Consider the following 57,671-nt stretch of genomic DNA (forward strand, 5'->3'; position numbering starts at 1 on the left):
GCCGCCCGGCGGGATAATGGTTGCGACGAAGCCGATCGTCCCGTCCGACCGCGCCGTGCCGCCGCGATGTCACGCAAAGGAGAACGGGAATGAAAAGGATGCTGTTCACCGCCGCCCTGCTGGCGGCGATCGTGCGGCCGGCGGCCGCGGAACTGCCACGGGTCGCCGACGGGAAACTGGTCGACGAAGATCACATGACGCTGTATGTGTTCGATCGCGACGCGCCCGGCAAGAGCGCATGCGACAGCGCGTGCGCGGCCAACTGGCCGCCCGCGCTCGCCGATGCGTACGACAAGGCTGCGGGCGCATTGAGCCTCGTCGCGCGCGACGACGGCAAGAAGCAATGGGCGTACCGCGGGCGCCCGCTGTATCGCTGGAAGATGGATCGCAAGGCCGGCGACGCCGGCGGCGACGGGATCGGCGGCATGTGGCACGTCGCGCGTCCGTGACGGCGCGGTGACGCGAGGCATCCTGATGAGCTACGAATCGGATCTGCTGGTGTGGTTGCCGCATCTCACGCGCTATGCGCGCGCGCTGACGGGCGACCGGGCCTGGGCGGACGATCTCGTGCAGGACACCCTCGAGCGTGCGCTGAACCGCCCGCCGCGCGATGGCGGCAACCTGCGCGCGTGGCTGCTGACGCTGCTGCGGCACCGCTTCGTCGACCAGTTGCGCGCGCGGCGCGAGATCGCGGTCGACGACGCGACGGCGCCGTGGCAGACGATGGCCGCGCCGGCCGGCGAAATCGGCGGGCTGGTGCTGCGCGACGTGCAGCGTGCGCTGTACCGGCTGCCGGTCGAGCAGCGCGAGGTGCTGCTGCTGGTCGCGCTGGAGGAATTGAGCTATCGCGACGCCGCGCAGGTGCTCGGCGTGCCGGTGGGAACGGTGATGTCGCGGCTCGCGCGGGCGCGCGGGCAGATGCGCGCACTGCTGTCGGACGAGCCGTCGACGCACGGCACGGCCGCGTTACGGGTGATCGGGAAGCCATGATGGACGAATCGCGCAAGCCATCCAACGAGCGGGACGACGATGCGTCGGCGCAACTGCTGTCCGCACTGCTGGACGGCGAGTTGTCCGGACACGAGCGGCGCGAGATGCTCGAGCGCCTGGAGTCCGATCCGGAAGAAGCCGAACGGTTCGCACATTACCGCGCACAGCGCGACGCGCTGCAGGCGCTGTTTCCGTTGCCGGGCGCCGCGCCCGCGTTGTTCGTGCAGCGCCGCGCGCCGCGCCGGCGCAGTGTCGCGTATGCGTTCGCGGGGCTCGCAGCCGGGCTGCTGATCGGCATTGCATTGCATGTGGGCTGGACGGCATTCGACCGCGAACCGGGGTTCGCCGCGCGCGCGGATGTCGCGTATGCGGTGTACGCGGCCGAGCGCGAGCATCCGGTCGAGGTCGGCGCGGGCGATCCTGAACGCCTCGTCGCGTGGCTGTCCACGCGTCTCGGGCGGCCCGTGCGTGCGCCGTCGCTCGACGAATACGGCTACACGCTGCTGGGCGGCCGGTTGCTGCCCGGCGACGCGAGGCCGGCCGCGCAGCTCATGTACCAGCGTGCGGACGGCGAGCGCGTGACGCTGTACATGACAGCGTACGATGCGCGCCGTCTTGCGCCGCAGGCGATGTCGAGCGACGGCCGCTACACGTATTTCTGGTCGGATCGCGGCGTCGGCTATGCGCTGTCCGGTCGCGGCGACGAACGGCGCTTGCGCGAGATCGCGATCGACGTGTGCGGCGCGCTCGGCGGCCCGACCGACGCGTGGAAGGGATGATGTGCGCGCCGCCGGCACGGAGCAGGCGATGAAGACGACGATGTCGAAGGGACTCGTGCTGATATCGGTGCTGGCGGCGCTCGCCACGGGCGCCGCGCTGGTACGGGCGGACGGCGGCGCGCCGGTGCGTGTGCCCGTCGACGCCGACGGCGTGCAGCGGGTGGCGATCGTCGGCGGCAGCTATTTCTTCCGGCCGAACCACGTAATCGTGCGGGCGCACGTGCCGGTCGAGCTGACCGTGTCGGCCGAACCCGGCGTGGTGCCCCACAGCTTCGAAATCGACGCGCCGCAGGCCGGCATCGCGGTGCACACCGAACTCGGCACGACGCCGAAGACGTTCCGCTTCACGCCGGCGCAGCCGGGCCGGTTCGCCTACTATTGCACGCATCGACTGCTGTTTTTCAGGAGCCATCGCGAGCACGGGATGGAAGGCGTGCTCGATGTCGAGGCGGCGCCGTGATCGCCGCATTGCTGGCCGCGAGCCTGATAGGAGCGAGCATGACCGCCGATCCCGTGACCGTCGCGCAGGCGCATTTCGACCACGTCCGCTCGTATCGCGCGACGATCCGCTCGTCGGCGCGCAGCGGCGAACGAACGGAAATCCGTTACGCGTACCTGAAACCGGGCTTCGTCCGGATGGATTTCGTGTCGCCGCATCACGGCGCGGTGCTCGCGTACGATCCTGGCGACGGCAAGGTGCGGTTGCGTCCGTTCGGCGCGCATGCGCCGCCCGCGCTGACGCTGTCGCCGTCCAATCCGCTCGTGCGCGACCGCAGCGGCCACCGGGTCGACCGGTCGGACGTCGGCGAGCTGCTGCGCAACGTCCATGCGCTGCAGGAAGGCGGTGCGACGGTGACCGAAGGCGAGGAGGCCGTCGGCGGCCGGACCGCGCTGCGCGTGTCGGTCACGGGCGCGCCCGCGCACGCGGTCGACGGCGTGCATCGCTACCGGCTGTGGCTGGATGCGGAGGACGGCTTTCCGCTGAAGGTCGTCAGCTTCGCGGACGATGACGACGTGCCGCTCGAAACCGTGACGCTCGACGATGTCGAGATCGACGTCGCGTTTCCCGAACGCTTCTTCGCGCCCTGAGCGGTGCGCTGACTCGTGCCCCTGACGGGCATGCCGGAGGCTGCATGGCGGAATACCGGTTCTCGACGACCTGGCGCGTGGACGCGCCGCTCGCGGTGGTGTGGGACGCGATCTACCAGGTCGACCGCTGGCCCGACTGGTGGAAGGGCGCCGTGAGCACCGTCGAGATCGAGCCGGGCGACGCGCGCGGCGTCGGCGCGCTGCACCGGTACACGTGGAAAGGGGCGCTGCCGTACCGGCTGACTTTCGACATGCGCGTGCGACGCGTCGAGCCGCCGCATGCGCTCGAAGGCCGCGCGAGCGGCGCGATCGAAGGCGACGGATGTTGGTCGTTCATCGCCGACGGCGCACGCACGATCGTGCGCTACGACTGGCACATCCGCACGCACGTGCGCTGGATGAACCGGCTGGAGCCGCTCGGCCGCCCGCTGTTCCGATGGAACCACGACGTGGTGATGCGCGAAGGCGCGAAGGGGCTCGCACGGCTGCTGGGCGCGGCGGTCGAGATGGACGGCCGGACTTTCCGGCCGTTGTCGGATGCGGGCTGCGCCGATGCCTGAAGGCATGTGAGCGCGAGTCAACGCGCCATCCACCACCAGTGCGATGCGTTCGCCGACGGCCGGGCACCGGTGTCCCGGCATGCGTACGCGCACGTCGAGGCCCGCGAGCGGATAGGCAGGGCCGCCATTGGGCCGGTCGTACGACGGCAGCGCCGGCCGGCCGAACATTCGCATCCAAATTACCGAAGGTAATCCGATGCCTTGCGGATGGGGCCCGACGCGTGTTTGGAGACGAGGTAAACCGCAAACATTGGCGTAATGAAAATGTATGCTTCGATGCGGGCCGATGAATCTGCGGTCAGGGGGGCGCGAAGGGCGTCCGGCGGAGGCGGGCGGGCGCGTTGCGGCGGACGGAATCGACGCCCGCACCGGTTTTTCATGCGATGCCGCCGATCGCAGGAACTCCGTGCTTACCCGATGTCCAAACGGGGCTGGATGAGACTCGCGGGCCCAGCGGGCCCGCCGGCGAGGCTGGTCGGTGTTCGTGGTGGCATTGTTTTTAAAGGATTTTTTCGTTTCTCCCCCATGCGTTTCCCGCTGCGTCCCCGCCCTGAAAATTCGTCTGGTTCCCCTTCTTGAATTTGTCAAAACCCGTCCATATAATTAGCACTCGCTGCACGAGAGTGCTAACAATTCTCTGCCGGGCGATAAGCCGGGCAGATTCCCTAAGCGTTCTTCAATCTCAGTCAAGAGAGGAGTGAATATGAACCTTCGTCCTTTGCACGATCGCGTGATCGTCAAGCGCCTGGATCAGGAAACCAAGACCGCCTCGGGCATCGTGATCCCCGACGCCGCTGCTGAAAAGCCGGACCAGGGCGAAGTCCTGGCCGTCGGCCCGGGCAAGCGCGACGACAAGGGCGCCCCGATCGCACTCGACGTGAAGGTCGGCGATCGCGTCCTGTTCGGCAAGTACGCAGGCCAGACCGTGAAGGTCGACGGCAACGAACTGCTGGTCATGCGCGAAGAAGACATCATGGCCGTGGTCAACGCCAAGTAAGCGTCCACCGACGGTACATATTCCCAAGAATTCAAGGAGTTAGAAGATGGCAGCTAAAGACGTCGTATTCGGCGATTCCGCCCGTTCGAAGATGGTCGAAGGCGTGAACATTCTCGCCAACGCAGTCAAGGTCACGCTGGGCCCGAAGGGCCGCAACGTTGTGCTCGAGCGCAGCTTCGGCGGCCCGACGGTCACCAAGGACGGTGTATCGGTCGCGAAGGAAATCGAGCTGAAGGACAAGCTCCAGAACATGGGCGCGCAAATGGTCAAGGAAGTCGCTTCCAAGACCAGCGACAACGCAGGCGACGGCACGACGACGGCAACCGTCCTCGCGCAATCGATCGTTCGCGAAGGCATGAAGTACGTCGCATCGGGCATGAACCCGATGGACCTGAAGCGCGGCATCGACAAGGCAGTCGCAGCGGCTGTCGAAGAGCTGAAGAAGATCAGCAAGCCGTGCACGACGAACAAGGAAATCGCACAGGTCGGCTCGATCTCGGCGAACAGCGACACGTCGATCGGCGATCGCATCGCTGAAGCGATGGACAAGGTCGGCAAGGAAGGCGTGATCACCGTCGAAGACGGCAAGTCGCTCGCCGACGAACTCGACGTCGTCGAAGGCATGCAGTTCGACCGCGGCTACCTGTCGCCGTACTTCATCAACAACCCGGAAAAGCAAGTCGCCGTCCTCGACAACCCGTTCGTGCTGCTGCACGACAAGAAGGTGTCGAACATCCGTGATCTGCTGCCGGTGCTCGAGCAAGTCGCGAAGGCTGGCCGTCCGCTGCTGATCATCGCTGAAGACATCGAAGGCGAAGCGCTCGCAACGCTGGTCGTCAACAACATCCGCGGCATCCTGAAGACCGTTGCGGTCAAGGCACCGGGCTTCGGCGATCGTCGCAAGGCGATGCTGGAAGACATCGCGATCCTGACCGGCGGCCAGGTGATCGCAGAAGAAACCGGCCTGACGCTCGAGAAGGCAACGCTGGCAGAACTGGGCCAGGCGAAGCGCATCGAAGTGGGCAAGGAAAACACGACGATCATCGACGGCGCAGGCGAAGCCGCGAACATCGAAGCACGCGTGAAGCAAGTGCGCGCGCAAATCGAAGAAGCGACGTCGGACTACGACCGTGAAAAGCTGCAAGAGCGCGTGGCCAAGCTGGCCGGCGGCGTGGCAGTGATCAAGGTCGGCGCTGCGACCGAAGTCGAAATGAAGGAAAAGAAGGCACGTGTCGAAGACGCACTGCACGCAACGCGCGCAGCTGTGGAAGAAGGCATCGTGGCAGGCGGCGGCGTTGCGCTGATCCGCGCTCGCACGGCAATCGCAAGCCTGACCGGCGCGAACGCCGACCAGAACGCCGGCATCAAGATCGTGCTGCGCGCGATGGAAGAGCCGCTGCGCCAGATCGTCACGAACGGCGGCGAAGAAGCCAGCGTCGTGGTGGCGGCAGTTGCTGCAGGCACGGGCAACTACGGCTACAACGCAGCGACGGGCGAGTACGTCGACATGGTCGAAGCCGGCGTCGTCGACCCGACCAAGGTCACGCGTACCGCACTGCAGAACGCAGCTTCGGTTGCAGGCCTGCTGCTGACGACGGACGCAGCCGTTGCTGAACTGCCGAAGGAAGACGCACCGATGCCGGGCGGCATGCCGGGCGGCATGGGCGGCATGGGCATGGACATGTAATCGACTTCGGTCGATGGTGTCCGGAGCGCGCAGCGATGCGCGTTCCAGCCAAAAGAAAAGACCCGCAGCGATGCGGGTCTTTTTTTATGTGTACGCGTCGGCGCGATGGGAATCAGAAGCCCGGCAGGTAGCACGAAGCGTCGTCGTCTTCATCGTGAAGGCCGTAGCTGCATGCGAACGGGTCGTGCCAGCCGTTATGGCGACCGTTGTAGAGATAGACAGTGTTGCCGTTCGACGCCCATGTCAGTGACGCGGTGCCGCTGGAGTAAACGCGCCACCTTCCCGAACTGCCGTCCGGGAACGATACGGTGCCGCTCGAATGGCAGGGCGAGTAGTAATCGTGGGCCACGAACCTGCCGTCAATCGGCGCTGCTCTGGAAAAGAACCGTTCAAGCTGGGCGGCGGTGGGCGTGAAGTTCGCGCATGCGTCCCTTGTCATCGGATCGTCCGGGCTCGACGTCTGGCCGGATTGCTCGATTGTCACGGCGCTCACCCCTCTGGCCTGGCAGATGGTGATCGGGATGCACAACGCAACCGCGGCGGCACATCTGGCTAGATCCTTCATGTCACTCCCACTGTGCAGTGCTGGCTTCGGTGGCGTTCTTGCGTCCGACCTCTGGGTGCCGATACACCTCTGTCATCTCGACGTTCAGTGTCTCGGACAATTCGCGGACAAGCCATTTGAGAGAGGCATTTTGTTCGGCCGTGACGCTTTCATAGACCGGTTCCGCAGTTTTCTCGTCGGGGTAGTACGTGCCGACAAGCTCGATTCCGATTGAATCCGAGTTGGACGGGTAGCGATCGGGAAACGTTTTCCGGGATTCGTGGCGATGGAATGCCGCAGGGCCGGCCCGGTACGTTTGCCTTGCCGCCCGGAGCGCCGTGGTGGAGCACGGGAGTGTGCTGATGCAACGTGACTGCAATTTCCCGACGTAATTGGTGATTCTGTGCAAGGAGGCCGTCTGATAGATCGTGCCGTCCTTGTCGATCAGGAAGTGTGCGCCGTTCGGTACGTGTGCGGTGTTGCCGTAGCTGTTGAATGTGCTCGAGGCGGTGGCGGCTCCGGTTTGATGGACGACGATTCCGTTCACGTGTTCCAGTGGCCCTCGTTCGATGGACGAATATATTTTTACGATCACGCGTTCGGCATCGACATGAGCCTGCTTTGAAATGAAAAGCATGACGGCCTCCGATTCTCAGGTCGCTTTGCCGGTTTTGAGGTCGTATTCGGCAGCGATCGTCCCGCCACTTCTGCTTTGGGCGTTCTGAACGACATACTTCTGCCGGATACGGGCGAATGAGAGTCGGACTTCCTCGCGTGGCCGTGCCATGTTCACATTGGCGACCGAATTGATTCGTGTGATCAGTGCATCGTCCAGGGTGATCTTCAGGTATTCGAGTGGCATGCTGCCGGCTTTGCGGGCTACCAGAACGGCCTTCTCGATGTGATTCCCTTTCAGGCAATGCAGCATGAGCATCGGCGATGCTCGATCGACATAGTGCTCGATGGTCAGATCGTTGGCCGCGCACTTGCCTGTCGTGCTGTCCGCCCCTGAGCGCGCGGCAGATGGCGGGTCGGCGGACCATTCCCACGCCAATACCTCGATCTCGTCTGGATGTGAGGCATCTCGAGATTCGCCTCAAATACCGGTCAGTTTCAGGAAAATGTCTTGCGCCATCGCATGCTCCTTTGCATCGTCACATTGAGTGAAATGGACCCTAGCATTGCGCTTGGCGACCGATCTATTGGACTGGTTCGATTTTCGGCGAGCCCGGGCGGTGAAAAGTACGACGTCGATTCAGCGGTGAGCCGGAATCGATGCGAGCAGGGGACGGCGCGAGCGCGGATTCGGCTGCGATGATGGTATGGACGGGATTGCGCGGGCCGATGAATCGGATCTCGGGCTACGCAGGGCAGGAACCGGAAAGGTGGGAGGGGGGCGCCGGGCAGCGGCCGTTGTTGGTGTATTACGTGATTCGCCGATGCCGGGCGCAGCCTGGATGACGAGGGCGGGCCGGCGTTCGATCGCTCAAACGCCGGCCCGCCGCAGGCGACTCAATGCCGGTGCGACGTCCTCGGCACCGGGTCGGCCTTCACGGCCGGCGGCGTGTCCGAGTCTTCGTTGCTGCGCGCCCAGAAGAACCGGTCGGGCAGGTACGCACCCATGCCGGGCCGGAACGCGTCACGCACGGCCTGGTACAGATATTCCTGCGCCTCACGAACCGCTTCGGGCGGCTCCTGGCCGTTCGCGAGCAGCGCCGCGATGGCCGCGCCCAGTGTGTCGGTGATGCCCATCAGCCGGTGCGGCGAGCGATCCCACATGTCCTCGCGGAGCTGGCCTTCCTCGCCGTACAGCGTGTTGACGAGCCGGTGCGAGCCCGTCTCGGACGACAGGATGTACTCGCAGCCCTGCGACAGCAGGTGCGAGACGGCCGCGTCGAGATTCGGCGCCTCGGCGTCGCCGTCCGGCTGCGCGAGCGCGATCAGCGTCGCGTAGTCGGCGACCAGCAGCGTGGTTTGCGGCGCCAGCAGGTCGGCAATCGATTCGCGCAGGTCGTCGGCTGCGAGCACGTGCTCGTCGTCGAGCGTGAAGTCGGGCGCGAGCACGAGCGGCACGCCGTCGTAGTCGGCGACGACCTCGGCGATCGCGCTCACGACTTCCGCGCGCGTTGCCGCGCCGATCTTGAACGCCGCGACCGGCATGTCTTCGAGCAGCATGCGCGCCTGGGCGGCGACCACGTCGGGATCGAGGCCGGTCACTTCATCGCAGGCGGCCGAGTCGCGCACGGTGTAGCCCGTCAGGACCGACACGCCGTGACAGCCCATGCTCGCCAGGGTCATCAGATCGGCTTGGAGGCCGGAGCCGCCGGTGGGATCGGACAGGCCAAAGGTGAGGACGATCGGAGGGGCGTTGCTGGACATGTAAAAATGGGGCAAGAGAAAAACGGACAAGCGACGGATAGGCGGACGGCGAGGCGAAATGGGCGTTTTCGGCCCTGTGTTGCCCGGCAGGCCGCACTTTTCAGCCATTATGCGGCGGAATCCGGCCTGCACGACGGATTTTTTAGCGCAGCGCAACGTAGTCGCCTTACTCCAGCGCGATTGCTAGGCAGTCCGGCCCCGACACGGTACCATCATGGCTCCCGAATTTACCGACTTTCCCGACGCGGCTTAAGATGGAATACAAGAGCTGGATGTGCCTGATTTGTGGCTGGATTTACGACGAAGAAGCCGGGCTGCCGGAAGAGGGCATTGCCCCGGGCACGCGCTGGGAAGACGTCCCGATCAATTGGACGTGTCCTGAATGCGGTGCCCGCAAGGAAGACTTCGAGATGGTCCAGATCTGACCGGACCCTTGGCCCACGGACACACCGCTCAGGCCTCGCATCGGCCCGGCGCTCGCGCGTCGAGGCTCGCGCGAGCGACTTGACGACGACAGGCGCGCGTGTCCATGAGGCCAGAACCGGCGAACGTTCCCCCCCCTGACGCACTGCCCAACCCGCGCGGCGGGGCCGTGCGTGCGGCCGACGCATGGCTTGCGGCGGCCGCCGACGCCTTCGAGCGTCGCGACGACGCGGCTGCGCCGGTGTCCGCTGCGGCGGCCGTGCTGGCGGAAGCCGGCTGGCTGCCGGCCGCGCGTTTCGCGGGGCAGTTGTCGGCCGCCGTGCCGCTCGTCGCCGTCGAGCCGACTTCGGCCGGCTGGCATGCCGCGCTGCGAGATTTCCGCGCGGCCGTCGGACGCCACAACCTGCGCGAGCTCGCGTGCTCGCCCGTTCTCTTCGAGCATTTCCGTGCGTTGCGCGCGCAAAGTGCCGCCGACCTGCGCGCGAATGTGCCGTTCGACGCGCTCGCGCTCGTCGGCCGCGCGGTGCCGCCGGCCACGCTGCGCGCGCTGCCCGATGCGTTCGCGACCCGGATTCGTGCCCGCTACGAACAGGCGCTGTTGGGCGTGCTGCGGGCGGAACAGGGCGTGCCCGATGCGGCGCTCGGCGAACTCGATGCGATGCTGGCCGCGCTTGCCGGCAACGATCCATACGATTTCTGGCGGCTTGCCGCCGCGTGCGTGCGTGCGCTGCGTGCAAGCGGCGCGCCCGAGCTGAAACGCTTTCTCGCGCGGACGAATCTGCTGCTCGGCGAGCATGCGCAGGGCCGGCGCAGTGCGCCACCCGAATTCGTGCGCGAGACGGTGGCGCTGCTGTGGCGCGATTTCGCGCTGTTCGGCGCCGCGGCCGAGGATGTCGCGCTCGTCGACGTGCTGCACGACTACGGGCTGACGGTCGACTGGCACGTCGCCGGCACGCCCGCGTCCGAAGCGCTGTGGGAGGCCGATGCCGCCCGGGCCGAGCACGATGCGGTCGCGGCCGCGCCGACTCGCGCGCTCGGCGTCGTGACGGTCAATGCGCATGCCTATGAGGATTTCCTGCAGACGGCGGATGCGTCGATGGCCGATCTTGCTGCCGATCCGGCGGCGGCCGACGCGAGTGCCGCATGGCATGCGTCCGGCGCCGCCTTCCGGGTCGGTACGGCCGCGTGCGCGCTCGGGCTCGGCCACGCGGCGCTCCTGGCCGACACGCTCGGCCTGGCGTGGCGGCGCGCGGCGCACGGCGTGCCGCTCGCCGACGGCGGCCTCGACGCGCACGGCCACGCGTCCGACATGCTGCGTGCGGCGCTGCTGAAGATCGCGGCCGGCGTCGCGCCGCCGGACCTCACCGCGGCGTCCGGCGCGCTCGGCGCGGCGCTCGGCCGGGCCTGACGAACAAGGGGACGAACACGCGGCGGCGGCCCTTGCTGCGCGGGCCCGCAACACGCTGCCGACAGCGCCCGCGCGCGTGTTAGAGTGCCATGTGATCCGTGCGCGCCGTTGCCAGCGCGGCGCGGCGTTGCTTGTTGATCGCGGCCCGGTCAGGCCGCGGCGTCTTTGCTAAAATTCAAACCATGTCAAAGCCTTCCGATCGCATCAATCTCACCAACCAGTTCCTGATCGCCATGCCGAACATGGCCGATCCGACGTTTTCGGGAACGGTGGTCTATCTTTGCGATCACAGCGAGCGCGGTGCGCTCGGCCTCGTCATCAATCGTCCTACCGATATCGACCTCGAATCGCTGTTCAACCGCATCGACCTGAAGCTCGACATCGAGCCGCTGCTGCACATTCCGGTGTACTTCGGCGGCCCGGTCCAGACCGAGCGCGGTTTCGTGCTGCACGAGCCGGTGGAGGGCGCGAGCTACAACTCGTCGATGTCCGTCGAGGGTGGGCTGGAGATGACCACGTCGAAGGACGTGCTCGAGGCGGTCGCGACGGGCACTGGCCCGAAACGCTTCCTGCTGACGCTCGGCCACGCGGGCTGGGGGGCAGGGCAGCTCGAGGAAGAAATTTCCCGCAACGGCTGGCTGACCGTGGCCGCCGATCCGCGCATCGTGTTCGACACGCCGGCCGAAGAGCGCTTCGAAGCCGCACTCGGCCTGCTCGGCGTCAGCTCGTCGATGCTGTCCGGCGAAGCAGGGCACGCATGAGTGGCGCGAGCGCGCGCGATGCGACGCTCCTCGCGTTCGACTATGGCGAAAAGCGTATCGGCGTCGCGGTCGGCAATGCGCTCACGCGCTCGGCCCGCGCGCTCGTCGTGATCCAGAACCTGAACCGCGAACACCGCTTCAAGGCGGTGGGCGACCTGCTGGCCGAATGGCGGCCGGACGCGCTCGTCGTCGGCCTGCCGATGCATCCGGACGGCACGCCGCACGACATGACGCAGCAGGCGAAGCGCTTCGGCAACCAGCTGAACGGCCGCTTCGGGCTGCCGGTCACGTGGGTCGACGAGCGCTATTCGTCGGTCGAGGCCGAGGCCGGGCTGCGCGAGCGCAACGTGCGCGGCCGCGCACGCGCCGAGATGCTCGATGCCGAGGCCGCGCGCGTCATCCTTCAACAGTATCTCGATCAATTGTCCGACCATGAGCACCATTGACGCCGAGGCGCTTTACCGCGTCCTGCTCGACCAGATCCGTGCCGCGTACGGCACGGCTTTCGCCGAACCGGGCGGCCCGCGGCTCGCCGGCATTCACAGCGGCGGCGCATGGCTTGCCGAGCGCCTCGCGCGCGATCTCGGCGCGCCGGCGTTCGGCGTCGTGAACGTCGCGCTGCACCGCGACGATTACGCGAAGAAGGGGCTGCACAGCCAGGCCAGCCCGACGTCGCTGCCGTTCGAAGTCGACGGCGCGCGCATCGTGCTCGTCGACGATGTGCTGTACACCGGGCGCACCGTGCGTGCGGCGCTCAACGAGCTGTTCGACTACGGCCGCCCGGCCGCGGTCGAGCTCGCCGTGCTCGCCGATCGCGGCGGCCGCGAGCTGCCGGTCGCCGCGCGCTTCGCGGGCGGCGCGCTCGACGTGCCGGCCGGCGCGACGCTCGTGCTCGCGCGCGACGATGCGCAGTTCACGCTGCGCGTCGAGGCGCACGGCGCCTGAACGACACGCGAACCGTATCCCGGGCCGCTGGTTTGCACCGCGGCCCGTTTGCATAGTTGGAATCACGCACACCATGACCACCGACACCACTGGCCGCACCGGCAATCCTGCTGCGGCCGCGAGCCCCGACCGGTTCCGCTACGGCTTCCTGAAGGGCAACCCGCAGCTCACGAAAAACGGCGAGTTGAAGCACCTGCTGTCGATCGAGGGCCTGCCGCGCTCCATCGTCAACCACATCCTCGATACGGCCGAGCAGTTCGTCAGCGTGACGGACCGTGAAGTGAAGAAGGTGCCGTTGCTGCGCGGCAAGTCCGTGTTCAACCTGTTCTTCGAGAACTCGACGCGCACGCGCACGACCTTCGAGATCGCCGCGACGCGCCTGTCGGCCGACGTGCTGAACCTGAACATCAATGCGTCGTCGACGAGCAAGGGCGAATCGCTGCTCGACACGATCAACAACCTGTCGGCGATGCATGCCGACCTGTTCGTCGTGCGTCACGCATCGAGCGGCGCGCCGTACCTGATCGCCGAGCACTGCGCACCGCACGTGCACGTGATCAACGCCGGCGATGGCCGCCATGCGCACCCGACGCAGGGCCTGCTTGACATGTACACGATCCGTCACTACAAGCGCGACTTCACGAAGCTGCGCGTGGCGATCGTCGGCGACATCCTGCATTCGCGCGTCGCGCGCTCCGACATCCACGCGCTCACCACGCTCGGCGTGCCGGAAGTGCGCGCGATCGGCCCGCGCACGCTGCTGCCCGGCGGCCTCGAGCAGATGGGCGTGAAGGTGTTCCACAACCTCGACGAAGGGCTGAAGGGCGTCGATGTGATCATCATGCTGCGCCTGCAGAACGAGCGGATGAGCGGCGCGCTGCTGCCTTCCGCACAGGAATACTTCAAGACCTGGGGCCTGACTCCCGAGCGCCTCGCGCTCGCCGCGCCCGACGCGATCGTGATGCACCCGGGCCCGATGAACCGCGGCGTCGAGATCGATTCGCAGGTCGCCGATGGCCCGCAGTCGGTGATCCTCAACCAGGTCACGTTCGGCATCGCCGTGCGGATGGCGGTGATGGGCATCGTCGCCGGCAACAGCGACTGAGCACGCTTTCGCGCATCCTCATTCCGGCATTCAACGCATTCAACGCATTCATACACAGCGCATGAAGATTCATATCAAAGGCGGCACGCTGATCGACCCGGTCGCCGGCACCGAGCGGCAGGCCGACGTTTTCGTCGCGGATGGCAAGATCGCCGCACTCGGCACGGCGCCGGCCGGTTTCAACGCGGACAGGACGATCGACGCATCGGGCCTGATCGTCGCGCCCGGCCTCGTCGACCTGTGCGCGCGGCTGCGCGAGCCCGGCTACGAGCACAAGGCGACGCTCGCGTCCGAGATGGCCGCAGCCGTCGCGGGCGGCGTCACGACCCTCGTGTGCCCGCCGGATACCGACCCCGTGCTCGACGAGCCGGGCCTCGTCGAGATGCTCAAGTTCCGCGCGCGCAACCTGCGCCAGGCGAACGTCCATCCGCTCGGCGCGCTGACGGTCGGCCTCAAGGGTGAAGTGATCACCGAGATGGTCGCGCTGACCGAATCCGGCTGCGTCGGCTTCACGCATGCCAACGTGCCGGTGCGCGACACGCAGGTGCTGCTGCGTGCGCTGCAGTACGCGAGCACCTACGACTACACCACGTGGCTGCGCCCTCAAGACGCATTCATCGGCCGCGGCGGCGTTGCCGCGAGCGGCGCGCTGGCGTCGCGGCTCGGGCTGTCCGGCGTGCCGGTTGCAGCCGAGACGATCGCGCTGCATACGATCTTCGAACTGATGCGCGTGACGGGCGCACGCGTGCACCTCGCGCGGCTGTCGTCGGCGGCCGGCCTTGCGCTCGTGCGTGAGGCGAAGGCCGAGGGGCTGCCCGTGACCTGCGACGTCGGCGTGAATCACATTCACCTGATCGACGTCGACATCGGCTACTTCGACTCGCAGTTCCGGCTCGATCCGCCGCTGCGCAGCGAGCGCGATCGCGAAGCGATTCGCGTGGCGCTCGCCGACGGCACGATCGACGCGATCTGCTCCGACCACACGCCGGTCGACGACGACGAGAAGCTGCTGCCGTTTGGCGAAGCGACGCCGGGCGCGACGGGGCTCGAACTGCTGCTGTCGCTGACGCTGAAGTGGGCCGACGAGACGCGCACGCCGCTTGCGCAGGCGCTGCGCCGCATCACGTCCGCACCGGCCGACGTGCTGAAGCTGCCGGCCGGCCGCCTGGCCGAAGGCGGCACGGCCGACCTGTGCGTGTTCGACCCGCGCGCGCACTGGCGCGTCGAGCCGCGTGCGCTGAAGAGCCAGGGCCACAACTCGCCGTTCCTCGGCTACGAACTGCCCGCCTGCGTGCGCACGACGCTCGTCGCCGGGCAGGTCGCGTTCGAGCGCCACTGAACCACGCCGGACCCTCGCCATGACCGCCATTCGCAAGCTGCGTCTCGTCTTTCACCTGTTGCGCGGCATGGTGATCGTCGCGCTGCGTTTTTCGCATGTCACGCCCGCGCGGCGCGCCGAGATGACGCGCCGCTGGTCGCTCAAGATGCTGCGGATCTGCGGGATGCGCCTCGTCGTCCACAACGACGGCGCGCGGCTCGATGCGAGCGCGCTCGTGGTCGGCAATCACGTATCGTGGCTCGACATCTATACGGTCAACGCGTGGCGGCCGACGCCGTTCGTGTCGAAGGCCGAGGTGCGGCAGTGGCCGGTCGTCGGCTGGCTCGCCGAGAAGCTCGACACGGTGTTCCTGCAGCGCGAGAAGCGCACCGAGGCGATGCGGGTCATGCACGAGATGGCCGAGCGCCTGCGCAGCGGCGGGTTGATGTGCGTGTTTCCGGAAGGGACGACGACCGACGGGCAGGAACTGCTGCCGTTCCACGCGAATCTGTTCCAGGCCGCGGTATCGGCCGGCTGCGCGGTGCAGCCGATCTGCCTGATGTACGAGGACGCGCAGCAGCGGCAGTCGGTCGCGCCGGCCTACACGGGCGAGCTGGCGCTTGGCAAGTCGCTCGACATGGTGTTGCGCGGCGGCCCGATCGTCGCGCATCTTTACGTGTGCGAACCGATCGCGCCGGGCGGCGACCGGCGGGCGACGTCCGCGGCGGCGCGTGACGCGATCGGGGCGGCGCTCGCGAAGCTGCAGGCAAACGTCGGCAAGCCGACGGCCGAGTCGCTCGCGGAATTGCAGAAGCATGCGTATCCGGCGACCGAGGTTGGTGGCGGTGCGGCGGGTGAGGCGGCGGCCGATGAACCGGTGCCGGGGCGCGAGGGCTGATGCGTGCGGGAGGCGGGGCGGTCAGTCCGGATGGTCGGCGATGCGCCGCGTAGCAATCTCGAGGGTCCCGGATGCGAGCTGCCTGACGACGACATAGTCGTCGTATTCCGATTGTTCGGATGAATACGCGCTCAGGTACGCGAGATTGTCCCAGTGGGAAATCTCCGGTGACGATGCGCGCTGGTAGACGTCCGACGCGGGACGGCCGTTGTTCTGCTGCTCGTGCGGATACCAGTCGAGATGGCGGCCGTCGAACGGCGTATACACGCGCATGCCCGACTTCAGGCGCCGGAACGGCTGTGCCGAGCGATGCACGGCGAAGGTCGTATCGATCGGCGCGCGCAGGTAAGCAATCTCCCGGCTGCCGATCATGCCGATTTCGGGACAATGGTGCCAGAACTGGCTGATATGGCGGTTCATCACACGCCCGAACAGCGGGTAGCTCCTGCGGATGTCGTCGATTTTCAGCATCGGCCCGGCACACTCGATGTCCGGAAACGCGTTCAGCAACTCGAGATAGACCGTGATCGCGTCGGTGCTCGATGCGGCGAGGTCGATGTCGCAGTCCGTCACGATATACGGGCCCGGTTCCCGGGACGAAAACACCGCCGACACGGTTTCATCGACGAGATTCAGGTCGTTGGCATCCGAAATGGCTTCCCGCCTGAACACGCGGATTCCGTCACACCTGAGTTCGTCGAGTATGCGCAGCGTGTCCGGATCACGGCTGCCGTTGTCGTGGACGGCAATCTCCACGGGTACGCTCTGCCGCTGGTATGACGCGACGACGCGCCGGAGCATTGCACCCCGGTTGTACGAAATGACGATCAGCGGCAGCGGCCGGAAGCCGGGCTCGCCGGGCAGCGCTTCCCGGCGGACGCATGTTGCCGGCAAGTACCGGCGGCCTTCGCGTTTGCCGTGCTCGAGATAGTGCTGCGCCGGATCCACGCCCGCAGCGCGTACGTCAGGATGCAACTGCAGATAGGCTTCGGCGGAAAAGTCGGGCGGCAGGCTGCTCATCGATGTCCTCGGTGTCCGGATAGCGCGTACTTATCGGAATTTACCGTGCGAAGTCGAGGCTCGGTTCCGGAACGTTCATGCCGTGTCGTGCGATGGGTCGGCACTCATTCGCCCTGCGTGCCGCATGCTTCGCACTGCACCTGCGTGACCGTGCGCTGCGCCGGGTCGGCGGTCAGCCGCACGGCCGACAACCGGTTGCCCCATACGCAGCCTGAATCGAGCGCGACGACATTGTCGCGCAACATCAGGCCGAGTGCGGCCCAATGCCCGAATACGATCGTCACGTCCTCCGTACGGCGCCCCGGTACGTCGAACCACGGCAGGTAGCCGGGCGGCGCGCTGTCGGGGCCGCCGTTCGCCTTGAATTCCATCGCACCGTCGGGCGTGCAGAAACGCACGCGTGTGAAGGCGTTGAACGCGACGCGCATCCGGTCGCGTTTCTTCAGATCCGGACTCCATTGGTTCGGCTCGTTGCCGTACAGCTTCTGCAGGGTGTCGCGCCAGTCGGGCGCGCGCAGCGCGCGCTGGAGTTCGTCGGCGAGTTCGAGCACGAGCGTCGCATCCCATTGCGGCAGCACGCCTGCGTGCACGAGCAGCATTCCGTTCTCCGCATGCACGAACGGGCGGTGGCGGACCCAGTCGAGCAGCGCGTCGGCGTCGGGTGCGTCGAGGATCTCGCCGATGGTGTCGCCCGGGCGTTCGGTGCGCAGGCCGGCGGAGACCGCAAGCAGGTGGAGGTCGTGATTGCCGAGCACGACGGTCGCGCGCGGGCCGAGGTCGACGAGCGCACGCAGCGAGGCGAGGGAGTCCGGGCCGCGGTTGACGACGTCGCCGGCGATCCACAGCGGGGTGTCGGCGGAGGCTGAAAGCTTTTCAAGCAAAGACTGGAAAGCGGAATGACAGCCTTGGATGTCGCCGATGGCGATGGGGGTGCGGGTCATGGAGCGGCGGATTTTGCGAGCGTCGATAACGTGGGGAAAATCATTCATTCAATACGGAATTGCGCAATTTTTGTTCCGCAAAAGTCAGCTGATTTGGCAAGAAATTTCATGTTCGGAAAGGGTTCGAAGCGCTGTATCAAGTTGTTAGCGGCATGGCTTTTGCAGGGGGCGGCTCCCTATAATTGTCGCTTTCCCCAACAAAATTAGCATTTCATGACTTTGGAGGCCATGTCGACCGGTTAAAATTCCCGGTCTGACGTAGCGATCACAAGTTACTAGCATTTGCGAATCTGATGTGGCCGGCGCCCGATGGCGTCTGCCGCACACTATTTGAGGGAGCCTCATGATCCTGGTTACGGGCGGCGCGGGTTTTATCGGTGCCAATTTTGTACTCGACTGGCTGCGCGCATCCGACGAAGCCGTGCTCAACGTTGACAAGCTGACGTATGCAGGGAACCTGCGCACGCTGCAGTCGCTGGACGGGAATCCGAAGCACGTGTTTGCACGCGTGGACATCTGCGATCGTGACGCGCTGGACGCGCTCCTTGCCGAGCACAAGCCCCGCGCCGTGCTGCACTTCGCCGCGGAAAGCCACGTCGATCGCTCGATCCATGGTCCCGCGGACTTCGTGCAGACCAACGTCGTCGGCACGTTCACGCTGCTCGAGGCTACCCGCCAGTACTGGAATGGCCTGAACGACGCCGACAAGGCGGGGTTCCGCTTCCTGCACGTGTCGACCGACGAAGTGTTCGGTTCGCTGTCGGCCACTGACCCGCAATTCTCCGAGACGACGCCGTATGCGCCGAACAGCCCGTATTCGGCGACGAAGGCGGGTTCCGACCATCTGGTGCGCGCGTACCACCATACGTACGGTCTGCCGGTACTGACGACGAACTGTTCGAACAACTACGGCCCGTACCAGTTCCCCGAAAAGCTGATTCCGCTGATGATCGCGAATGCGCTCGCGGGCAAGCCGCTGCCGGTGTATGGCGACGGCCAGAACGTGCGCGACTGGCTGTATGTCGGCGACCACTGCAGCGCGATCCGCGAAGTGCTCGCGCGCGGTGTGCCCGGGGAGACGTACAACGTCGGCGGCTGGAACGAGAAGAAGAACCTCGAAGTCGTGCATACGCTGTGCGACCTGCTCGACAAGGCTCGCCCGAAGGCAGCAGGTTCGTACCGTGACCAGATCACCTATGTGACGGACCGGCCCGGCCACGATCGTCGCTATGCGATCGATGCGCGCAAGCTCGAGCGCGAGCTCGGCTGGAAGCCTGCGGAAACGTTCGAGACCGGACTGGCAAAGACGGTCGACTGGTATCTCGACAACCAGGTCTGGGCCGATGAAGTCGCATCGGGCGAGTACCGCAAATGGGTCGAGACGAACTACGCGAAACGCGCCTGAGGAGGGAAGCGATGGCACGCAAAGGCATCATTCTCGCCGGTGGTTCCGGTACGCGGCTGTATCCGATCACGCACGTCGTATCGAAGCAGCTCCTGCCGGTGTACGACAAGCCGATGATCTATTACCCGCTGTCGACGCTGATGATCGCGGGTATTCGCGACGTGTTGATCATCTCGACGCCGCAGGACACGCCTCGCTTCGAGTCGATGCTCGGCGACGGCAGCCAGTGGGGGATGAACATCCAGTACGCGGTACAACCGTCGCCCGACGGTCTCGCGCAGGCGTTCATCATCGGCAAGGAGTTCGTCGGCAACGATCCGTCGGCGCTGATTCTCGGCGACAACATCTTCTACGGGCATGACCTCGCGAAGCAGCTCGAACGCGCGCATGCGCAGGAAACCGGTGCGACCGTGTTCGCGTATCACGTGCACGATCCGGAGCGTTACGGCGTCGTTGAATTCGACAAGGCGTTCCGCGCGCTGTCGATCGAGGAGAAGCCGACGAAGCCGCGTTCGAACTATGCGGTGACCGGCCTGTACTTCTATGACAACCGCGTCTGCGATATCGCGGCCGACATCAAGCCGTCGCCGCGCGGCGAGCTGGAAATCACCGACGTCAACTCGCGCTATCTCGACAGCGGCGCGCTGAACGTCGAGATCATGGGGCGCGGCTATGCGTGGCTCGATACCGGCACGCACGATTCGCTGATCGAGGCAGCCAGTTTCATCGCGACGCTGCAGAAGCGGCAGGGTCTCGTGGTCGCGTGTCCGGAAGAAATCGCATATCGCCGCAACTGGATCGACGCGGAGCAAGTGCTGAAGCTTGCACAGCCGCTCGCGAAGAATGCATACGGTCAGTACCTCAAGAACATTCTTACGGATCAAGTCGCATGGCCATCCAAGTAACGGCAACGGCGCTGCCCGAAGTCAAGATCATTGAGCCGAAGGTATTCGGCGACGCGCGCGGGTTCTTCTACGAGAGCTTCAACGGCAAGGAATTCGCCGAGCAGGTCGCCCCCGGTGTCGAATTCGTTCAGGACAACCACTCGCGCTCGTCGAAGGGTGTGCTGCGCGGGCTGCACTATCAGATCCAGCACGCGCAGGGCAAGCTCGTTCGTGTGGTCGAGGGCGAAGTGTTCGACGTCGCTGTCGACATTCGCAAGGATTCGCCGAACTTCGGCAAGTGGGTGGGGGTCATCCTGTCGAACGACAACCATCGGCAGCTTTGGGTACCACCCGGTTTCGCACATGGTTTCGTCGTGTTGTCGGAGGCCGCGCAATTCCTCTACAAGACGACCGACTACTGGTTTCCGGAACACGAGCGCAGCATCGTGTGGAACGACCCGGAGATCGGGATCGAGTGGCCGATCGATTTCGAGCCGCTGCTTGCGGCGAAGGATGCGGCAGGGAAGCGGTTGAGCGAAGCAGAAGTCTATGCGTGAGGTGGGTGTGACTCCTGAACCGACGATCCTCGTGACGGGCGTGAACGGGCAGGTCGGATTCGAGCTGCTGCGTTCGCTGCAAGGCCTCGGCCGCGTGGTGGCGTGCGATCGTTCGATGCTCGATCTGTCCGACCTCGATCGGGTGCGCAGCGTCGTGCGCGAACTGAAACCGTCGATCATCGTGAATCCGGCCGCCTACACGGCGGTCGACAAGGCCGAGGCGGATGTCGATGGTGCGCGCCGCCTGAATGCCGACGTGCCGCGTGCCTTTGCGGAGGAGGCGGCGCGCCTCGGCGCAGCGCTGATTCATTACTCGACCGACTACGTGTACGACGGTACCAAAGAGGGTGCCTATGTCGAGACGGACGCCACCAATCCGCAGAATGTGTACGGGCTGACCAAGCTCGAAGGCGAGCAGGCCATCGCGGCGACGGGGTGTGCGCACCTGATTCTGCGGACGAGCTGGGTGTACGGCCGGCGTGGCAAGAACTTCCTGCTGACGATGCTGAAGCTTGGCAGCGAGCGTCCGGAGCTGCGCGTCGTCGCGGATCAGGTCGGCGCGCCGACGTGGTCGAAGACGATCGCCACCGCGACCGCGCATATCGTTGCGCAGGGACTGGCGGCCGATAGCGCGGACTGGTGGGCGCAGCGTTCCGGCGTTTATCACCTGACGTCGGCCGGCGCGACATCGTGGCACGGTTTTGCCGAAGCCATTTTTGCGAATGCGATGGGTGAACGTGCGCCGAAGGTCGTGCCGATTCCGGCAAGCGATTACCCGGTACCCGCCAAGCGTCCGTCCAATTCGCGACTGTCGCACGACAAACTGACCGAAGTATTCGGGTTGCGGTTGCCGGACTGGGCCGATGCGCTGAAGCTGTGCCTGAGTGAGTAACTTGAATCAGACATCCGCGAATCAGGAGCGGGCTGGTGTCGTGATCGTGTTCTACCGGCCGGATAGCGGTTGTGTGGCTCGTGCGAACCGGCTCGCCACGGTGTGTCCGTGCGTGGTGATCGACAACACGGAGAGCGTGTCCACGCCGGAGGCGCTCGGGCTGGATACACGGGTTGACTATGTCGCCAACGGCGCGAACCTCGGTATCGCGACGGCGCTCAACCAGGGGGTCGAGCGCCTGATCGAGGCAGGCTGTACGTCGGCATTGCTGTTCGATCAGGATAGCGAACCGTCCGGCGAATTGCTGGTTGAACTACCCCGGACGCTGGCGGCCGAGCGCACGCGCAATCATCGCGTGGCGCTGGTCGGGCCCGCATACGAGGATGCGCGGCTGGGCGGGGTCGCGCCGTTCGTTCGCTTCGGCTACTTGAAATTGCACCGCGTTCAGCCCGACGGCGTAAAACCGATCGCCGTCGATTTCCTGATTACATCGGGATCGTGCGTGAATCTCGAGACCTGGCGCGACATCGGTCCGATGGACGACTCGCTGTTCATCGACTTCGTCGATCTCGAATGGTGCGTCCGTGCACGTTCGAAAGGCTATTCGGTACTCGGGGCGCCTGCGTTGCGATTGACGCACGAACTCGGCGGCGAGCCGGTGAAGGTGTTCGGCCGAAGCTACCCGGGGCACAGCGCGGTTCGGCATTATTATCTGTTCCGCAACGCGATCGCACTGATCCGGCGTTCCTACGTGCCGTGGAGCTGGAAGTCGACCGAACTGGTCAAGATGCCGTTTCGGCTGGCGATCTACGTATTGTTCATGCAGCCACGAATGGCGCACCTGCGACTTTCGCTTCTTGGAATCTGGCACGGGTTGTCCGGGCGCTCGGGGGAGCTGTAATCCATCGATTACGGCGGATTCCAGGATCTGTCGTCTAACTATTTAATATTGAAGAATCGCATGCTCACTGTCGCAATCTCAGACCTTAAACAAAGCATCGTGTCCTGGCGGTTATGGACACTGCTCGGCTGGCTGGAAATCCGGCAGCGCTATGCGCGCTCGCGGGTCGGTCCGTTCTGGCTGACGATCAGCATGGGCGTCATGATCGGGTCGTTGGGCGTCGTCTACGGTACGCTCTTCGGTCAGGACATGCATGCGTACCTGCCGTTTCTGGCAGCGAGTCTTGTGATGTGGGGGCTGCTTTCGCAGACGATTCAGGACGGTAGTGTTGCCTATATCAACAGCGCGTCATACATCAGGCAAATGGCGACGCCAAAGCTGATCTACATGCTGCAGGTGGTGTGGCGAAACCTGATCGTGATGACTCACAACGCCGTGATCATCGTCGTGCTCCTGGTAGTGTTCGGGGTGAAAAGCTGGGAAACCCTGCCGTTATTTATTCCCGGCCTGCTGCTATACATCCTGAACATTCTTTGGATTGCGATGACGGTCGGCTTGCTGTCCGCACGCTTTCGCGATCTTCCCCAGATCATCTCGGCATTGCTGCAGGTTGCGTTCTACGTGACGCCGATCATCTTTCGTCCCAACGCATTGAATCGCTATACCTTCATCGTCGAGTGGAATCCGCTCGCCTATCTGATCGATGTCGTACGCGGTCCGCTGATCGGGCAGGCGCCGAGTGCGCTGACGTGGGGGGTGACGGCCGGCATGGCCGCAGTAGGCTGGATTGTCGCGTTGTGGCTGACCGGTCGTTATGTGAAACGTATCCCGTACTGGGTTTGAGGAGCACATCGTGGCCTATATCGATTTGAAGAACGTAACGCTCGATTTGCCGATCTATGACGTGCAGGGACGCTCGCTGAAGAAGCAGGTCATGCGCATGGGGCGGCGCAATCGCATTGCCGAGGGCAGCGACGGCGTGATCGTCGTGCGCGCGCTTGACGACGTCAACGTCCGTTTCGAGCGTGGCGATCGCATTGGACTGATCGGACACAACGGCGCGGGAAAGTCGACGTTGTTGCGTGTGATGGCGGGCATCTACCCGCCGACAGCCGGTACCGTGTCGCGCAGCGGCAAGGCCGTACCGTTGCTGGATATCAGTCTCGGCATGGATGAAAACTCCACCGGTATGCAAAATATTCGTCTAAGGGGGCTGCTACTCGGGATGTCCGACGCCGAGATCCGGAAGAAGCAGCAGGATATCGCGGAGTTCTGCGAGCTCGGCGACTATCTCGATTTGCCGATTCGTACCTATTCGAGTGGTATGCGGGTTCGACTTGCATTCGCCGTGTCTACCGCGGTTGATGCTGAGATCCTGTTGCTCGACGAAGTGATGGGTGTCGGCGACGCGTCGTTTATGCACAAGGCGGAAGCGCGTTTGGCGGATCTGCATAGTCGCGCCGAGATCGTCGTCCTGGCGATGCATTCGAACAGCGAAATCCGCAAGGTCTGCAACAAGGCGCTGTGGATGGAGCGGGGCCGGGTTCGTGCATTCGGTCCGGCAGATGAGGTCGTGTCGCAGTACGAGGCGGCAGTAGCCTGAGTCTCTCCGTTATCCAGATGACATTGTCAAAAGTCAGTTCGCTCGTAGGCCGGATCACCGGGGGAAGGAACCTTGGCGCCATGTTGCGCCAGGGCTATGCCGTCTATCGCCGTGAAGGGTTCGGCGGGGTCAAGCGCAAGCTCACGTGGATGATGGCCGGGGCGCCTGGCGCGATCGATCCCGAGGATTATGCTAACTGGATAAGTCGTCATGACCGGATCGACGACGCCATGCGCGCGGCGATTGGGCGTCGTATTGGCGAGTTTGCAAAGGCACCGCTGATTTCGGTCGTGATGCCGGTCTACAACCCCCGTCCAGAATGGCTGGCGGAAGCGATTGAATCGGTGCGCGGGCAGATCTATCCGCATTGGGAACTGTGCATCGCCGACGATCGCTCACCGGATCCGGCAATTCGTCCGCTGCTCGAGCGCTATGCCGCACTGGACTCGCGGATCAAGGTGGTGTTCCGTGAAACGAACGGCCATATTTCCGCGGCGTCGAACAGCGCGCTCGGTCTGGTAACTGGGGAGTGGGTTGCATTGCTGGATCACGACGACCTTCTGCCGGAGCACGCGCTCTACTGCGTGGCGGATACGATCGAGCAAAACCCGTCCATCCGTCTGATTTATTCGGACGAGGACAAGATCGACGAAGGTGGCAAACGTCGGGATCCGTACTTCAAATGTCAGTGGAACCCGGATCTGTTCCATTCGCAGAACATGTTCAGCCATCTCGGCGTCTACCAGAAGGCATTGCTGGACGAGGTCGACGGGTTTCGCATCGGCTACGAAGGGTCGCAGGACTACGATCTCGCGCTGCGTTGCATCGAGCGTGTCGACGCGAATGCCATTCATCATATTCCGCGCGTGCTGTATCACTGGCGTATTCATTCGACCAGCACGTCGAGCGGTGTGGAAGCCAAGCCCTATGCGGCGGTGGTCGGCGAAAAGTCCATCAACGAGCATTTCGGCAGGCTGAATGTTGCAGCGCATGCCGAATACATCGGATATGGCTATCGTGTCCGGTACGCGCTGCCGGTGCAGTTGCCGCTCATTACGCTGATCATTCCGACACGTAATGCAGTGCATCTGATGCGCCAATGCATCGGCAGCATCCTCGAGCGCACGACTTACGAAAATTACGAAATCCTGATTGTTGACAACGGCTCCGATGACCCGGAAGCGTTGCATTATTTCGAATCCCTCGTCGAGAACCCTAAAATTCGGGTCTTGAGGGACGATCGACCGTTCAATTATTCGGCGCTGAACAACGCCGCGGTTGCGTCTGCCGGCGGCGAGTTCGTCTGTTTGCTCAACAACGACGTCGAAGTCATTTCTCCGGACTGGCTGTCCAGCATGGCTGGCCTGGCGCTGCAGCCCGGAGTGGGGGCGGTCAGCGCAAAATTGTTGTATCCAAACGATACCGTGCAACATGCGGGTCTCGTGTTGGGAATCCTCGGCGTCGCCGGCAACGCGCACAAGCACGTTCCACGGACGACGCGCGGGTACTTCGGGCGTGCCGGTCTCGTCAGTGGATTCTCGGCGGTGACGGCTGCCTGCCTGCTGGTACGCACGTCGATTTACCAGGCGGTAGGGGGGCTGGACGAGAATAATCTGGCCGTGGCCTACAACGATGTCGATTTCTGCTTGCGCGTTCGCGAGGCAGGCTACCGGAACGTATGGACGCCGTTTGCCGAGTTGTATCACCACGAATCCGCGACACGCGGTCCGGAAACCGATCCCGCCAACCAGCAGCGCTTTCAGCGCGAAACCACACATATGACGCAGCGTTGGGGCAAGATGTTGCGGGATGATCCTTGCTATAGCCCCAACCTGACCCTCGATCGTGAGGATTTCAGTCTTGCCTGGCCTCCTCGGGTGGCTCCGCTCGCTTAGGCTTGCGGAAACCGGTGGCAATGGTGCACGAAGTGAACTGTCGATCAGGTCATTGACGAGGCACCGGAGAGAATGGAGTTGACGTGAACATCTATCCTGTCATTTTGTGCGGGGGTAGCGGCACCCGCTTGTGGCCTATGTCGCGCGGCGGATATCCCAAGCAGTACTTGAGGCTGACGGGGGAGTACACACTCGTCCAGCAAACGGTCCGGCGGCTGGCCGGTATTGCGGGCGTGGTCGAGCCGATTGTCATCGCAAACCAGGATCAACGCTTTCTGGTCGCAGACCAGTTGCAGGGCATCGGTGTCGAACCGGAGGCCATCGTCCTCGAGCCGGCAAAGCGCAATACGGCGCCGGCGGTTGCCGCGGCCGCGTTGATTGCTGTCGAGCGTTCGCCGGATGCGGTGCTGATGGTTTTGCCGTCGGACCACGTCATCCTCGACACCGACATGTTTTCGAATCTGGCGTCGACTGCAGCGGATATCACGCGAGAAGGTTATCTCGTGACTTTCGGTATCGAGCCGACGAGCCCTCATACCGGCTACGGTTATATCCGCAGCGGCACGGCGCTGGACGGATTCGACGGAGCGTGCCGCGTCGACGGATTCACAGAGAAGCCCGATGCAGAAACGGCGGGACGCTTCCTGGACCAGGGTGGGTACTACTGGAACAGCGGCATGTTCATGCTCAAGGCATCAGCCTATCTGGACGATCTGGCCCGTTATGCGCCGGCGGTGCGGGCAAACATCGAGCAAGCGGTTGCACAAGCTCGGCGCGATGAGGACTTCATACGACTGGACGCGCAAGCGTTTGCCTTGTGTCCCGACATCTCCATTGATTATGCCGTGATGGAAAAAACCGACCGCGCGGCAATGGTTATTGCGTCGGGTATGGGCTGGAGCGATATTGGCTCGTGGTCCGCGCTCGCCGACATTACCAAGAAAGACGCGGACGGCAATGCGTTGTCGGGCGATGTGATCGCGGAAGATGTGACGGACAGCTATATCCGTGCTGACCACCGGATGGTAGCCGCCATCGGGTTGAAGGACACGATCGTCGTTGAAACGGCGGATGCGGTACTCGTTGCTCATCGGAGCGAGACCGAGCGCGTGAAGACGATTGTCGAGCGACTGAACGCGTCGGGGCGACATGAATCGGTAACGCATCGCAAGGTTGTGCGCCCATGGGGTACCTATGAAAGCATCGATCAAGGCGAGCGTTTCCAGGTGAAGCGGATCATCGTGAACCCGGGCTCGTCGCTCAGCCTGCAGATGCATCATCATCGCGCCGAACACTGGATTGTCGTGCGCGGCACGGCGCGAGTGACGAACGGCGGGCGCGAATTGCTGCTGACGGAGAATCAGTCGACCTATATCCCGCTCGGTGCGAAGCATCGGCTGGAGAACCCGGGAAAGATCCCGCTCGAACTGATCGAGGTTCAGTCGGGAGCTTATTTGAGCGAGGATGACATCGTGCGCTTTGAAGACAATTACGGGCGAGACATCAAGCCTGTATAAGCGCGCATGCTGCGTCGCGGCGGCCGCTCCGCGGCACGACGGAGCATGGCAAGACTTGAGCTATAGCAGTGTGCATTGCGTTCATCTGAACACAGGAACGATTGCTGGCGGGGGCGGCACGGTCGTCTGACTACGAAGGAATCAAGTGAAAAATACAACTAGTCAATATTCGCTCCCGGAGATCGTCGAAGCCCTTGGCATCGACGGTGAGCTGTTCTGGGAGCCGCGCCGGCTCGTCTCTCCCGGCGCGTGGGCAGGGCACATCGCGACTGCATTCTGGCTTGTGAAAGCGATACAGCCGCGCGTGTTGGTGGAATTGGGTACCCACAGCGGTAACTCATACTCGGCTTTCTGCCAGGCAGTTTCGCAGTACGGATTATCGACTCGCTGTTTTGCCGTCGATACGTGGCAAGGCGACGAGCATGCTGGCCATTACGACGAGGATGTCTTCGAGAGCATTTCGACGTTCAACGATCTGAACTATGCGGGTTTTTCGAAGCTGCTCAGAATGACGTTCGACGAAGCGAGGGGCTACTTCCCGAGCCATCCCCAGGGAGAGATCGATCTGCTTCATATCGACGGGTTGCACACCTACGAGGCAGTCAAGCATGATTTCGATACATGGTCCGACGCACTCTCGGATCGAGCGGTTGTCCTGTTCCACGATATCAACGTCCGCGAGCGCGGATTCGGCGTGTGGCAGCTCTGGCAGGAACTGTCTGCGAAATACCCTTCGTTCGAATTCGATAATTCCGAGGGACTCGGCTTGCTGTGCACAGGCGCCGAGAGTGCGCCGCTGATTGCCAAACTGATCGAGTTGGGTGACGATCCGGCGGCCGCGTCGACGATTCGTGCGATGTTCGCGGCGCGCGGCGAAGCATTTCGTCGCCAGGTTCAGGTAATCGATCTCGACAGGCATGCCCGTAACCTGAGCAGTGAGATCGCGCGCCTGTCGCATGACGGACAGGCAGCCAAGGCGTGGTTCGACGAACGTGTCGTTGCGCTTGAGGCAGATCTGGCACAAGCACGCGAAGAGCAATCGTCTCGGGCGGCAAGCAAAGCAGAATGCGAGCGCCTTTCATCCGAGGTCGAGCGGCTGGAAGCAAAGCTTGCGCAGCAGCGCAGCGCGCACGAAGGGCAACTGCACAGCCTGATGGAGAGTGAACTGCGCGAGCGCGATCAAATCATTCAATCATTCCAGAGTTCCACGTCCTGGCGCGTGACGGCACCGATGCGAGCCGTGATTTCACGACTTCGCGGTGCAGGAGCGGTGAGCCCGCTCGTGCGTTCGTCCACCGGTGTTTCCGGCTCCGGCGGATCGTCGATGAAGGCATCGCGCGCTTCCGATGCCGGCCAGGGGGGCGATGCAAAGACGGCGATGCGTGCGGGATTCAAGGTCCGATTCGACGCATTTCTGACCTCGAGTGGCATGCTGCGTTTCAAGCAGCATGCCGAACCCGACGTCAGTATCCTGCTGATCTTGTATAACAGCGTCGAGTTGAGCTATGCATGCCTGGCATCGATAGCTGAGGTCCTGGGGAGCAGCGAGATCAGGGCGGAAGTGATCATCCTGGATAATGCATCGACCGATGCGACTTCACGGCTTCTTGATCGGATCGAGGGCGCGGCGATCATCCGCAGCAACGAGAATTTGCATTTCCTGAGAGGCACCAACCGGGCTGCGAAGGAGGCGCGCGGAAAGTATCTGCTGTTCCTTAACAACGATGCACTCCTGATGCCTGGCTCCTTGGAGGCAGCGGTGGCACTTTGCGAGGCGGAAGGCGATGTCGGGGCAGTTGGAGGTCGAATCATTCTGCCGGACGGATCATTGCAGGAGGCCGGATCCGTAGTCTGGCAAAACGGTGCATGCACGGGCTACGGCCGAGGTGCCGCACCTGATGGGGCGGAATACATGTTCCGCCGCGATGTCGACTATTGCTCGGGAGCGTTCCTGTTGACTCCGCGGCAATTGTTCGAATGCCTCAATGCGTTCGACGAACGCTATGCGCCAGCCTATTACGAGGAAACGGACTATTGTCTGCGGCTATGGGAGTCGGGGCGCCGCGTGGTGTTCGATCCGGACGTCGTCATCCTGCATTATGAATTTGGTAGTGCGTCGACCAGTGACCAAGCATTGCAATTGCAGCAAAGAAACCATGCACTTTTCCGCGAGCGGCACGCGGACTGGCTTCGGGAGCAGCGCGAGGTGGCGCTGGACAAGATCCTGTGGGCGCGAGCAGTGCGCAGTAGCCGGAAAAGACTCCTCTTTATTGAAGATCGTGTCCCGCATGAAAACCTGGGCGCCGGTTACCCGCGCGCACTCGAGCTTCTGTGCGCACTGGAAACGGCAGGATCGGACATCACGCTCTTCCCGATGTTTCGCCACGAAGAGAGCTGGTCGGCAATCCGGCGCACGGTGCCAGCTTCCGTTGAAGTGATGCGCGACTATTCTGCGCGAGAGCTTCCTCAGTTCCTGAAGGAGCGTGCAGGCTACTACGACGCGATCGTGGTTTGTCGTCCGCACAACATGAAAGCGTTCCTCGGGGCGACCAACGAAGGCAAGTCACCCTGGGTGAGCAACGCGACCATCATTTACGACGCGGAATCGCTGTTTTCGTCGCGCGTACTGTTGGAGCGCAAACTGTCTGGCGAGACAGTGTCGTCAGACGAAGCACGCAAGCTAATTGCAGACGAAATTGCGCTGACCCGTCCGGCCAAGGCGATTATTTCCGTTTCCGAAGCCGAGAAGCGTCAATTCGAATCGCATGGCGTGGGCCCCGTCTACGTGCTCGGCCATGCGATCGAGCCGACGCCGACACCGCGTGCGTTCGCGCAACGTGCCGACTTCCTGTTCGTCGGCGGAATTCACGACGATAAATCACCCAATGCCGATTCCCTGCGCTGGTTCGTCACGCAAATCTGGCCGAGGGTTCTCGAGAAACTGGGTGCCGATCTTAAGCTCCACATCGTCGGCTACAACCGGGCAGCCAGTGTTTTCGCATTGAAGGATCGATCGGTGCATCTTGTCGGCCGAGTCGATGAACTCGAACCATGGTATGACGCTGCGCGGGTCGTCATTGCCCCGACTCGAATCGCCGCAGGCATCCCGCTAAAGGCGCATAGTGCGGCATCGTATGGTGTTCCAATGGTGACCACCCGATTGATTGCCGAACAACTCGGATGGGAGTCCGGTGTACATCTGCTGGCAGAGGATGATGCCGATGCGTATGCCGACGCGTGCGTACGGTTGTACAGCGACGAGGCGTTGTGGAATGCGGTGCGGGCGAACGCGCTTAAGCGTGTCGCCGTCGATTGTTCGATGCAGCGTTTCGATCTGACGGTCAGCGACCTGTTTGCCCAGATTCCCGGTAGCGATAGTCCGTCCCGCAACTCGTCAACTCAAAAATGACTCACATGATCGAGCCGACACTCAAACCGGCGCATGATTTGACGCCTGACGGGCCGTGGTGGGTTGCCACCGAGTCGGATCCGTATTTTCTGCTTGATTTCGGCAGCGCTCGAATCTCGGCGGGGTGGAACCTCGTCACGCTCGAGGTCGAAGTCGAGAGCGGCGTTATTGCGCCGACGTTCTATTTCGATGCCGGCACCGGCTTTTCACCGGAGCTTGCGCAGGCGTTACCTGCATCGTCGTTGTCGGCGCCGGGTGCGATGATCGTATTTCCGGCGAATGTACGGGCGATTCGCCTCGATCCGATGAGTTGCCCCGGACGTTTCAGGATCAAGCGGTTCTCGATTCAACCCATGTCAAGGCTTTCGCTGGCGTGGCGGCGCATGAAGCCGGTGATCCGCGTGCTGCGCGACAAGCCCGCGTTGGTTTTCCCGTATGCCATGCAAGCTATGCGGCTAATCAAGGCGCGTGGCGTCGTTGGCGCGCTGCGGCATGCCCTCAGGGATCGCACGATCGATACCTTGGCGGGCCAGTCGGGAAACGAGTACGGTGATTGGGTGGCACGTTACGATACGTTGTCGCAGGATGACGAATCCGGTATCGCCGCTCATATCCAGCGCCTAGCGTATCGTCCGCTCATTTCTGTACTGGTTCCCCTCTACGACACACCCGAGCCGTTCCTGATCCGATGTATCGAGTCGGTCCGTGAGCAACTCTACGATCACTGGGAGCTGTGCCTCGTCGACGATGCGTCGCCGCAACCGCACGTGCAGCGGATTTGCGAACGATATGCAGCTCAGGATTCGAGAATCCGATATTTGCGTCGCGAGACGAACGGACATATTGCCGAAGCCACCAATTCGGCGTTGTCGCTTGCGACAGGCGAGTTCAGCGCGCTGCTCGATCATGATGACGAGCTAGCCGCGCACGCCTTGTATATGGTAGCGGTGGAACTGAACAAGCAGCCCGATCTCGACATGCTCTACTCGGATGAAGACAAGATCGACGAGCAGGGCAAGCGCTACGAGCCGTGGTTCAAGTCGGACTGGAACTACGATCTGATGCTGTCGCAGAACGCGGTGGTGCATCTGGCGGTATATCGCACGTCGATACTGCGGGAGATTGGCGGTTTCCGGAGTGCGTTCAACGGTAGCCAGGATTACGACGTGACACTTCGCTTCAGCGAGCAAACGACGCCGGAGCGCATCAGGCATATTCCGTTCATTCTTTACCACTGGCGGGCAATCAGTGGTTCTGTCGCGCTCGCCACGACCGAGAAGCTGTATCCGTATGAGGCGGCGGAGCGTGCGATTCGCGAGCATCTCGAGCGAACCGGCCGGAGCGCGACGGTGAAACGTCAGCCGCATCTTGGCTACTACCAGGTTACATGGCCGGTTCCTGCGCCTGAGCCGAAGGTTGCGATCATCATTCCGACGAAGGACAAGGTAGAACTGCTGCGTGTTGCCGTCGACTCGATTCTCGAAAAAACGACCTACGAGAACTATGAAATCGTCATCGTGAACAATCGCAGTGTGGAAGCGAGCACGATGGAGTATTTCGCGCAGGCGCGGCAATCGCCGAAGGTGCGTTTGCTCGACTACGATAAGCCGTACAGCTTTGCCGCGCTGAATAATTGGGCAGTGACCCGGACGGATGCGCCGTTGCTGGCTTTCGTGAACAACGATATTGAAGTGATCGAGCCGAACTGGTTGCGGGAAATGGTCGGGCACGCGTTGCGCCCCGAAGTTGGATCCGTTGGTGCCAAGTTGCTTTATCCGAACGGGACGATCCAACACAGTGGCGTTGTCGTGGGTATCGGCGGCCTTGCGGGGCATCCGCATGTCGGAGAGCCAGGCGAAACGTTCGGCTATTTCGGTCGTGCCGCGTGTACTCAGCGGTACTCGGCCGTAACGGCTGCGTGCGTGGTGATGCGTCGCGAAGTCTTTCTCGAAGTCTCGGGTTTTGACGAGGTCAATTTCGCGGTGGCCTTCAATGACGTGGATCTTGGCATGCGTCTGGGACAGGCGGGTTACGCGAATGTATGGACGCCGCGTGCACTGCTTTTCCATCACGAATCGGCGAGCCTCGGACTGCCGACAAACGAAGATCGCCGCCGGCAGTTCCTTGAGGAGTGCGACAACTTTCGCAGAATCTGGGCGGATGTCATCAGGAACGATCCGTTCTATAACCCGAATCTGACCATAAGCGGTGGTGATTTCCGTCCTAATTTCCCGCCGCGCGTGCGCAAGCCGTGGGTCGATGAGAATGACCGGCACGAGAGTGTGGCGGCGTAGTCCCCGGCATGACAAGCGCATGTGGTTGGCGCATGGTCATGTCGGGGGAAGTCCGGACCGCGATGGATTCAGCGAGCGTGCCGCGGGCCCCTTGGCAAAGGGGAGGCGTGGTGCATGGAGTCGAGATGCAATGGCGGATCGGGTTCGGTATCCGAATTCTTTGTGTGCGGTAAATTTATTGCGGTGGGAAATTTAATGAGCGAGTATGTTGAGGGTGGGTTTTTGGACGATCGAGAGAACCGCTCTGGAAAAATCAGTGCGCTCGTGATTTCATATAATCGCGCGAACTTAATTGAGACGTGCCTTCGAGCGCTATCGTTTGCTGACGAATTGCTGGTCGTCGACAAATCATCGACGGATGGAACGCTTGAGATTGCTCAGGCGCTTGCGCATCGCACGATTTCTGTTCCGTGGTCCCCTGTCGTCGAAGACACGCGCCAGTTCGCTATTTCGCAATGTGCTTATGAATGGGTGCTGTGCCTCGACGATGACGAATGCGTGAGCGTCGAGACGGGAAAGTATCTTCGTAATGAATTGCTGAATCCGCGGGCTGATGTATATCAGCTTCCGCAGCGACATTATATTCTTGGTATTCATGACGAGCAAGCCTATTACTGGCCTGAGCATCAACCAAGATTTTTCCGGAAAGATTCCGTAGAGATTCTCTCGACTGTGCATGGAGGGATTAAGCCGAAAACAGACCGTGTTTATGCTATTCCATCTGAATCGGGCGTCTGCATGCACCATCTCTCGCACGCAAGCGTAGAACAATGGATCGAGAAGTCGAATCGTTATACGTCACGCATAGATCGTGCAAGAGACGATGATGGAGGAAGTGATCTGATTGCATACGCGCACGCTCGAATCGATGGTTGGGCGGGTAAGTCGAAGTCGCAAGGGCGCGGCGACTATCCGGCCGCTGTCGGCCTGCTGCGAGCCGTCTATGACATCATCGATCGATTGAAGACGTGGGAGTTGGAGGAGGGTATCGATGGCGAAAAGAGGTTTGAGGAAATTTGTGAATCGCTGAAGAAGCAGTACATTGCAGCGTTTCCTCAAACCGCCGCCGGTAACTGCAGGGCGAACGCGTCGGCGGCCGGAGAAGCATTCCCGATGAAGGACGGAGATCAGCGCGTCTTCCGTGTAGACGCGGAGAACAACACGCTCCGCGAAAATTTGCGGAGAACCCGGATGCTGGTCGACGAACTGCGTCGACACGCCGGCCTAACGGATACGTCGATCGATGTGTCGTTGGGCGAACAAAGAAGCGGGCTTGTGCAACGCTTGCGAGAAGCTGAAGCCCATTTGAGCGACGCTCGAGAACGGCTGGAAGCTGTCCAGAAGGAGCGAGATGACGCGCTGCGAGCCGTTGTTGCCGGTCAGGAAGCGGAAACCCAGATGCGCGAAGCGCTGTCCGGGCTGCTCTCGAGTCGCGCACGATCAATTAGCGAGAAGGATACGCAAATTGCGCATTTGACGCAGCGTGTATCCGCTGCAGAGCAATTGGCCGCAGCAGAGAGTGCTCAAAGAGCGGAGATTGAACACCGGCTTGGGGCGGTGCTTTCGTCAGAGGCGTGGAAACTGACGGCGCCGGTCAGAGCAATTGTGGAGGTGACTCGACGCTCGGCCAGCCTGCAGAACGCGCGCATGCAGTTGGTACGGAAGGCTGTGCTGTCTGGGGATCCCGCGGCCAAACAAGTGCTCTCGAATTCGTTCCGTCGGCGTATGGGCGGGAGTGGTGCATTGCCGCCGCCTCAACCGGTGACGGTGCCAGCGAATACTGCGCTGCTCGCACCGCACGAATCGGTTACGGTTTCTTATTCATCGTGGTTGTTGCGAATGGATACGCCGGATGCAGAGGTGTTGGCTGCGATGGAGGCTACGTGCAATTCGATACCTGAGATTGTCGTTATCGTTCGATTGACGGCGAAAGCGGCAACGGTCTGGAATGAAACGCTGGAGGCGCTTCGAAAGATCATCGGTTTGAAATGGACCGCTTTTGTGATGGTGGAGCCTGACGCAGACGCTGTGCTTGCACAGAAGTGCGCACAATCGCTTGAAGATGATCCGCGCTTTTCGTTCTCGCGACCGGAATTGAATAACGGTCAGATTGTGCTATTAATCGACGCGGGAGCGATTCCTCGTACTCATGGTCCCAGAGTGCTAGTTGATGCACTGCTGCGAAGTGAAACGTATCGGCTGGCATATTCCGACGAAGACCATCTACCCGAAAGTGGTTTGCCACAGGATCCATGGTTCAAGCCTGACTTCTCACGCTTGCTGACGGAGCAGGGGCTACTTCTCGGAAAAATGGTCGCACTACGTTGGTCGAACGACGTGGATTCGGAAGTCGCTCATCGCATGTTCGATCAGGAAGTTGGTTTGAATCTGATCGCACGGGAAATTGCATTGTCGATCGACAAGCGTGCGATCACACACGTGCCGCACGTGACATTCCATGACGCGGTGCCGACGTTCAACCCGATTCCGGTTGATCCGCCAGCGTTGCCGGATTCTCTGCCGATCGTCAGCGTGTTGATTCCGACGCGCGACGGATGGCATTTGCTCGGGCCTTGCCTCGATAGTCTCCGGAAAACAGATTGGCCAAAGAACAAGCTCGAGGTTATCGTGATCGACAACGGGTCAGTCGATCCCGTGACAATAGATGGAATGAGTTTGGCGGAGCGGGAAGGCAGGATTCGAATCCTGCGAGATCCTCGCGAGTTCAACTACGCGAGACTCAATAACGTCGCTGCGCGTGCTTGTCGGGGCGAGCTACTTGTCTTGCTCAACAACGATACTGAAATCATTGATCCCGCCTGGCTCAAGAAGATGGCAGCGTACGCACTGTTGCCCGATGTCGGAGCAGTGGGGCCAAAGTTGCTTTACGGCGACGGTACGGTGCAGCATGCCGGCGTCGTGCTGGGAATTCAGGGTGTTGCTGCTCATGCTCACCTCTTCCTTGGCCCTGACGAGGGGGGATACCGGGGGCTCGCAAATGTAACTCATGAGGTTGCGGCAGTGACCGGCGCATGCCTGATGGTTTCGAAGGCCGCGTTCGATGAAGTGGGCGGACTGCGAGAGGAACTGCGGGTAGCTTTTAACGATGTCGTGTTTTGTCTGGATCTGCTGGCGCGTGGCAGAAGGAATATCTATTTTTCGGAGGCGTTGGTAACTCATCACGAAAGCAAGACGCGGGGATATGACGACAAGCCAGAAAAGGTGAAGTTGCTTCGCAAGGAGGCGCGGATTGCTTGGTCGCTTCATCGTGATCGGCTGTGGCGCGATCCTTACTATTCGTCGAATCTGTCGATGGAGTCAACCTACAAGCTGGCATTTGCGCCGCGTCGGCGTCCAGTATGGAGCAATCTCATTGCTTCGCGTCGCCCTTGTGTAATGATGCTCTCGTCGACGCACGCGCGCGGTCATGGTGTTGCAGTCGTCGTCGAATTGCAGGTGCGCGCGCTGCTGGCCCGTGGTTATGACGTTGTCATTGCCGGGTTCCTCGGTGCGAACGACTTCGAATATGCCGGTTGCCAGAAAGTAGACGTACGTGATCCCAGGTCCGCTGCTACGATCGCGGTGGAGATGGGTATTGATGTCATTGTCGCTCACACGCCACCGTTCTTTGATGTTGCGCGCTGGACCGGCAATATTCCACCAGTGATTGCTTACGACTATGGCGAGCCTCCGCCCAACCTGTTTCCGGATGCGGAAGCGCGTCAGGATATTCTTGATCAGAAGGCATTGAGCTTGGAAATCTGTACGAAGGTGTTCGCGATATCCAATGCTGTGGCGCAAGAGGCCGTTACGCCGCCGGATGGTGTAATTCCGCTCGGAAATGAACATCTGGGGCAATGGACTCAAGAGTCAAATAGTCGTCGCTCGCGAATTCGCAGGAAAAATAATTGGGATGAAAAATTTGTCATCCTGAATGTCTGCCGTTTCCACGCGGCAGAGCGCTTGTATAAAGGAGTTGATCAATATATTGAAATGTACGAGGCACTCCAATTGCTCGATCCGATTTTGGCGGCGCGCACAGTTTTGGTTTTGTGTGGCAAGGGTGATGCAGACGATATCGCTGAAATGACCGCGCGTGGTGTGTGCGTACATGCGAACGTGAGTGACGAGGAAATGGTGGATCTGTATGCGGGTGCCGATCTCTATGCGAATTTCTCGCGATGGGAAGGGTACAACCTCGGCATTGGTCAGGCACTTGCAATGGGCCTGCCGGTGATCGCGTCTGATAACCCTGCTCATCGAGCATTCGGGGTCGACGTTACTGGCGACCCAGTTGCGGCAGCGATCATTGCGCAGAACTATCTGAACGGTGGTCGGGAGCGCAATCCGAGAATCTGGACGTGGAAGGAACCACTTGAAAGTTTTGTTAATGAAATTGATAAGGTAATGCAAGCTAGTGCTGCGGTAAGGTAATGGCGGATAGTGCCGGTCGGCTTGTGTGACGCAAGGCCGACCGGTTCGAGCAGCACGAGTATTATTTCGAAACATTATGGCCTGCTCTTGCTGTTCGTGAATGCTATAAAATTGCATAGAACTTTACGATGCGATTGGCAGGTTGAAAACATGTGCTTTCGTCACATTGCGGTTCCGCGTTATCCTGGGCGGATAATATATTCGTGCTCAGTAGGCTCATACGTTACCCGTGTCAATCGGGATTGCGCGGACTGCCGCCATATTCAATATGCAATTCATACCTGACGTCGATCCGGCGACCGAGGCCACTCTCGTCGTCGTATTGGGTATGCATCGAAGCGGCACTAGCGTCATTACCCGCGCAATGGAGACGATGGGCGCTGAGTTTGGTGACAATCTCATGCCGGCAGTGGAGGGTGTGAATGACAAGGGATTCTTCGAGGATCTCGACGTCAACGCGATCAACCAGGAGATCCTGAGTTTGGCCGGTGCGGACTGGCACAGTCTTGCTCCGATTGAATTCGGCAAGATCGACGAAGCCAGTCTCCAGGCGATTCGCGAGCGAGCGACAGCACTCCTGTCGAAGAAATGCGGAAGCAAGACTTTTGCGTTGAAGGACCCGCGCATTTCGCGCCTGTTGCCATTCTGGCAACCCATTTTCTACAGCCTCGACGTGCGTGTCGTTTATGTGCTGGCCATACGAAATCCGATGAGTGTCGGGCGATCGCTGGAGAAGCGTGACGGTTTTTCTCACGATAAGTCGCTTCTACTCTGGCTGATGCACACCATTTCGGCGCTCGATCACACGAAAGGCATGCAGCGAGTGCTTGTCGATTACGACAAGTTGATGGAGGCTCCGCGAGTCGAGTTGGCACGGATGTCCGTGCGGCTGGAACTGCCGCTGGATGGATCACGCGTGGCGGCGTTCGAGGACGAGTTTCTGGATGGTGGATTGCGGCACTCGAAATTTAAGTCTGGCGATCTGTCGAAGGTAAATTCGGCCGAACGGCACGTGAAGGCACTTTTTGGTGCCCTCGAATCGGCAAGCGAGCTCGACGATCCGGAATTCGAACGACGCGTGCTGCCGATCATCGAGCAGGCCTGGCTGTATCTCGAAGCACTGGCGCCGATTTTGCAACTCGAGTGGGGTCTCGAGCAGGAAGTCACGCGATTGAATGCGGAAGTCTCGGGGTGTCGCGATGAGGGCGCTGCACTGCAGCGGCAGATCGAAGAGCAGGCAAGCGAACTGAACGACTGGCGGGCGCGAACGGAGTCGGCGATTGCGATCGGAGAGGAGCTGCGTACGAAGCTCGAAATTGCGATGAAGGAACAGGCCGCGCTCGCCGAATCCCTTGCTACGTACGAAACCACATCGGAAATGCAACACGTTGCACTTGGGCGAGCGGAGCGCGCTGTTGCCGAAATGCTGGGGTCGAGATCCTGGCGAATCACGAAGCCACTGCGCTTTTTCGGCAGATTGGCTTCGAGCCGCAAGTGACGACGTTTGCGATGCCGGTGCGTGGTTGACGAACTCATTCGTGCAGTCGTGCCAACATCAGTAGCTTCGAGCCGGTACGTGTCGGCAGCTGCAAGCGAGTGTGGCACACTTCCGGTGTTGCATGCTCTTAACGGTTTCGTCATAACGTGGCATCTCAATTCGCCCCATCTGCTTCACAACGCGCGTCTTTTTCGCCCGCCAAGGATCTGTCGATTTCCGTCGTGACCTTTCGTCCCGACTCGTCGCTGCTTGCGCGGACCTTATCCGGTGTCGGGGCCGCCGGCCGGTCATTGAGGCGTTCAAGGGGAGCGGTAGCAATCGGCGCTTGCCTCGTTGACAACGGCGATGAAGCCGCTACGCTTGCGGCGATTCGAGATGGAGTCAACGGCACCGGAGTCGATTACGAGCTACTGACCGGGCACGGTAACGTCGGCTATGGACGGGGCCACAATCTCGCGATCGAAGCGGTCGAAAGCACCTATCACCTCATCCTCAATCCGGACATCGACATTGAACCCGACGCGCTCGTGCGCGCGCTCGATTTCCTCGACTCGCACCCTGAGGTCGGTTTGCTCACGCCGTGGATCGGTGACGATCGTGGCAATGTTCAGTATCTTTGCCGACGCTTCCCGGCACTGTTCGACCTGCTCGTCCGCGGATTCCTGCCTATGCGCGTGCGCCGATGGTTTGCCGCGCGCCTCGCCCGCTACGAAATGCGTGACGTGATCAACGATCACGATATCGTCTGGGATCCCCCCATCGTCAGCGGCTGCTTCATGCTGTTCCGGACCGACGTCCTGAAGAAGCTCGGCGGCTTCGATCCGCGTTATTTCCTGTACTTCGAGGACTACGACCTGAGCCTGCGCACGCACGAGGTCGCCCGCGTCGCGTACGTCCCGTCCGTGCGCGTGGTCCATCACGGCGGCGGCGCATCCCGCAAGGGCTTCGCACACATCCGCATGTTCGCGGCATCGGCCTTCAAGTTCTACAACCGCTTCGGCTGGAGGCTCTGGTGAGTCACCTCGTCGTCACCGGCGCGAACGGCTTCGTCGGCCGCGCAGTCTGCCGCCGCGCGCTCGAGGCCGGTCACACGGTTACCGCCCTGGTGCGGCGTCCGGGCGGCTGCATCGACGGCGTGCGCGAATGGGTACACGACACGGCCGATTTCGATGCCCTGGATGACGCGTGGCCAACCGACCTGGCCGCCGATTGCGTGATCCATCTCGCCGCGCGCGTGCACGTGATGCGCGACGAGTCGCCCGATCCCGACGCCGCGTTCGACGCCACCAACGTGGCCGGCACGCTGCGTCTCGCCGAGGCCGCGCGCCACCACGGCGTGCGTCGCATCGTGTTCGCGAGCAGCATCAAGGCGGTCGGGGAGGGCGACGACGGGGCGCCGCTGTCGGAAGCATTCGAACCCGATCCGCAGGATGCGTACGGTCGTTCGAAGCTGCGTGCAGAGCGGCAACTCGCCCAATTCGGCACGTCGGCGGGGCTCGACGTCGTCGTCGTTCGTCCGCCGCTCGTCTACGGCCCGGCCGTCCGCGCCAACTTCCTGCGGATGATGGACGCGGTCGCGCGCGGGATGCCGTTGCCGCTCGGCGCAGTTTCAGCGCGCCGCAGCATCGTCTACGTCGACAACCTCGCCGATGCGCTGCTGCGTTGCGCGATCGACCCGCGCGCGGCCGGCGAATGCTTTCACGTTGCCGACGACGACGCGCCGTCGGTCGCGAACCTGCTGCGTCTCGTCGGCGACGCGCTCGGCAGGCCCGCCCGGCTGATCGCGGTGCCGCCGGCGCTGTTGCATGTGCTCGGAAAGCTGACCGGTCGCAGTGCGGCTATCGACCGCCTGACGGGCAGCCTGCAACTCGATACCGGCCGGATCAGGCGCGTGCTCGACTGGAAGCCGCCCTATACGACCCGCCAGGGCCTCGAAGCGACCGCCGCATGGTATCGTTCGCGCGATACACAACAATAGTCGACATGTCTTTCACGATCTCCACATGGCCTGCCGCGGCCGTGGTGGCGCTGGTCGCCGCCATCGCATCGACGGCGATCCTGCGTGGGCTGCTTGCGACCGGCCTCGCATGGCGCCTCGCCACCGACATTCCAAACGATCGTTCGCTTCATACGCTGCCGACGCCGCGCGTCGGTGGATGGGGCATCGTACCGGTGTGCATCGTTGCACTGCTAGTGCTGGCGCCGCACCTGTGGCTGATCGCGATCGCGGCCGCGGGGTTGGCCGCGATGTCGCAGATCGACGACCGGCGCGGGCTGCCGGCCCGCGTGCGGTTCTCGGCGCACCTCGCGGCGGTCGTCGCGCTGATCGTCGTCTTCCCGGCTGACGCGCCCGGGTGGCTGCTCGCCGGCGTGGGTTTCGCGATGGTTTGGCTGACGAACCTGTACAACTTCATGGACGGCGCCGACGGCCTTGCGGGCGGCATGGCGCTGTTCGGCTTCGGCGGGTACGCGGTCGCGGCGCTCGGCGGCGCGCATCCGTCACCCGATCTCGTCGTGGCGGGCGCGGCGGTCGCCGGCGCTGCGCTCGGCTTTCTTCTGCTCAATTTCCACCCGGCCAGGCTGTTCCTCGGCGACGCGGGCTCGATTCCGCTCGGATTCCTGGCCGGTGCGCTGGGCTACTGGGGCTGGCGTGCCGATGTCTGGCCGATCTGGTTTCCAGCGATGGTGTTCGCGCCCTTTATTGCCGATGCATCTGTAACACTTTTGAGACGCCTGTTACGCGGAGAAAAGTTCTGGCAGGCACATCGCGAGCATTATTATCAAAGGATGGTTCGATCGGGAGTCAGTCACGGTCGGACCGCTCTTTATTGGTACCTCATCATGCTCGCGGGCATAATTGTCGCCTTGTGGGCAAAGGGCCGCCCCGAACTGCAGCAATGGCTGTCGTTCTTCGCTTGGTATGGCGTCCTGGCATGGTTCGGATGGTTGATCGACATGCGTTGGCGCCGGTTTCAGTCGGCCGCCAAAAACAACTATTGAGGTTTCCCGCCGATGTTGCGATCCAGAGCGTCGTGGCTGTCGCTGAGTGCTTTCCTGTTCGACCTGACGGCGGTTGTCGCCGCATGGTTGTTCGCTTATCTCGTTCGTTTCAACGGCAGCGTGCCGCATGATTTCCTGAGCGGCGCGCTAATGGCGCTCACGTGGGTGCTGCCTGTCTATGCGCTGATGTTCCACGGGTTCGGCCTGTATCGCGGGCTGTGGGTATTCGCGAGCCTGCCCGACCTGATGCGCATCGCGAAGGCGGTGATCGGCGGCGGCGTGATCGTGATGATCGGCGCCGTGATGTTCCAGCCGACACCGATCATTCCGCGCTCGGTGCTGCTCGTGTCGCCGCTCATGCTGTTCCTCGCGATGGGCGGCGCGCGTGCGCTGTATCGCGCGACGAAGGAGTACTACCTGTACGGCGGACTCGTCGGGAAGGGCAAGCCGGTACTGGTGCTCGGTGCCGGCACGGCCGGCGCGAGCCTCGCGCGCGAACTGTCCCGCTCGGGCGAATGGCGCCTCGTCGGCCTGCTCGACGACGACGTCGCAAAACAGGGTCGCGAAATCTACGGCCACAAGGTGCTGGGTTCGTTCAACGACCTCAAGCACTGGACCGACGCGATGAAGGTCGAGTACGCAATCATCGCGATTCCGTCGGCGTCGGTCGAGGTACAGCGCCGCGTCGCGACGCTGTGCGTGCGTGCCGGCGTGAAGGCGATGGTGCTGCCTTCGCTGACCGCGCTGATGCCGGGGCAGGGCTTCCTGTCGCAAGTGCGGAACATCGATCTCGAAGACCTGCTCGGCCGCGACGCCGTGACGATCGACACGCCGCACGTCGAGGCGCTGCTGCGCGGCCGCGTCGTGATGGTGACGGGCGCGGGTGGTTCGATCGGCTCCGAGCTGTGCCGGCAGATCCTGCGTTTCGCGCCGGCGCAACTCGTCGCGTTCGACCTGTCCGAGTACGCGATGTACCGGCTCACCGAGGAGTTGCACGAGCGCTTCCCGGACCTGCCCGTCGTGCCGATTATCGGCGACGCGAAGGATTCGCTGCTGCTCGACCAGGTGATGTCGCGCCATGCGCCGCACATCGTGTTCCATGCGGCCGCCTACAAGCACGTACCGCTGATGGAGGAGCACAACGCGTGGCAGGCGCTGCGCAACAACGTGCTCGGCACGTATCGGGTGGCCCGTGCAGCGATCCGCCACGACGTGCGTCACTTCGTGCTGATCTCGACCGACAAGGCCGTCAATCCGACCAACGTGATGGGCGCAAGCAAGCGCCTCGCCGAAATGGCCTGCCAGGCGTTGCAGCAGACGAGCGGGCACACGCAGTTCGAGACCGTGCGGTTCGGCAACGTGCTCGGCAGTGCGGGCAGCGTGATTCCGAAGTTCCAGCAGCAGATCGCGAAGGGCGGCCCGGTCACGGTTACGCACCCGGAGATCACGCGCTTCTTCATGACGATCCCGGAAGCGTCGCAGCTTGTGCTGCAGGCGTCGAGCATGGGGCATGGCGGCGAGATCTTCATTCTCGACATGGGCGAGCCGGTGAAGATCGTCGATCTCGCGTGCGACTTGATCCGCCTGTACGGTTTCTCGGAAGAGCAGATCCGGATCGAGTTCACCGGGCTGCGGCCCGGCGAGAAGCTCTACGAGGAGCTGCTCGCGGACGACGAGGCGACGACGCGCACCCCCCATCCGAAGCTGCGGATCGCGCGTGCGCGGGAAGTGCCGGACAATTTCCTCGACGAGCTGCTGCCGTGGCTGATGCAGCATCGTGTCCTGTCCGATGACGAAGTGCGGCGCGATCTGCGACGCTGGGTGCCGGAATACCAGACGGCCGTTGCCCCCGTGTTGCAGAGCGTCCCGTCAGTGCGTGCCGCGTCGAACCGGTGATGCGGCCCCAGGCCGTGAACCGGGCGGCAAGACGAAAAAAAGCGCCCTGCAAGGGCGCTTTTTTTGTCCGGAAGCCGGACAGGCAGCTCAGTGGCTGCGCCGATGCTTCCTCACCACCATCCACCGCGGCGCCCTGAACCGCACGATGCTGAGATACAGCCACACGTAGGTCAGCGCAAACAGCACGACGAACACGAAAAGATGCACCGTGTGCCGCCAGAACAGCGTCGCCGGTATCACCGCGACGAGGCACAGCAGCCACAGGTACGGCGACGTCAGCGAATTGCGGCGCGTCAGGTCGTGCGCGTGTTTCGTGCCGACGGCCCAGCGCATCAGCCGCTTGTACACGAGCATGTGCAGGTGCACACCGTCCGGGATGCCGGGCGACATCCCGCGAATGAACTTCTTCCGGTAGATCGAGAAGCAGGTCTCGAAGATCGGGTACATGAACAGCAGCACCGGGTACCACGCGGACACCTCGCGGTTGCGCATCACGAGCATGATCGCCAGTTCCGCGAGCATGAAGCCGATGAAATACGCGCCGCCGTCGCCGAGGAAGATCAGCCCGGCCGGGAAATTCCACAGGAAGAAGCCGAGCACGGCACCCATCATGATGATCGACGCGGACATCACGACCGGGTCGTTGACGTGGAACGCGACATACGCGAGCGACGCGAACATCATGAAGCTGACCATCGATGCGAGCCCGTTGAAGCCGTCGATGATGTTGATCGCGTTCGCGAGCGCCGCGACCGCGAGCACGGTGATGAACGCCGAGATGACGACGTAGCCGAGCAGGAAATCGAGCGGCGGCACGCTGATGCGCTTGACCGCGATACCGAGCAGCCAGAACGCCAGCGCGGCCGCACCCATCGTGCAGAGCAGCCGCGCGCGCGGCGACACGCGCTTGGTCAGGTCCTCGACGAGGCCGGACAGGAAAGCGGGCAGCCCGCAGGCAGCGATCCCGAGAATGCTGCCGGAGATCGTCGGATAGCGCCGGGACAGCACCAGCGCGGCAACGACGACCCCGGCGAGGATCCCGATGCCCCCGACCCGCGGCACGGGCCGCACGTGGAATTTCTGCACGCCGGCCAGATCGCTGTCGATCGAGAATTTCTCGTGAAGGTGCGCGTAGCGCACGATGAACAGCGTGACTAGCAGGGAAACGATGAAGCCGGACGCGAAGCTGAGCATGGGATCGCTCGAAAAATGGACAGCGGATTATACAAAACCGCGCGGGTTCCCCTCCTGCCATCGCCAGTGGTCGGCACACATTTCTTCAATACCGAGCGTCGCGCGCCAGCCGATGATGTCGGCCGCGGCCTGCGGGTTCGCGTAGCACTCGGCGATGTCGCCCGGGCGGCGCGCGACGAGTTCGTACGGCACCGGGCGGCCCGACGCCTTCTCGAAGGCGCGCACGACTTCCAGCACGCTGTAGCCTTGTCCGGTGCCGAGGTTCACGACGAAGCTCGCGTCGCGCTTCGCCAGCGCGTCGAGCGCGGCGATGTGTCCCTTCGCGAGATCGACGACGTGGATGTAGTCGCGCACGCCGGTGCCGTCCGGCGTCGGGTAGTCGGCGCCGAACACGCGCAGTTTTTCCAGCTTGCCGACCGCGACCTGCGCGACATACGGCATCAGGTTGTTCGGGATGCCCGCCGGATCCTCGCCGATCAGCCCGCTCGCGTGCGCGCCGACCGGGTTGAAGTAGCGCAGCGTCGCGATCCGCCACGACGGATCGGACACCTCGAGATCGCGCAGGATCTGCTCGGCGATCAGCTTCGACTGGCCGTACGGGTTGGTCGCGGATAGCGGGAACGATTCGTCGATCGGCGAGCGCTCGGGCACGCCGTACACGGTCGCGGACGAGCTGAACACGAACTGCCTGACGTTGCGCTCGCGCATGACCTTGAGCACGGCGAGCAGGCCGCCGATGTTGTTCTGGTAGTACTCGAGCGGCTTCGCGACCGATTCGCCGACGGCCTTGAGCGCCGCGAAATGGATCGTGCCGGTGATCGGGTGCGCGTCGAACACCTTCGCGAGCGCGGCTTCGTCGCACACGTCGACCTGATGGAACGCGGGCGTCTTGCCCGTGATCCGCTCGATGCGGCGCACGGATTCGGCCTTGCTGTTGACGAGGTTGTCGACGATCACGACGTCATAGCCGTTGTCGAGCAGCTCGACGGCCGTGTGCGAGCCGATGTAGCCTGCGCCGCCGGTAACGAGGATGGTGCCTTTAGTGGTCATTGCTGATGCGCTCCTTCAGAGTGTGAATCCGGTCAACGAATGGATGGTCTCCCTGTAGCGCTCGACGACCTGCTGCTCGTCGAACTCCGCCGCGACCTTTTGCCGGCCGCGTGCGCCCATCGCCGCCCGGCCTTCCGGCCCGAGCGCGATCATGCGATTCAGTTGCTCCGCGAGGCTCCCACTGTCGCGCACGCGGCACAGGAAGCCCGTTTCGCCGTCGGCGACGACGTCGCGGCAGCCCGGCACGTCGGTCGCGACGATCGGGCGGCCCATTGCCGACGCTTCCATCAGCGTGCGCGGCACGCCTTCGCGGTACGACGGCAGCACGACGCAGTCGGCCGCCGCGATATGGGGGCGCACGTCGTGCGCTTCGCCGAGATACTCGATCACGCCTTCGCCGACCCACGCATCGACGTCCGCGCGGCCGATCGCGCTCGGATTGTCGACGCCGAGCGGCCCGAGCAGCTGGAAGCGTGCGTTCGGGAAGCGGGCGCGCACGATGCGCGCGGCCTCGACATATTCGCGCACACCCTTGTCCCACAGCAGCCGGCCGATCAGGATGAAGACGGGCGCGTCGCCGGCGGGCAGCGGCACCGGCGCAAACTGTTCGAGATCGACGCCTTCGCCGTGCAGCAGCCGCGCACGGTCGGGATGTGCGAGCAACTGCTCGTCGGTGAAGGTCGCGAGATCGTCGCGGTTCAGGAACCAGACTTCACGCGGGAAGCGGAATGCGAACCGGTACAGGCGCTTCGCGACGCTTGCCGCGCGGCTTTTCTGGATGAAGACGTAGCCGAGCCCCGTCGTCACCGCGATCGACGGCACGCGCGCGAGCCACGCGGCGACCGAGCCGTAGATGTTCGGCTTGATCGTGTAATGGAACACGAGATCGGGCTGCAGCGCGCGGTAGTGACGCACCAGCGCGGCGAGCGTGCCGAGATCCTCGCGCGGGCTCGTGCCTTTCGATGCGACCGCAAGCGCCACGTAGCGGCAGCCCATCTGCTCGAGCAAGGGCACCGTGCGGTCGTGCGGCGCGATCACGATGACCTCGGCGCCGCACGCGACGAGCGCACGGATCAGCCCGTGGCGATACGTATGGATCGCCCAGGCCGTGTTGCAGACGAGCGCGATGCGCAGCGGGGAGGTGGCGGACATGAAAAAAAGGAAAAATAAAGCGTCGTAAATGCCGGACGTGCGTCAGGCGGAAGGCCGCGCGGCGAACAGCGTCTGCTTGATCCGCTGCAACGTACGGTACGGCGTCACGAAATGCAGCAGGTTCTTGGCGAGGCCGGCCCAGTCGTACGGGTTCAGCGCGTTGAAGTGGCTCAGCAGCAGCGTGAGCGTCGACACCAGCTGGCGCCGGCGCTTGGTCGCACTGATCCCGCCCTCGTTCAGTTCGTAATAGAGGCCGAGTTCCGGCAGGTTCGCGCAATCGTAGCGTTGCATTAACCGCAAAAAAAGATCGAGGTCCTCGGCCGCACGGTACTTCGCACGATAGTTCCCCACTTCGCGCACGGCGTCGATGCGCAACATTACCGAAGGATGCACGAGCGGCGAGCGCAGGAAGCGCGTGCGGCGCAGCGTGCGCGGATCGGCGGGCGGCGTCAGCATGAAGCGCGGCTCGCCGGCGCGCGACACGACCTGCGTCCACATGCCGACGCAGGCCACGCGCGGGTGGGCGCCGAGATACGCGCGCTCCTTCGCGAGGCGCTGCGGGGCAGAGAGATCGCCCGCGTCGATGCGCGCCGCATAGCGGAAGCCGCGCGCGGCGAGCGCATCGATGCCGGCCGCGAGCGCACGCTCGATGCCGCCGTTCTGCGGCATGCGCAACACGTCGATCGTGAGGCCGGGCAGGTCGGGCGCGACGATCGGCGGCGTGCTGCCGTCATCGACGATCAGCACGTGCACGGGCGTGTCCTCGCGAAACGATGCGAGGGTCCGGACGACGTCGTCGTGCCCGTTGTAGGCCGGCATCAGCACGGCCACGTCGTCGAGCGGGGGCGGGCAATCGGGGGACGTCATGTTCGCAGCTTGAAACGGATGTAATAAAAGTTGACGGCGGCGGCGGCCAGATAGCCGGCCGCGAGCCCGACGAGCGCGCCGTACAGGCCGAGCCGCGGGATCGCGAACAGGTTGACGAGCGCGGCGATCGCCAGCGCGAGCAGCCATTTCGACAGCAACACGAATTTTGCTTGATATTTGAGAACGATAAGATTGCCTATCGCCTCGATGCCGGCCGGTACCGACAGCCAGACCGCCCAGCGGAAGATGTCGACCGACGCCTCGTAGCCGTGGCCGAACACCTTGCCGACGATCAGCGGGGCGGCGGCGTCGAGCACGAGCGCGCCGGCCGTCATCAGGCAGGCCGTCATCGCGATCAGCCGGACGATGTTGCGGCGCAGCCGCGCGACGTCCGACACGCGGTAGACGAATGCGGGCGCGATCGTCTGCGCGAGCATCAGCGCGAGCGTGATCCAGTTCTCGTTGAGCTGCTGCGCGGCCGAGTAGCGGCCGAGATCGGCGAACGACACGTGACGCTCGAGCATCAGGCGGTCGAGCTTCAGGAACAGGTACATGCAGATGAGGCCGAGCCAGAAGACGGTGCCGGCCGTCGCAAAGTGCCTGAACAGCGGTTTGTCGAACGTCCAGCCGAGCGAGCCGCCGTTACGATGCCGGTAGTACAGCACCAGCGCGATGCCGATTGCGGCGGCCTCGAGCGCCCACAGCCACGCGAAGCGGGCGGGGCCCGCGGCCGCGCGGACCAGCAGCCAGACGAGCAGCGCCTTCGCCAGCGCAGTGACCATGCTGGTGACGAGCTGCGGCTTGCTGTAGGTCATGCTCTGCAGCCACGCGTTGATCACGCCGACGAAAGGCTCGCGGAACACCATCGTGACCGCCAGGCCCGCGAGCATCGCGCCGACCAGCGGATCGAAGGCGCCCGCGGCGATTGCGATCCAGGTCGCGACGAGCGCGGCGGCGGAGACGGCAATGCGCAGCGCGAACGCGCTGCCGAGCACCGCGCCGAGCTGGGCGGGCGGGCGCTGGACGATGGTGGGGACGAGGATTTCCGCGCCGCACACCCAGGTGAGCGGCGCCAGTACCAGGAGGAGCGTATTCGCATACTGCCATTTGCCGAACACATCTGGCCCGAAATAACGGGCCAGCAGGCCGCTGATCGCGATCGCGACGCCGATCTGCGTGAGCCGTTCGAGCCCCAGCCAGACGAGATTCGCGACGGCCTTCGCGACATCCGGGTTGCCGAAGCGCTTCAGCATGCGCGGCGGCGGCGTGCGCGCAAGGCGGCCGGCAGGGTGCCCGGAGGGGGCAGGTTGGCGGCGGCGGGACGGCTAGGCATTAAAATGGGCGGTATGCGCGTCATCAAAACCCGCGATTATAAGTGGGATCGGGGTCGCTCCCGCCGTTCCGCGCCAGCGGTTTCACTCCGTGCCGGGCGAGCCTGTATCATGCGCGGCACCGGCGAGCGGCGGCCAGGCAAGCCAGACAATTTTCCATGCACGCAACTGAGAGAAGAGAATCGATGATCTCCCAATCCATCTTCAAGGCATATGACATTCGTGGCGTGGTCGGCAAGACGCTCGACGCCGACACGGCGCGCGGGATCGGCCGGGCCTTCGGCAGCGAAGTGCGCGCGCAGGGCGGCGATGCGGTCGTCGTCGCGCGCGACGGCCGCCTGTCCGGGCCGGAACTCGTCGGCGCGCTTGCCGACGGCCTGCGTGCGGCGGGCGTCGACGTCGTCGACGTCGGCATGGTGCCCACGCCGGTCGGCTATTTCGCGGCGAACGTCCCGCTCGCGCTGAAGGGCGGCGAGCGCCGCGTCGATTCGTGCATCGTCGTCACGGGCAGCCACAACCCGCCCGACTACAACGGTTTCAAGATGGTGCTGCGCGGCGCCGCGATCTACGGCGAGCAGATCCAGGCGCTGTACCGCCGCATCGTCGACGAGCGCTTCGAGACGGGCAGCGGCTCGTACGAGCAGTTCGACGTGGCGGATCAATACATCGCGCGCATCGTCGGCGACATCAAGCCGGCCCGCCCGATGAAGCTCGTCGTCGACGCCGGCAACGGCGTGGCCGGCCCGCTCGCGACGCGCCTGTTCAAGGCGCTCGGCTGCGAGCTCGTCGAGCGCTTCACCGACATCGACGGCACGTTCCCGAATCACCACCCCGATCCCGCCCACCCGGAAAACCTCCAGGACGTGATCCAGGCGCTGAAGGACACCGACGCCGAGATCGGCTTCGCGTTCGACGGCGACGGCGACCGCCTGGGCGTCGTCACGAAGGACGGCCAGATCATCTATCCGGACCGCCAGCTGATGCTGTTCGCGGAAGAAGTGCTGTCGCGCAACCCGGGTGCGCAGATCATCTATGACGTGAAGTGCACGCGCCACCTCGCGCAATGGGTGAAGTCGAAGGGCGGCGAGCCGCTGATGTGGAAGACGGGCCACTCGCTCGTGAAGGCGAAGCTGCGCGAGACGGGTGCGCCGCTCGCCGGTGAAATGAGCGGCCACGTGTTCTTCAAGGATCGCTGGTACGGCTTCGACGACGGTCTCTACACGGGCGCACGCCTGCTCGAGATCCTTGCGAAGACGGCCGATCCGAGCGCGCTGCTGAACGGGCTGCCGGACGCGATGAGCACGCCCGAACTGCAGCTGTGGCTCGACGAAGGCGAGAACTTCCGCCTGATCGACAAGCTGCAGAAAGAGGCGAAGTTCGATGGCGCCGAGGAAGTCGTGACGATCGACGGCCTGCGTGTCGAGTACCCGGACGGCTTCGGCCTCGCGCGTTCGTCGAACACGACGCCGGTCGTCGTGATGCGTTTCGAGTCGGAGACGCAGGAAGGGCTCAAGCGCATCCAGGAGGACTTCCGACGCGTGCTGACGGCCGCGAAGCCGGACGTCAAGCTGCCGTTCTGAGCATCGGCGGCCCGCGGGCTGCCGCCGGTGCGACGGTGAGTCCGATCGTCGCACCATCCCCGAAAAGCGGCGCACGCCAAAGGCGTGCGGCCGCTTTTTGCCTGTGTGATTCCCCGGGCGCGATAAAATCGCGTCTTTCTGCTTGTCGCCGGCTGCCTGCCGGCGTTTTTTCAGCGTGCAAAAGATCCTGATCGTGCGCGTGTCGTCGCTGGGCGACGTCGTGCACAACATGCCGGTGATCGCCGATATCCGGCGCCGCCACCCCGATGCGCAGATCGACTGGCTCGTCGAGGAAAGCTTCGTCGACCTGGTCAAGCTCGTCGAGGGCGTGCGTAACGTGCTGCCGTTCTCGCTGCGCCGCTGGCGCAAGAAGCCGTTCTCGGGCGCCACGTGGCGCGAGATCCGCGCCTTCCGCCGGCGCCTCGCCGCCGAGCAGTACGACCTCGTGATCGACTGCCAGGGCCTCATCAAGACGGCCTGGGTCGCGAGCTGGGCGCGCGGCCCGCTCGTCGGGCTCGGCAACCGCACCGACGGCGCCGGCTACGAGTGGCCCGTGCGCTTCTTCTACCGCAAGCGTGTGCCGATCGCGCCGCGCACGCACGTCGTCGAGCGCTCGCGGCAACTGGTTGCGGCGGCGCTCGGTGAACCGGCGCCGACGCCGGCCGATCCGGTCGAGTTCGGCCTCGATACGCGCGCGGCGGCGCTCGCGGTGGCCGCGCTCGGCCTGAACCTGCCGGTGCCGTACGTGGTGTTCGTCCATGCAACGTCGCGCGCCGACAAGCAGTGGCCGGACGCCGCGTGGATCGAGCTCGGTCAGGCACTCGTGCGGCGCGGCGCGTCGCTCGTGCTGCCGTGGGGCAACGACGCGGAGCGCGCGACCAGCGAGCGGCTGGCCCAGGCGTTCGGCGCGGCGGCGATCGTGCCGCCGAAGCTGTCGCTGCCGGCCGTGGTCGGCCTGATCGACGGCGCGGATGCGGTCGTCGGGGTTGATACAGGTCTGGTTCACATCGCGGCCGCGCTGAAGCGTCCGACGGTCGAACTGTACAATTTCGCGACGGCCTGGCGGACCGGCGGCTACTGGTCGCCGAACGTCGTCAATCTCGGCACGGCGGGGCAACCCCCGTCGATCGCGCAGGTGAAGTCGGCGCTCGCGGGCTTCGGTCTCCTGTAATGCTGTCACACGCGCGAACCCACGCGAACCGAACATGAGCGAATCCCAGATCATCGAAGTCCCGTCCGCCGACTGGAGCGGGCACAACCTGTCGGCGCCGCGCGAGCAGTTGCTGGCGGCCGTCGAGGAAGGCAAGGTGCTGTATTTCCCGCACCTGCGCTTCGCGATCGAAGGCGGCGAGGAAGCGTTGCTCGATCCGGCGCTCGCCGACCCGAAACGCAAGAACATCAGCCTCGCGCCGAACGGCGGCGCGCTCGCCGGCGTGCTCGGCGACAGCGTCACGCAGTCGGCGGTGCGCGCGCTTGTCGCGCGCTTCCAGCAGCAGGCCGGCACGCTCGTCGACGGCCTCTTTCCCGAATACCGCGGCAAGCTGCGCGTCGCGCCGACGAGCCTGCGGCTGATGCAGGTCGAGACGCGCCAGACGTCGTGGCGCAAGGACGACAGCCGGCTGCACGTGGACGCGTTCCCGTCGCGGCCCAACTACGGCGAGCGCATCCTGCGCGTGTTCACGAACGTGAACCCGGCCGGCGTGCCGCGCGTGTGGCGCGTCGGCGAGCCGTTCGAGGACGTCGCGAAGCGCTTCCTGCCGCACATCAAGCCGCAGTTGCCGGGCGCCGCATGGCTGCTGAACCTGCTGCACGTGACGAAGTCGCCGCGCAGCGCGTACGACCACCTGATGCTGAACCTGCACGACAGCATGAAGGCGGATCTCGACTACCAGAAGACGAGCCCACAGGAGACCATGCCGTTTCCGCCGGGCTGCGTGTGGATATGTTTCTCGGATCAGACTTCGCACGCTGTGATGTCGGGCCAGTTCATGCTCGAACAGACGTTCTTCCTGCCGGTCGACGCGATGGTCCGCCGCGAATGCGCGCCGCTCGGCATTCTCGAACGCCTGAAGGGCAGGGCGCTGGTTTGAGCGCGCATCTTCTCCGTTGCAACATGAGGGTCGCCGCATGCTGAGGGTGATCTATCGCGCGCTGTGGTGGCTCGTCGCGCCTGTCGCGGTCATCCGGCTCTATGTGCGCTCGCGCAAGGAGCGCGGCTATCGCGAGCACGTCGGTGAACGCTTCGGCCACGTGGCGGGCCGCTCGCGCGACGACCGTGCGCCGCTGATCTGGGTGCATGCGGTATCGGTGGGCGAGACGCGTGCGGCGCAGCCGCTGATCGACGCGCTGATGCATGCCCGCCCCGATGTGCGCATCCTGCTCACGCACATGACGCCGAGCGGCCGCGCAACCGGTGAACAGATCTTCGGCGATCGCGTGCTGCGTTGCTATCTGCCGTACGACATGCCCGGCGCGGTGCGACGCTTCCTGCGCGCATGGCGGCCGACGCTCGGCCTCGTGATGGAAACCGAGGTGTGGCCCACGCTGATCGACGAGTGCCGCCGCGCGGACGTGCCGCTGGTGCTGACCAATGCGCGCATGTCCGCGCGTTCGTTCCGGCGCGCGGGGAAGTTCGGCGTGGCGACGCACGACGTGTTCGGCGGCTTCTCGCGCGTGCTTGCGCAGAGTCCGGCCGATGCGGAGCGGCTGACGTCGCTCGGCGCGCGCAACGTGGCCGTCCTCGGCAACCTGAAGTTCGACATGACGACGCCGCCGGAACTGGCGGCGCGCGGCCATGCGTGGCGCGACGCGATCGGCGCGCGGCCCGTGTGGGTTGCTGCGAGCACGCGCGAGAATGAGGAGGCGCTGGTGCTCGAGGCATTCGCGGCGATGCGCACGCCCGGCGCGCTGCTGGTGCTCGTGCCGCGACATCCGCAGCGTTTCGCCGAGGTCGAGGCGCTCGTCGAGCGCAGCGGGCTCAAGTGCGTGCGACGCTCCGTCTGGGCGGCCGACACGGCGGCGCTCGCGGCCGGCCATCCGGCTGCCGAGCCGCTGCCGGACGACGTGACGGTGCTGCTTGGCGATTCGATGGGCGAGCTCGGCGCGTATTACGCGGCCGCCGATATCGCGTTCATCGGCGGCAGCCTGTTGCCGCTCGGCGGCCAGAACCTGATCGAAGCATGCGCGGTCGGCGTGCCGGTGCTGATCGGGAAGCACGTATTCAACTTCACGCAGGCGACCGCCGACGCGGTTGCGGCCGGTGCGGCGCTGCAGGTCGAGGACCCGCTCGATCTCGCGCACGTGCTCGACGCGCTGTTCGCCGACAAGGCGCGGCGCATCGCGATGGGCGCGGCCGGCGCGGCGTTCGCGTCGCGTCACCGCGGCGCGACCGCACGCACGGTCGACGTGCTCGCGGCGCTGTTGCCGCCCGCCGAACGCGGCGTGCGCGCACTGCAGGACGCGCAGGACACTTCCGACGAATAGGCGAAGGCGGCGCAATGCCGCCCGTTACGCGTGGCGGCACCGTAGGGTGCTGCCACGCGGCTCAGACCGTCAGCAAGCCCTTCTTCTCGATGAACGCGATCACGTCCGCGACGCCTTCGAGCGCCTTCAGGTTCGTCATCACGTAAGGCCGCTCGCCGCGCATCTTCTTCGTGTCGGACGCCATCACGTCGAGGTTCGCGCCGACCAGCGGCGCGAGATCCGTCTTGTTGATCACGAGCAGGTCGGACTTCGTGATGCCCGGGCCGCCCTTGCGTGGAATCTTCTCGCCGCCCGCGACATCGATCACGTAGATCGTCAGGTCCGATAGCTCGGGGCTGAAGGTCGCCGCGAGATTGTCGCCGCCCGATTCGATGAACACGATGTCGGCATCGGGAAAGCGCGACAGCATCCGGTCGACCGCTTCGAGGTTGATCGACGCATCCTCGCGGATCGCCGTATGCGGGCAGCCGCCCGTCTCGACGCCCATGATGCGTTCCTCGGGCAGCGCGCCCGCGACCGTCAGCAGCCGCTGGTCTTCCTTCGTATAGATGTCGTTGGTGATCGCGACGAGGTCGTACTGGTCGCGCATCGCCTTGCACAGCATTTCGAGCAGGGTGGTCTTGCCGGAGCCGACGGGGCCGCCGATGCCGACGCGCAGCGGCGGCAGTTTCTTCGTGCGGCGGGCGGGGGAGGAAGCAGGTGCGTTCATGGCGGGTAGCGTCGTGTTCAGGAGCGGAACAACCGCGAATACTGGGTTTCGTGCCGTGCGGACAGAATGCCGAGCTGCGGCGCGAACGTGTTGACGGCGTCGGGCGGCGTCGCGAGCGCGCGGCGCACGGCCGCGTCGATCGCGCCGCGCAGCGCGACGATGATGCGTTGCCCGGCGAGCTGGCCGAGCGGTACGGCCTTCAGCGCGGCGGACGTCTGGTTCTCGACCCAGCCGAATGCGTAAGCGGCGAGCACCGCGTCGGCGCTCGCGTCGTGCGCGGCGGCTGCATACGCGAATGCGGTGGGCAGTGCGATCGGCGTCATCGTTGCGAGTGTCGCGCGGCGTCCGGCATCGCCCCATTCGAGCGACGCGCAGAGCTGCGCGAGCGACCAGCCCATCTGTTCGGTCTCGCGGCGCAGTTCCGCCGATTCGCGGCTCGCGATGAACCACGCGTTTTCGGCGACGAGCGCCGGTGCGTCGTGCGCGTGCCAGCGCGCGAGCTGGTGCGCGAGGAACGGCAGCTCGCCGTGCGCGAGCACGTCGGTCAGGCCGCTCGCGATCCAGTCGCGCGCGGTATCCGCGTCGCGGATCAGGTTCGCGTCGAGCGCCGCTTCGAGCCCCTGCGAATAGCTGAACGCGCCGATCGGCAGCGCCGGCGATGCAAGGTGCAGCAGCGCGACGAGTTCAGTGGTGGTCATGGCCGTGGCCGTGCGCGCAACCGGGACCATGCTGATGGCCGTGATCGTGATCGTGATCGTGATCGTGATCGTGATCGTGCGAGTGGCCGTGATGCTCGCCGAATACCTGTTGCGCCAGCGCGTAATCCTCGGCGAACGTCGCGTCGTGCCCGTGCTTGTGGCCGCCGCCGTATGCACCGGCTTCCGGCTGGAACGGTGCAAGGGTCTCCTCGACCTGCGTGCCGAGCCGGCGCAGCATGTCCGCGAGTACCGGGTCGGCTTCGAGCTTCAGGTAGCCGTCGCCGATCTCGACCGGCGTGTGACGGTTGCCGAGGTGGTACGCGGCGCGCATCAGCGTGAGCGGATCGGCCGCGCGCACGCGCAGCACCGTCTCCGGCGCCGCGGCGATACGCACGAGCGCGCCGTCGTCGGCGACGAGCACGTCGCCGTCGCGCAGGATCGTGCCGCGCGGCAGCAGGACCGCGACGTCCTCGCCGGTGTCGAGCGTCGCCGCGAGGCGGCTCTTGCAGCGGGCGTCGTAGGCGAGCGTGAGCGTCGGCGCGCGCGCGACGAGCGACGCGGCGAGTTTCACGTTCGGGGCAATGCGTTTGTCGAGGGTGCGCATGAATCGAGAACCGGCAATCAGATCAGAACAGGAAATAGCGTTGCGCCATCGGCAGCACCGTGGCCGGCTCGCAGGTGAGCAACTGGCCGTCGGCGATCACGTCGTAGGTTTCGGGATCGACGCTGATCGACGGGCGCCACGCGTTGTGGATCATGTCGGCCTTCGTCACGTTGCGGCAGTTGCGCACGGGCACGATGCGCTTCGCGAGGCCATAGCGTTCCGCGATGCCCGCATCGGCGGCCATCTGCGACACGAAGGTCAACGACGTGCGCGCGAGCGCGCCGCCGCGTGTCGCAAACATCTCGCGGTAGTGAACCGGCTGCGGCGTGGGGATCGACGCGTTCGGGTCGCCCATCTGCGCCATCGCGATCATCCCGCCCTTCAGGATCATCGACGGCTTGATCCCGAAGAACGCCGGCTCCCACAGCACGAGGTCGGCCCACTTGCCGGGCTCGATCGAGCCGACTTCGTGCGCAATGCCGTGCGTGATCGCCGGGTTGATCGTGTACTTCGCGACGTAGCGCTTTGCGCGGAAGTTGTCGTTGCGCGCGGTGTCTTCCGGCAGCGCGCCGCGCTGCACCTTCATCTTGTGCGCGGTCTGCCAGGTGCGGATGATCACCTCGCCGACGCGGCCCATCGCCTGCGAGTCGGACGACAGCATCGACAGCGCGCCGAGATCGTGCAGGATGTCCTCCGCCGCGATCGTCTCGCGGCGGATCCGCGATTCGGCGAACGCGAGATCCTCGGCGATCGACGGGTCGAGGTGATGGCACACCATCAGCATGTCGAGATGCTCGTCGAGCGTGTTGATCGTGTACGGGCGCGTCGGGTTGGTCGACGACGGCAGCACGTTCGCCTCGCCGCACACTTTCAGGATGTCGGGCGCATGGCCGCCGCCCGCGCCTTCGGTGTGGTACGTGTGGATCGTGCGGCCCTTGAACGCGGCGACCGTCGATTCGACGAAACCGCCTTCG

51 protein-coding genes and 1 pseudogene (1 of these 52 only partly in view) are annotated in these 57,671 nt (G+C 63.9%); 37 read left to right on the top strand and 15 right to left on the bottom strand.

Annotation, left to right across the window (positions count from 1 at the left end; all coding sequences use genetic code 11):
* Positions 1–89: 89 nt before the first annotated feature.
* The 8 genes from B7G54_RS13915 (at position 90) to groL (ending at position 6,102) form a co-directional block, all read left to right on the top strand.
* Complete coding sequence (locus B7G54_RS13915) at positions 90–449, top strand: COG4315 family predicted lipoprotein (protein WP_085039598.1); 360 nt, start codon at positions 90–92, stop codon at positions 447–449.
* A 25-nt stretch (positions 450–474) separates the two neighbouring features.
* Positions 475–990, top strand: a complete 516-nt coding sequence (locus B7G54_RS13920; RefSeq protein WP_085039599.1) for a sigma-70 family RNA polymerase sigma factor — start codon at positions 475–477, stop codon at positions 988–990.
* Entirely contained in the window at positions 987–1,769 is a 783-nt protein-coding gene (locus B7G54_RS13925) for an anti-sigma factor family protein (RefSeq protein WP_085039600.1), read from the top strand. The genes B7G54_RS13920 and B7G54_RS13925 overlap by 4 nt, the downstream gene beginning before the upstream one ends.
* 28 nt (positions 1,770–1,797) lie before the next feature.
* A complete protein-coding gene (locus B7G54_RS13930; RefSeq protein ID WP_085039827.1) occupies positions 1,798–2,229 on the top strand; it encodes a cupredoxin domain-containing protein in 432 nt (143 codons plus the stop codon).
* Positions 2,226–2,858 (top strand): LolA family protein, encoded by a 633-nt coding sequence (locus B7G54_RS13935; RefSeq protein WP_085039601.1) that lies wholly within the window; start codon positions 2,226–2,228, stop codon positions 2,856–2,858. The genes B7G54_RS13930 and B7G54_RS13935 overlap by 4 nt, the downstream gene beginning before the upstream one ends.
* A 44-nt stretch (positions 2,859–2,902) precedes the next feature.
* Complete coding sequence (locus B7G54_RS13940; protein ID WP_085039602.1) at positions 2,903–3,418, top strand: SRPBCC family protein; 516 nt, start codon at positions 2,903–2,905, stop codon at positions 3,416–3,418.
* Between the two features lie 703 nt (positions 3,419–4,121).
* The gene (gene groES / locus B7G54_RS13945) at positions 4,122–4,415 is read left to right on the top strand and encodes a co-chaperone GroES (RefSeq protein ID WP_011351136.1); all 294 of its coding nucleotides are present in this window, start codon (positions 4,122–4,124) and stop codon (positions 4,413–4,415) included.
* Between the two features lie 46 nt (positions 4,416–4,461).
* The gene (groL, locus tag B7G54_RS13950) at positions 4,462–6,102 is read left to right on the top strand and encodes a chaperonin GroEL (protein WP_085039603.1); all 1,641 of its coding nucleotides are present in this window, start codon (positions 4,462–4,464) and stop codon (positions 6,100–6,102) included.
* 112 nt (positions 6,103–6,214) lie between these two features.
* Here the strand turns inward: groL and B7G54_RS13955 are convergent, their stop codons facing one another.
* The 4 genes and pseudogenes from B7G54_RS13955 to B7G54_RS13970 form a co-directional block, all read right to left on the bottom strand.
* Positions 6,215–6,667, bottom strand: coding sequence for a hypothetical protein (locus B7G54_RS13955; protein ID WP_085039604.1), 453 nt, complete (start codon positions 6,665–6,667; stop codon positions 6,215–6,217).
* Position 6,668: 1 nt separating this feature from the next.
* A complete protein-coding gene (locus B7G54_RS13960) occupies positions 6,669–7,283 on the bottom strand; it encodes a peptidoglycan recognition protein family protein (RefSeq protein WP_085039605.1) in 615 nt (204 codons plus the stop codon).
* A gap of 15 nt (positions 7,284–7,298) precedes the next feature.
* A pseudogene (locus tag B7G54_RS13965) lies at positions 7,299–7,781 on the bottom strand (Hcp family type VI secretion system effector).
* A 377-nt stretch (positions 7,782–8,158) separates the two neighbouring features.
* A complete protein-coding gene (locus B7G54_RS13970) occupies positions 8,159–9,025 on the bottom strand; it encodes a hydroxymethylpyrimidine/phosphomethylpyrimidine kinase (RefSeq protein ID WP_085039606.1) in 867 nt (288 codons plus the stop codon).
* Positions 9,026–9,279: 254 nt separating this feature from the next.
* Here B7G54_RS13970 and B7G54_RS13975 point away from each other — a divergent pair, with 254 nt between their 5' ends.
* From B7G54_RS13975 to B7G54_RS14010, 8 genes are all read left to right on the top strand, one after another.
* Positions 9,280–9,450: a rubredoxin gene (locus B7G54_RS13975; protein WP_004186709.1), complete on the top strand. Its 171-nt coding sequence runs from the start codon at positions 9,280–9,282 to the stop codon at positions 9,448–9,450.
* A 104-nt stretch (positions 9,451–9,554) separates the two neighbouring features.
* Positions 9,555–10,856 (top strand): FimL-related protein, encoded by a 1,302-nt coding sequence (locus B7G54_RS13980; RefSeq protein WP_085039607.1) that lies wholly within the window; start codon positions 9,555–9,557, stop codon positions 10,854–10,856.
* A 182-nt stretch (positions 10,857–11,038) separates the two neighbouring features.
* Positions 11,039–11,617 (top strand): YqgE/AlgH family protein, encoded by a 579-nt coding sequence (locus tag B7G54_RS13985; protein WP_011351143.1) that lies wholly within the window; start codon positions 11,039–11,041, stop codon positions 11,615–11,617.
* Entirely contained in the window at positions 11,614–12,063 is a 450-nt protein-coding gene (gene ruvX / locus B7G54_RS13990; protein WP_011351144.1) for a Holliday junction resolvase RuvX, read from the top strand. Before B7G54_RS13985 ends, ruvX begins: the two co-directional genes overlap by 4 nt.
* Positions 12,050–12,562, top strand: a complete 513-nt coding sequence (gene pyrR, locus B7G54_RS13995) for a bifunctional pyr operon transcriptional regulator/uracil phosphoribosyltransferase PyrR (RefSeq protein WP_059529249.1) — start codon at positions 12,050–12,052, stop codon at positions 12,560–12,562. Before ruvX ends, pyrR begins: the two co-directional genes overlap by 14 nt.
* A 73-nt stretch (positions 12,563–12,635) precedes the next feature.
* Complete coding sequence (locus B7G54_RS14000) at positions 12,636–13,667, top strand: aspartate carbamoyltransferase catalytic subunit (protein WP_006476735.1); 1,032 nt, start codon at positions 12,636–12,638, stop codon at positions 13,665–13,667.
* A gap of 61 nt (positions 13,668–13,728) precedes the next feature.
* Positions 13,729–15,006, top strand: a complete 1,278-nt coding sequence (locus tag B7G54_RS14005; RefSeq protein ID WP_085039609.1) for a dihydroorotase — start codon at positions 13,729–13,731, stop codon at positions 15,004–15,006.
* A 19-nt stretch (positions 15,007–15,025) separates the two neighbouring features.
* The gene (locus tag B7G54_RS14010; protein WP_085039610.1) at positions 15,026–15,883 is read left to right on the top strand and encodes a lysophospholipid acyltransferase family protein; all 858 of its coding nucleotides are present in this window, start codon (positions 15,026–15,028) and stop codon (positions 15,881–15,883) included.
* A gap of 21 nt (positions 15,884–15,904) precedes the next feature.
* Here the strand turns inward: B7G54_RS14010 and B7G54_RS14015 are convergent, their stop codons facing one another.
* Together B7G54_RS14015 and B7G54_RS14020 are read right to left on the bottom strand one after the other, a co-directional pair.
* Positions 15,905–16,903: a glycosyltransferase family 2 protein gene (locus B7G54_RS14015; RefSeq protein ID WP_085039611.1), complete on the bottom strand. Its 999-nt coding sequence runs from the start codon at positions 16,901–16,903 to the stop codon at positions 15,905–15,907.
* Positions 16,904–17,007: 104 nt separating this feature from the next.
* Positions 17,008–17,844, bottom strand: coding sequence for a symmetrical bis(5'-nucleosyl)-tetraphosphatase (locus B7G54_RS14020; RefSeq protein ID WP_085039612.1), 837 nt, complete (start codon positions 17,842–17,844; stop codon positions 17,008–17,010).
* 343 nt (positions 17,845–18,187) lie between these two features.
* Here B7G54_RS14020 and rfbB point away from each other — a divergent pair, with 343 nt between their 5' ends.
* The 17 genes from rfbB to B7G54_RS14105 all read left to right on the top strand — a co-directional run bounded on the left by rfbB (position 18,188) and on the right by B7G54_RS14105 (position 44,029).
* A complete protein-coding gene (gene rfbB / locus B7G54_RS14025; RefSeq protein WP_085039613.1) occupies positions 18,188–19,249 on the top strand; it encodes a dTDP-glucose 4,6-dehydratase in 1,062 nt (353 codons plus the stop codon).
* A gap of 11 nt (positions 19,250–19,260) precedes the next feature.
* Complete coding sequence (rfbA, locus tag B7G54_RS14030; protein ID WP_085039614.1) at positions 19,261–20,154, top strand: glucose-1-phosphate thymidylyltransferase RfbA; 894 nt, start codon at positions 19,261–19,263, stop codon at positions 20,152–20,154.
* On the top strand, positions 20,139–20,690 hold the full coding sequence (gene rfbC, locus B7G54_RS14035) for a dTDP-4-dehydrorhamnose 3,5-epimerase (RefSeq protein WP_085039615.1): 552 nt from the start codon (positions 20,139–20,141) through the stop codon (positions 20,688–20,690). The genes rfbA and rfbC overlap by 16 nt, the downstream gene beginning before the upstream one ends.
* Positions 20,683–21,582, top strand: coding sequence for a dTDP-4-dehydrorhamnose reductase (rfbD, locus tag B7G54_RS14040; RefSeq protein WP_085039616.1), 900 nt, complete (start codon positions 20,683–20,685; stop codon positions 21,580–21,582). Before rfbC ends, rfbD begins: the two co-directional genes overlap by 8 nt.
* 1 nt (position 21,583) lies before the next feature.
* On the top strand, positions 21,584–22,483 hold the full coding sequence (locus B7G54_RS14045; protein WP_425266482.1) for a glycosyltransferase family 2 protein: 900 nt from the start codon (positions 21,584–21,586) through the stop codon (positions 22,481–22,483).
* 60 nt (positions 22,484–22,543) lie between these two features.
* Positions 22,544–23,326 (top strand): ABC transporter permease, encoded by a 783-nt coding sequence (locus B7G54_RS14050; RefSeq protein ID WP_085039618.1) that lies wholly within the window; start codon positions 22,544–22,546, stop codon positions 23,324–23,326.
* 10 nt (positions 23,327–23,336) lie between these two features.
* A complete protein-coding gene (locus tag B7G54_RS14055) occupies positions 23,337–24,086 on the top strand; it encodes an ABC transporter ATP-binding protein (protein ID WP_085039619.1) in 750 nt (249 codons plus the stop codon).
* Positions 24,087–24,103: 17 nt separating this feature from the next.
* The gene (locus tag B7G54_RS14060; RefSeq protein WP_085039620.1) at positions 24,104–25,981 is read left to right on the top strand and encodes a glycosyltransferase family 2 protein; all 1,878 of its coding nucleotides are present in this window, start codon (positions 24,104–24,106) and stop codon (positions 25,979–25,981) included.
* Between the two features lie 83 nt (positions 25,982–26,064).
* Positions 26,065–27,498, top strand: a complete 1,434-nt coding sequence (locus tag B7G54_RS14065) for a mannose-1-phosphate guanylyltransferase/mannose-6-phosphate isomerase (RefSeq protein ID WP_085039621.1) — start codon at positions 26,065–26,067, stop codon at positions 27,496–27,498.
* A gap of 145 nt (positions 27,499–27,643) precedes the next feature.
* Positions 27,644–30,907, top strand: a complete 3,264-nt coding sequence (locus tag B7G54_RS14070; protein WP_085039622.1) for a class I SAM-dependent methyltransferase — start codon at positions 27,644–27,646, stop codon at positions 30,905–30,907.
* A complete protein-coding gene (locus B7G54_RS14075; RefSeq protein ID WP_085039624.1) occupies positions 30,904–33,201 on the top strand; it encodes a glycosyltransferase family 2 protein in 2,298 nt (765 codons plus the stop codon). Before B7G54_RS14070 ends, B7G54_RS14075 begins: the two co-directional genes overlap by 4 nt.
* A gap of 114 nt (positions 33,202–33,315) precedes the next feature.
* Positions 33,316–37,635, top strand: coding sequence for a glycosyltransferase (locus tag B7G54_RS14080; RefSeq protein ID WP_085039625.1), 4,320 nt, complete (start codon positions 33,316–33,318; stop codon positions 37,633–37,635).
* A gap of 268 nt (positions 37,636–37,903) precedes the next feature.
* Positions 37,904–39,133, top strand: a complete 1,230-nt coding sequence (locus B7G54_RS14085; RefSeq protein WP_085039626.1) for a sulfotransferase family protein — start codon at positions 37,904–37,906, stop codon at positions 39,131–39,133.
* 146 nt (positions 39,134–39,279) lie between these two features.
* Positions 39,280–40,149, top strand: a complete 870-nt coding sequence (locus B7G54_RS14090; RefSeq protein WP_244289336.1) for a glycosyltransferase family 2 protein — start codon at positions 39,280–39,282, stop codon at positions 40,147–40,149.
* Positions 40,146–41,111 carry a UDP-glucose 4-epimerase family protein gene (locus tag B7G54_RS14095; protein WP_085039627.1) on the top strand — a complete coding sequence of 322 codons (966 nt, stop codon included), beginning with the start codon at positions 40,146–40,148 and terminating at the stop codon, positions 41,109–41,111. The genes B7G54_RS14090 and B7G54_RS14095 overlap by 4 nt, the downstream gene beginning before the upstream one ends.
* 5 nt (positions 41,112–41,116) lie before the next feature.
* The gene (locus B7G54_RS14100) at positions 41,117–42,133 is read left to right on the top strand and encodes an MraY family glycosyltransferase (protein ID WP_244289337.1); all 1,017 of its coding nucleotides are present in this window, start codon (positions 41,117–41,119) and stop codon (positions 42,131–42,133) included.
* A gap of 12 nt (positions 42,134–42,145) precedes the next feature.
* On the top strand, positions 42,146–44,029 hold the full coding sequence (locus B7G54_RS14105) for a polysaccharide biosynthesis protein (RefSeq protein WP_085039630.1): 1,884 nt from the start codon (positions 42,146–42,148) through the stop codon (positions 44,027–44,029).
* 87 nt (positions 44,030–44,116) lie between these two features.
* On the opposite strand, the gene B7G54_RS14110 is transcribed toward B7G54_RS14105, so the two are convergent.
* Genes B7G54_RS14110 through B7G54_RS14130 form a run of 5 tightly spaced genes read right to left on the bottom strand, consistent with a single transcriptional unit; the run spans position 44,117 to position 49,545 of the window.
* Positions 44,117–45,223, bottom strand: coding sequence for an MraY family glycosyltransferase (locus B7G54_RS14110; protein ID WP_085039631.1), 1,107 nt, complete (start codon positions 45,221–45,223; stop codon positions 44,117–44,119).
* A 27-nt stretch (positions 45,224–45,250) separates the two neighbouring features.
* On the bottom strand, positions 45,251–46,273 hold the full coding sequence (gene galE / locus B7G54_RS14115) for a UDP-glucose 4-epimerase GalE (RefSeq protein ID WP_085039632.1): 1,023 nt from the start codon (positions 46,271–46,273) through the stop codon (positions 45,251–45,253).
* Positions 46,274–46,288: 15 nt separating this feature from the next.
* On the bottom strand, positions 46,289–47,425 hold the full coding sequence (locus tag B7G54_RS14120) for a glycosyltransferase family 4 protein (RefSeq protein WP_085039633.1): 1,137 nt from the start codon (positions 47,423–47,425) through the stop codon (positions 46,289–46,291).
* Positions 47,426–47,467: 42 nt separating this feature from the next.
* On the bottom strand, positions 47,468–48,292 hold the full coding sequence (locus tag B7G54_RS14125; RefSeq protein WP_085039634.1) for a glycosyltransferase: 825 nt from the start codon (positions 48,290–48,292) through the stop codon (positions 47,468–47,470).
* Positions 48,289–49,545, bottom strand: coding sequence for a lipopolysaccharide biosynthesis protein (locus tag B7G54_RS14130; RefSeq protein ID WP_085039635.1), 1,257 nt, complete (start codon positions 49,543–49,545; stop codon positions 48,289–48,291). The genes B7G54_RS14125 and B7G54_RS14130 overlap by 4 nt, the downstream gene beginning before the upstream one ends.
* A gap of 263 nt (positions 49,546–49,808) precedes the next feature.
* Here B7G54_RS14130 and B7G54_RS14135 point away from each other — a divergent pair, with 263 nt between their 5' ends.
* The 4 genes from B7G54_RS14135 to waaA all read left to right on the top strand — a co-directional run bounded on the left by B7G54_RS14135 (position 49,809) and on the right by waaA (position 54,686).
* Positions 49,809–51,203: a phosphomannomutase/phosphoglucomutase gene (locus tag B7G54_RS14135; protein WP_085039636.1), complete on the top strand. Its 1,395-nt coding sequence runs from the start codon at positions 49,809–49,811 to the stop codon at positions 51,201–51,203.
* 175 nt (positions 51,204–51,378) lie between these two features.
* Positions 51,379–52,374 (top strand): lipopolysaccharide heptosyltransferase I, encoded by a 996-nt coding sequence (gene waaC / locus B7G54_RS14140; RefSeq protein ID WP_085039637.1) that lies wholly within the window; start codon positions 51,379–51,381, stop codon positions 52,372–52,374.
* 34 nt (positions 52,375–52,408) lie between these two features.
* Complete coding sequence (gene kdoO / locus B7G54_RS14145) at positions 52,409–53,293, top strand: Kdo hydroxylase KdoO (RefSeq protein WP_085039638.1); 885 nt, start codon at positions 52,409–52,411, stop codon at positions 53,291–53,293.
* A 37-nt stretch (positions 53,294–53,330) separates the two neighbouring features.
* A complete protein-coding gene (gene waaA, locus B7G54_RS14150; RefSeq protein ID WP_085039639.1) occupies positions 53,331–54,686 on the top strand; it encodes a lipid IV(A) 3-deoxy-D-manno-octulosonic acid transferase in 1,356 nt (451 codons plus the stop codon).
* A 61-nt stretch (positions 54,687–54,747) separates the two neighbouring features.
* On the opposite strand, the gene ureG is transcribed toward waaA, so the two are convergent.
* The 4 genes in view from ureG to ureC are tightly spaced (at most 22 nt apart) and all read right to left on the bottom strand, a layout consistent with a single transcriptional unit that may run on beyond the window.
* Entirely contained in the window at positions 54,748–55,395 is a 648-nt protein-coding gene (gene ureG / locus B7G54_RS14155) for an urease accessory protein UreG (protein WP_085039640.1), read from the bottom strand.
* 17 nt (positions 55,396–55,412) lie between these two features.
* Positions 55,413–56,093, bottom strand: coding sequence for an urease accessory protein UreF (locus tag B7G54_RS14160; protein WP_085039829.1), 681 nt, complete (start codon positions 56,091–56,093; stop codon positions 55,413–55,415).
* On the bottom strand, positions 56,080–56,697 hold the full coding sequence (ureE, locus tag B7G54_RS14165) for an urease accessory protein UreE (RefSeq protein WP_085039641.1): 618 nt from the start codon (positions 56,695–56,697) through the stop codon (positions 56,080–56,082). Before ureE ends, B7G54_RS14160 begins: the two co-directional genes overlap by 14 nt.
* Positions 56,698–56,719: 22 nt before the next feature.
* Positions 56,720–57,671, bottom strand: partial view of an urease subunit alpha gene (gene ureC, locus B7G54_RS14170; protein ID WP_085039642.1) — the 3' portion only. 755 nt of this gene lie beyond the right edge of the window; the window shows 952 of its 1,707 coding nt (coding positions 756–1,707); its start codon lies off the right edge, out of view; its stop codon occupies positions 56,720–56,722.

This window comes from Burkholderia puraquae, from assembly GCF_002099195.1.
Taxonomy (GTDB): Bacteria; Pseudomonadota; Gammaproteobacteria; order Burkholderiales; family Burkholderiaceae; genus Burkholderia; species Burkholderia puraquae.

Coding starts and splice junctions, on each gene's coding strand:
- waaA (WP_085039639.1), top strand. CDS start 53,331: ATGCTGAGGGTGATCTATCGCGCGCTGTGGTGGCTCGTCGCGCCTGTC.
- B7G54_RS14020 (WP_085039612.1), bottom strand. CDS start 17,844: ATGACCCGCACCCCCATCGCCATCGGCGACATCCAAGGCTGTCATTCC.
- B7G54_RS14060 (WP_085039620.1), top strand. CDS start 24,104: ATGACATTGTCAAAAGTCAGTTCGCTCGTAGGCCGGATCACCGGGGGA.
- B7G54_RS14005 (WP_085039609.1), top strand. CDS start 13,729: ATGAAGATTCATATCAAAGGCGGCACGCTGATCGACCCGGTCGCCGGC.
- B7G54_RS14125 (WP_085039634.1), bottom strand. CDS start 48,292: ATGACGTCCCCCGATTGCCCGCCCCCGCTCGACGACGTGGCCGTGCTG.
- B7G54_RS14015 (WP_085039611.1), bottom strand. CDS start 16,903: ATGAGCAGCCTGCCGCCCGACTTTTCCGCCGAAGCCTATCTGCAGTTG.
- B7G54_RS13920 (WP_085039599.1), top strand. CDS start 475: ATGAGCTACGAATCGGATCTGCTGGTGTGGTTGCCGCATCTCACGCGC.
- galE (WP_085039632.1), bottom strand. CDS start 46,273: ATGACCACTAAAGGCACCATCCTCGTTACCGGCGGCGCAGGCTACATC.
- ureE (WP_085039641.1), bottom strand. CDS start 56,697: ATGCGCACCCTCGACAAACGCATTGCCCCGAACGTGAAACTCGCCGCG.
- B7G54_RS14100 (WP_244289337.1), top strand. CDS start 41,117: ATGTCTTTCACGATCTCCACATGGCCTGCCGCGGCCGTGGTGGCGCTG.
- B7G54_RS13985 (WP_011351143.1), top strand. CDS start 11,039: ATGTCAAAGCCTTCCGATCGCATCAATCTCACCAACCAGTTCCTGATC.
- ureG (WP_085039640.1), bottom strand. CDS start 55,395: ATGAACGCACCTGCTTCCTCCCCCGCCCGCCGCACGAAGAAACTGCCG.
- B7G54_RS13930 (WP_085039827.1), top strand. CDS start 1,798: ATGAAGACGACGATGTCGAAGGGACTCGTGCTGATATCGGTGCTGGCG.
- B7G54_RS13970 (WP_085039606.1), bottom strand. CDS start 9,025: ATGTCCAGCAACGCCCCTCCGATCGTCCTCACCTTTGGCCTGTCCGAT.
- B7G54_RS14085 (WP_085039626.1), top strand. CDS start 37,904: ATGCAATTCATACCTGACGTCGATCCGGCGACCGAGGCCACTCTCGTC.
- pyrR (WP_059529249.1), top strand. CDS start 12,050: ATGAGCACCATTGACGCCGAGGCGCTTTACCGCGTCCTGCTCGACCAG.
- rfbB (WP_085039613.1), top strand. CDS start 18,188: ATGATCCTGGTTACGGGCGGCGCGGGTTTTATCGGTGCCAATTTTGTA.
- B7G54_RS14075 (WP_085039624.1), top strand. CDS start 30,904: ATGACTCACATGATCGAGCCGACACTCAAACCGGCGCATGATTTGACG.
- ruvX (WP_011351144.1), top strand. CDS start 11,614: ATGAGTGGCGCGAGCGCGCGCGATGCGACGCTCCTCGCGTTCGACTAT.
- B7G54_RS14000 (WP_006476735.1), top strand. CDS start 12,636: ATGACCACCGACACCACTGGCCGCACCGGCAATCCTGCTGCGGCCGCG.
- rfbD (WP_085039616.1), top strand. CDS start 20,683: ATGCGTGAGGTGGGTGTGACTCCTGAACCGACGATCCTCGTGACGGGC.
- kdoO (WP_085039638.1), top strand. CDS start 52,409: ATGAGCGAATCCCAGATCATCGAAGTCCCGTCCGCCGACTGGAGCGGG.
- B7G54_RS14130 (WP_085039635.1), bottom strand. CDS start 49,545: ATGCTGAAGCGCTTCGGCAACCCGGATGTCGCGAAGGCCGTCGCGAAT.
- rfbC (WP_085039615.1), top strand. CDS start 20,139: ATGGCCATCCAAGTAACGGCAACGGCGCTGCCCGAAGTCAAGATCATT.
- B7G54_RS13925 (WP_085039600.1), top strand. CDS start 987: ATGATGGACGAATCGCGCAAGCCATCCAACGAGCGGGACGACGATGCG.
- B7G54_RS13960 (WP_085039605.1), bottom strand. CDS start 7,283: ATGCTTTTCATTTCAAAGCAGGCTCATGTCGATGCCGAACGCGTGATC.
- B7G54_RS13980 (WP_085039607.1), top strand. CDS start 9,555: ATGAGGCCAGAACCGGCGAACGTTCCCCCCCCTGACGCACTGCCCAAC.
- groL (WP_085039603.1), top strand. CDS start 4,462: ATGGCAGCTAAAGACGTCGTATTCGGCGATTCCGCCCGTTCGAAGATG.
- B7G54_RS14105 (WP_085039630.1), top strand. CDS start 42,146: ATGTTGCGATCCAGAGCGTCGTGGCTGTCGCTGAGTGCTTTCCTGTTC.
- groES (WP_011351136.1), top strand. CDS start 4,122: ATGAACCTTCGTCCTTTGCACGATCGCGTGATCGTCAAGCGCCTGGAT.
- B7G54_RS13915 (WP_085039598.1), top strand. CDS start 90: ATGAAAAGGATGCTGTTCACCGCCGCCCTGCTGGCGGCGATCGTGCGG.
- B7G54_RS14135 (WP_085039636.1), top strand. CDS start 49,809: ATGATCTCCCAATCCATCTTCAAGGCATATGACATTCGTGGCGTGGTC.
- B7G54_RS14080 (WP_085039625.1), top strand. CDS start 33,316: ATGGAGTCGAGATGCAATGGCGGATCGGGTTCGGTATCCGAATTCTTT.
- B7G54_RS14010 (WP_085039610.1), top strand. CDS start 15,026: ATGACCGCCATTCGCAAGCTGCGTCTCGTCTTTCACCTGTTGCGCGGC.
- B7G54_RS14110 (WP_085039631.1), bottom strand. CDS start 45,223: ATGCTCAGCTTCGCGTCCGGCTTCATCGTTTCCCTGCTAGTCACGCTG.
- B7G54_RS14050 (WP_085039618.1), top strand. CDS start 22,544: ATGCTCACTGTCGCAATCTCAGACCTTAAACAAAGCATCGTGTCCTGG.
- B7G54_RS13955 (WP_085039604.1), bottom strand. CDS start 6,667: ATGAAGGATCTAGCCAGATGTGCCGCCGCGGTTGCGTTGTGCATCCCG.
- B7G54_RS14160 (WP_085039829.1), bottom strand. CDS start 56,093: ATGACCACCACTGAACTCGTCGCGCTGCTGCACCTTGCATCGCCGGCG.
- B7G54_RS13940 (WP_085039602.1), top strand. CDS start 2,903: ATGGCGGAATACCGGTTCTCGACGACCTGGCGCGTGGACGCGCCGCTC.
- B7G54_RS14120 (WP_085039633.1), bottom strand. CDS start 47,425: ATGTCCGCCACCTCCCCGCTGCGCATCGCGCTCGTCTGCAACACGGCC.
- rfbA (WP_085039614.1), top strand. CDS start 19,261: ATGGCACGCAAAGGCATCATTCTCGCCGGTGGTTCCGGTACGCGGCTG.
- B7G54_RS13975 (WP_004186709.1), top strand. CDS start 9,280: ATGGAATACAAGAGCTGGATGTGCCTGATTTGTGGCTGGATTTACGAC.